We start from the raw sequence: 56,716 nt of genomic DNA on the forward strand, positions 1-56,716 counted from the left end.
GGCCACGAGGCGGGGCCGTGCGCCGAGGCGGGTGGCGAGGCGGGTGGCGAGGCGGGTGGCGAGGCGGGTGGCGAGGCGGGTGGCGAGGCGGGTGGCGAGGCGGGTGGCGAGGCGGGTGGCGAGGTGGGTGGCGAGGCGGGTGGCGTGGCGGGTGGCGCGGCGGGTGGCGCGCCTCCCGTGCACGGGACGATCGGCAGCCGGACGGTCAGTCCGAGCGAGACGGCCGGGCAGCCGAGGCCGAGCACCCGCGAGGCGATCCGCTCGGACGTGTCCGGGCCGATCGCGGGCAGCAGTTCGGTCAGCCGCGCGGTGAACGGCGCGGCGTACGGGGCGTCGTCCGGCCCGGACGACGGCGTCGCCAGCGCGGGCTCGACGCGGAGCAGCCGCGTCCCGGACGCGCGGCAGGCGTCGTCGGGCGGCTGGACGGGCAGCTCGCCGATGGTGACGCCGGGGCCGTCCTGGCGGAGCCGGCGCAGGTCGGCGGCCAGCGCGAGCACCCCGACGTCGTGGTCGCCGGGGCCGGCCTCGATCGGGTAGATCCACCAGCCGATCTCGGCGAGTTCGCCGTTGTCGACGCGCGGCACGGTGCAGGCGCCGCACCAGACGTGGCCGAAGATCCCGGGCTCGAAGACGCCGCGGTGCTCCGGCGGGAGCCGCAGCAGCGAGCCCGGCGTCCGGCCCACGGCCTGGAGCCGTTCGACGCCGAACAGGCCAGCCGCGGTGCCGTCCCAGTTGCTGATGCGTCCGCGACCGTTGAGGGTGATGGCGGTCATCCGCGCCACACCCAGCAGGTCGGCGATGACCATGCGGTCCCCCCTCCCGGAGCGAAGGATGCACGACGCTCCCGGCAACTCCTGGTAAAGGAGACGTTACCCCCTGTAAGAAGATCGCGCTGGGAGTCCGTGAAACTTGCACCGACGCGCGCTCACCACCGCTACTGCCAAGGAGCTACGACCATTCAGCGGATGCACAGATGGGAGTCGTTCGCCTAGATGCGGGTGCGGGCCAGGAGTGGCCAGGGCGGCGGGACGTCCCGTCCGGCGCTCCCTGTGGCCCTCCGGCAGGTGTCCAGGGGCCCGACGAGTGGTCCGGTGATGGGTCGTGGTGCTCTCATCGGATACCTGGAGGCGGGGTGGCCAGCCGGACGGCCGGCCGAGGACGCTCCGCTGCCGTTCATCGCCGCGGCCCTGCTCGGAGGCTGCCAGCGGCACGCCTTCTGACGCGGACGGCCGCACCGACGCGGTGGTCTCGGGTGCCCGGCCGACCGCCGCGGCGGAGGTGTTCGCGGGGCGGCTCGTCCGTGCCGTCCTGGCGGGCCGCGTCCCTCCGGCGGGCGCCTGAAGTGCCTGCCCGGCCGCCCTGTCCATCCCCTAATTGGCCGAAAGCGGCATAGCGCACTAATGCCCCATTGACACCCTTCGTCCCCCGGCAGAAGATCACGCAACCCCCAATCGTGATCCTGCCTGGAGGCGCAATGCCGCGCACACAGTTCCGGCCACCGCTTCGAAAGCCCATGCGAAGACTCACCCCCGTCCTCGCCGCCGCCGCGCTCCTGATCGGAACGCTGGTGGCGACACCCGCGAGCGCCGCACCGAAACCCGCGTCCGCCGGCGCCGCCGTGGACCTCTACGCGGCCGAGCTGAGCCCCGGCCAGGTGAAGCTGCTGAACGGCTTCGGCCTCGACCGGGAGGACGTCCGGTTCTCCACGAGCAAGGAGAAGGGCAGCGTCCACGTCGAAGCCGTCATGAGCGCCGCGCAGGCCGCCGCGCTCAACCGGCAGGGCCTCGGCCTCACCGTGAAGAAGATCGGCGGCAAGGACGCCCGCCAGCGCGCGATGGCCGCCGCGCCGAAGGTGTTCCGCCCGTACAGCGGCCCCGGCAACATCCGCGAGGAGCTGCTGAACGTCGCCGCCGCCAACGCGTCCATCGCGAAGGCCGTGGACATCGGGAAGTCCGTCACGGGGCAGCCGATCACCGCCGTCCGCGTCACCAAGGACGTGAACAGCGTGCGGCCCCACCAGCGGCCCGTGGTCGTGTACCAGGCGGCCCAGCACGCCCGCGAGTGGATCACGCCGGAGATGGTCCGGCGGCTGCTGCACCACTACGTGGACGGCTACGGCCAGAACGCCGAGGTCACCAAGATCATCGACTCGACCGAGCTGTGGTTCGTCCCGGTCGTCAACGTCGACGGCTACGACCTGACGTTCCAGGACGGGTTCCGGCTCTGGCGCAAGAACGTCCGCGACAACGACGGCGACGGCCAGATCACGGGCCAGGACGGCATCGATCTCAACCGCAACTTCCCCTACAAGTGGGGCTACGACAACGAGGGCTCGTCCAACCTGCGCACCAGCCAGACCTACCGCGGCACGGCGCCGGGCTCCGAGCCGGAGACCCAGGCGCAGATGGGCCTCTACAAGAAGGTCCGTCCCGCCTACCTGGTCAACTACCACTCGGCGGCGGAGCTGCTGCTGCACGGCGTCGGCTGGCAGGCCCTGACCCGCAGCCCGGACGACGCGATCCACGACGCGCTGCTCGGCGACATCGACCACCCGGCCGTCCCCGGCTACACCCCCGAGCTGGGCGCCCAGCTCTACACCACCAACGGCGACACCGACGGCCAGGCCGACAACGTCTACGGCGCCCTGTCGATCACGCCGGAGATGGCGACCTGCGAGTCGGCCGCGCGGTCGGACCCGAATGACGAGTGGGAGCCGGGCGACTGCGCCAGCGGCTTCGAGTTCCCGGACGACGAGACGCTCATCCAGAAGGAGTTCCAGAAGAACATCCCGTTCGCGTTCTCGGTCGCCAAGTCCGCGCAGAACCCGGACGAGCCCGTGTCCGCCGTCGGACGCACCGCGCCCGACTTCGAGACCGACGGGTTCACCACGTCCTACGGCTCCTCGCAGGAGGTCGCCTCGGTGATCCGCCGGTCGCTGCGCGGCAAGGAGCTCCGGTACCGGATCAACGGCGGCCGCGAGCGCAGCGGCGACCTGCGCGAATGGCGCGGCGGCGAACGGTTCGGGGACGAGAACGACCACTACTACGCCGAGTACCGGGGCAAGATCAGGCAGCGGCCCGGCGACAAGGTCGAGGTGTGGTTCACCGGTCAGAAGGGCCGGAAACGGGTCGAGAGCAAGCACTTCACCTACACCGTCCGCGACCAGAACAAGGCTGACGTCCTGGTCATCGCGGACGAGGACTACACCGGAGTCAACCCGACCTACCCGCCCGGGACGAACAAGCCCCGCTACGCGCAGCAGTACGCCGACCTCGTCAAGTCCGCCAAGCACAAGCCGCTCGTCTGGGACATCGACAAGGACGGCGTCCCGCACGACCTCGGCGTGCTGAAGCACTTCGACGCCGTCGTCTGGTACCTGGGCGACAACCGGCTCACCCAGGACGCCGCCGACGACCCGATCAAGACCTACCTCGGCGACCAGCCCGACTCGCAGGTCGCGGACCGGGAGAAGGACCTGCTCCTCTCCGTCCGCTCCTACCTGAACGAGGGCGGGAAACTCCTGCACACCGGTGAGACGACCGGGTACTACGGCCCCGTCAGCCGCCTCAACGGCGGCGGCATCTACTACGGGCTGAAGGGCCACCCGGAGAAGCCCTGCGTCGTCACCAGCAATTTCCGCGACGACTGCGAACTGCTGTCGGACGACTTCTTCCAGTACTACCTGGGCGCGTACGACCGGCAGCGCGTCGGCGCGCCGACCGCGTTCACGGGGGCTGGATCGCCGTTCGACGGCGTCAACTCGAAGCTGGCGGGCCCCGCGTCCAACCCGCTGAACGAGGCGGGCGGCTTCCAGGTGACCTCGACGGTCCTGCCCAAGGCGGACTTCCCGCAGTTCACCAGCTGGAAGGCCGGCGACTACACCGGCGCGGCGGCGCCGACCGAGCCCGTCGAGGGCCAGTGGTACGTCGCCGGACCGCACCAGGACGGCCTCTACCGGCGCCTGACCAGGACGATCGACCTGTCCACGGTCACCGCCGCGCAGGTGCCCGCCCTGGAGGCTCAGCTCTCCTACAGCACCGAGACGGGCTTCGACAACATCATCGTCGAGGCGCACACCGCCGGCACCGAGGACTGGACGACGCTGCCCGACAAGAACGGCCGGTCGACCACGACCGTCCCGGAGCAGTGCGAGCAGGGTTACCTCCTCGACATGCACCCGTTCCTCGGCCACTACCTGACCAGGGGCAACCCCTGCGGCAACACCGGATCGTCCGGCAAGTGGAACGCCATCACCGGCAACTCCAACGGCTGGGTTCCGGTCGCGTACGACCTGTCCGCGTACGCGGGCAAGAAGGTCGAGGTGTCCATCTCCTACGTCAGCGACCCCGGCTCCGGAGGGACCGGGCTGTTCATCGACGACACCAAGCTCACGACGTCCGGCGGCCAGCCCGACGCCGAGGGCTTCGAGACCGGCCTCGGCGCCTGGACCGTCCAGGGCGCCCCGACCGGAAGCCCCGGAAACGGCGCCGAGTTCACCCGCTCCCAGGCCCAGATCGACTCCGTCTCGTCGGTCGTGACCGGGGACACCGTCCTGCTCGGATTCGGCATCGAGCAGGCCGCTGACCAGCGGACACTGATGATCAGGGCGCTCCGGCACCTGATCGGCTGATCCGCGCCGGCCCCGGGAGCCCGCCCCCTCCGGGCTCCCGGGGCTCTATACCGCAAGATCAGAGAACTCGCAGCTCCATGTGACGAACGACACGCGGCCACGTGCAACCATCCGAGCGCTCCCAGGCGTCTTACAGGGCAGGAAGACCACCGGCGGGTGGAACCCCCTGATCGAGCAAGGCCCGCGACGTCCCGCAGAACGGGGTCGCCCTGGCACCGCCGATCGCGACGAAAACGCCTCGGCCCACCCATGAGGGACGAGCGAACCCGCCGGGAACGGTGGCACGTATTACCTGACGGTGGGCGGTTCGTCCGCCCGGTCCGCGCGTGCCCCCGAACACGCGCCAGCAACCGGCCCTCCCGCGGGGCCACTATCTACGGGGAGCGACGATGACCGCTGTCACCACACCTGTCCGCCGCAGTGCGAAGGACGCCCGCACCGCGAGCGGCGCCCGCATCGCGGGCGGCTCCCGAACCGCCGATGACACGGTGAACATCGAGAGCACGCAGCGCTACGAGCGCGACGTCCTGCCGCTCGCCGACCCGCTGTACGCCAGCGCCGTCCGGATGACCCGCAACTCCGCCGACGCCGAGGACCTCGTCCAGGAGACCCTGGCCAAGGCTTACGTGAACTTCCACCAGTTCCAGGAAGGCACGAACCTCAAGGCGTGGCTGCACCGCATCCTCACCAACAACTTCATCAACACCTACCGCAAGAGGCAGCGCGAGCCCCAGCGCGCCGGCTCCGAGGAGCTGGAGGAGTGGCAGCTCGCCCAGACCGAGGCGCGCTCGTCCGGTTTCCGGTCCGCCGAGTCCGAGGCGCTCGACCGCATCCCCGACTCCGAGGTCGTCGCCGCCCTGCGCGCGCTCCCCAAGGACTTCCGGGACGCCGTCTACCTCGCCGACGTCGAGGGCTACCCGTACAAGGAGATCGCGGAAATGATGGGCACCCCCATCGGCACGGTCATGTCCCGCCTCCACCGCGGCCGCAAGCAGCTCCGCGAGTCCCTCGCCGACCACCGCGCCGCGCACGTGCTCGCCGCATAGCCCCTGGGCCCCCCGCCACGGCTACGTGGCACTATCCGATCCCGCAGCTACCCCATGGCTGCGGGATCGCCGCGTTCGGTGCATGAGGGATCGCTCAACGGGTAACGAGAGCGAAACTTGTCCGTCCGCGTCAACCTCAGTCATCGCCGCAACCACCCGAGAACCGGAGCGATGCAGGGATCGCACGCGTTTCTCGACGATGGAGGCCCGCCAGGGCCGAAGGAGGAGAGAAATGCCATGAGTACCGTCAGCGACGTCATGACGGTGGAGCCGCTGACGTTGCCGTTGGACGCGACGCTGTACGAAGCGGCTCGGATCATGCGGGACGAGGGGATCGGGGACGTCCTGGTCACCTACGCCGGACGGCTCTGCGGTGTGATCACCGACCGGGACATCGTGGTCCGGGCCGTCGCCGAGAGCCGGGACACCTCCCTCACCCCCCTCGGCGACGTGTGCACGGCGGAGCTGACGACCGTCCGCCCCTATGACGACACCGGGACGGCGGCGCGGCTGATGTCGGAGCAGGCGGTCCGGCGCCTGCCCGTCGTGGACGACGAGCACCGCCCAGTAGGCATCATCTGCATCGGCGACCTGGCCATGGCCGACGGGCAGGTCGGGCCGCTGTCGGAGATCAGCAAGGCTCCCCCGAACAATTGAGCGGGCAGCGGATAGTGTCGGAGAGGTGACGCCCACCGAAACGGTCCTGACGGACCAGCTCGCGCTGGAGATCGCCCGGCTGGGGATGGTCGGGGAGTCGTCCGACATCGGCACCCTGTACCGGGTGACGGAGCTGGCCTCGCGCGCGGTGCCCGGATGCGCGGGCGCGGCGAGCGTGCGCTGGGCCCTGCCGGAGATGCCGGGGCACGATCCGGGTTCGGCGCTCGGGCTGCCGCCGGACGCCGCCCGGGACGTCCCGCGCGTCCCGCCGCAGGACCCGGGGCCCGACGCCGCCCCGCCCGAGGTCCCGGCGCCGGAGGAGATCAGGCCGGAGCCGCTGGCCGCCGCGGCCAGCCATCCGGACCTCGCCGAGGTGACCGACCGGCAGCTGTCCCGCGGGCACGGGCCGATCTTCGACGTGGTCATGGACCGCCGGGCGCTGACGTCGGACGACATCCTCGGCGAGACCCGCTGGCCGGAGGCGGTGTCCGACATGCTGCGGCGCGGGGTGCGCTGCTTCACCACGACGCCGCATCTGAACCCGCCCGTCCTCGTCACGCTGACCTTGTACGGGGTGTCGCCGAAGGCGATCTCCCATGAACGGCAGGCGCTCGCGTCGCTGCTGATCGCCCAGGGCAGCGCCGCGGTGACGAACACCCGGCAGTACGACGACGTGCACCGCACGGCCGTCCAGCTCCAGGAGGCGGTGGAGGCGCGGGCCGTCGTCGACCAGGCGAAGGGCATCCTCATGCACGCACTGGGCTGCGACGCGGACGAGGCGTTCGCCGAGCTGCGGCGCATCTCGCAGACGCGTCACGTGAAGCTCACCGCGCTCGCCCAGCGTATCGTCGGTCATCAGGGCCTTCCCTAGGCCATGGACATCGGACGCGGAGCCATGGATCTGGGCGCGGGTCATGAATCTAGGCGCATGAGGGTGAGGCGCATAAGCTGCGGACAGCCAGACCGCGCGGAGCGGCCCCGGTGATCGTGGTCCGGCCCCGCGGGCGGGAGCCGGCCTGGTTCCACCGTGTGACGCGGACGAGAGGCAGACCAGATGCACGATCAGCCCGACCAGCTGGAACCCGAGTCCCTGCTGCGCGAGATCGCCGATCTCGAAGGGCGCATCGGCGAGCTGCGCCAGGCCGCCGGCCTGCCGGAGCCTGACCTGCGGGCGACCCTGGACGCGGCGCTGGTCGAGCTGGAGCTGGCGCTGACGGCGCTGCGGACGATGGGCGCCGAGCACGCCGGCGAGCAGGGCGGGTCGGCCGCGGCCGAGACCGAGCGGCGGGTGCTGCGCACGGTGTTCCAGGACGCCCCCGTGCCGCTGTTCCTGCTGGACCGCAACACGAGCGTCCGGCGGGTGAACCGGCAGGCGGCGACGCTGCTCGGCACCTCGTCCGGGTACGTGTCGGGCAAGCAGTTCACGGCGTTCTGCGACATGGCGACCCGCGCGGCGGTGCGGTCGCAGCTCGCGGCGGTCGTCCGGACGGGACGGCGCCGCCGCGTCCAGGTCAGGTTCCTCGGCCGGGATCATCCGGTCGACGCCGTGGTGACCCTCGCCCGCGTGTGGATCCGCGGCGAACCCGACCCGATGGTCGTGGTGGCCGCCGGTTCGACGGACACCCCGATTGACGACTCCCCCGCCGACGGCACGGCCCGGGCGGAACGCGCCAAAGCGAAGCGGGGCTCCGCCCAGGCGAGGGCGGGCCAAGGCGCGCCGCCCGACGACGAGGCCGTCGCGACGATCGTCCACCGGATGGACGTCCTCGCCACCGCGAGCGAGCTGCTGCTGGACGAGCCCGTCTTCAACGAGACCGTCGCCGTCCGGCGGTGCGCCCGGCTGCTGGCCGCCGAGCTGGCCGACTGGGCGTTCATCGACCTGACCGGGCCGGCCAACGGCGGCCCTGGACCGGCCCCGCAGGGTGGCGCGCACGTGGCGGGGACGGCGTCGCGCGCGGCGCCGCTGCTGCGCCGGCAGGTCGTGATGGGCCCGGAGGACGAGCATTCCATCGAGGCCGCCCGGACGCTGGAGGAGGTCGACCCGGCCGAGGGCACGCTGCCCCACACGGTGTTCGTCACCCGGCAGAGCGCGCTGCGGCCGCATGTGGAGAACCTCGACGTGCTCGGCGTCTGCCCGGACGGCAATCCCGTCTGCGGCAAGATCGGCGCGACATCGGTGCTGAGCGTCCCGATCGAGGACGGCGACCGCGCCATCGGAACGATCACGCTGACGGCGAGCGGCGAGTACGGCCCGTTCGACCTGATGGACCTCGGGGTCGTCCAGCGGCTCGGCCGGTACCTGGCGCTGGTGATCAGGGCGGCGCGGCTGTACCGGCGCCGCGCCGAGGTCGCCGAGACGCTGCAGGCGGGGCTGCTGCCGAAGTCGCTGCCGTCCATCCCGGGCGTGACCGTGGCGGCGAAGTACCTGACGGCGACGCACGGCTCGGAGGTCGGCGGCGACTTCTACGACGTGTTCCGCACCGAGAACGGCTGGGGCCTGGTCCTCGGCGACGTGTGCGGCAAGGGCGAGGACGCGGCGGCCGTGACCGCGACGGCCCGGCACTGCGTGCGGCTGGCGTCGCGGTGGAAGGCGCGTCCGGGCGACGTCCTCGGGATCGTGAACGAGGCGCTGCTGGACGAGGACCGGTTCGTGACCGCCGTGATGGCCGGGCTGACGATGGAGACCGAGAAGATCATCGTGTCGCTGGGCACGGCGGGCCATCCCCCGGCGGTCGTGGTCCGCGCCGATGGAGTGATCAGGTCGGCGGCTCGCGGCGGCGTCCCGCTCGGCCTGTTCGAGGACTTCGAGCCGGGCCTGGACGCGGTCGACCTCACCGTCGGCGACACGCTCTTCCTGCACTCGGACGGCGTCCTGGAGGCGTGCGACATGATGCGGCAGGAGTTCGGCCAGGAACGCCTGATGGAGGCGCTCGCCGCGCACGCGGGCGACACGCCGCAGGGGATGCTCGCGGGGGTGGAGCGGGCGCTGCTGGAGTACTGCGACGGCGACCTGCGCGACGACGTGTCGATGCTCGCGCTGCGCGTGGAGCCCCCGTCCCTCGCCTGACGGCCGTTCCCGTCCCGGCCGGCGTCGCTTGGCCGACCGGCGTCGCTTGGCCGACCGGCGTCGCTTGGCCGACTGATGACCGTTTTGCGGGGTAAGTCGGGTTCATGAGCGTCGACCCTTCGGACAAGCCCCGCAACGAGACCCGGCACGAACGCCTCGACCGGCAGCTGATGGAGCTCCTCCAGGGGTTCCGCGTCGCGGTCACCGGCGTGCAGGTGCTGTTCGCGTTCCTGCTGACGGTGCCGTTCGCGGCCGGATTCGAGAAGGTGGACGGCCACGGCCTGCCGCTGTTCTACATCTCGCTGTTCGGGGCGGCGCTCGCGTCCATCTGCTTCATCGCGCCCGTGTTCCAGCACCGGATCCTGTTCCAGCTCGGGCAGAAGGCGCTGCTGATCAGGCGCGCGAACCGGTTCGGGATCCTCGGCGCGTTCGCGCTCGGCGTCTCGATCACCGCCGCCACGACGCTGATCGTCGAGACGCTGGAGGAGAAGGCGGCGCTGACGATCGTCACGGCCGTGGTCGTGCTGATGCTGTGCGGGTGGGCGTGGTTCGTCCAGCCCTACCTGACGCGGCTGACCGCGAACGGCCGCCCGGACGGCGACGCCGACGGGGACGACGCCGCCGCCTGATGCCCGGCCCATGATCCCGTCAGGGCCCTGACCGTGCCCCGCGCGGCCAGGGCCCTGGCGTGCCGTCCTCCAAGCGCGGCCGTGCTCAGTGCCCGCGAGCCGTGCTCAGTAGGCGCGGCCGAAGATCACGCGCTTGCCGTACTCGGACGGGCGTCCGCACTTCACGCACTCGCCCGTCTCCGCGGGCGCGTCGGCCGGGATGACCCGGGGCGTCGCGGCGGTCTCGGCCTTGATGTCGTCCTCGCAGGCCGTGTCGCCGCAGTGGAACGCCCGCGCCCAGCCGGTCGCGACCTGCGCGGTGAACGCGTCCCAGCCGTCCACGGCGGCGGTGTGGTCGTCGCGGAACTTCTCGGCCCTGGCCAGCAGGAACGACTGGAAGTCGGCGAGGATGCCGGGCAGCAGCTCGGGCAGCTTCTCCAGCGGGATCTGCTCCTTGCCCTGCCCCTCGACGGTCGGCAGCCGCCGGACGAGGGTGCCCACCCCGGCCTCGATGTCGCGCTTGCCCAGCTCGATCCGGACCGGGACGCCGCGCATCTCCCACTCGTTGTACTTGAACCCCGGCGACAGCTGCGGGCGGTTGTCGTCCACGTGCACGCGGATGCCCATCGACTTGATCGCCGCGCCGAGCCTGCGGGCCTCCGCCGCGGCCTCCTCGCCCTGCTCCTTGCGCCCGATCGGGACGATCACGACCTGGTACGGCGCGAGCCGCGGCGGCAGGACGAGCCCCTTGTCGTCCCCGTGCGCCATGACGACGCCGCCGAGCATGCGGGTGCTCATGCCCCAGGACGTCGTGTGCGCGAGGGTCAGCTTGCCCGCCTCGTCCTGGTACTGGATCTCGAACGCCTTGGCGAAGTTGGTGCCGAGGTAGTGCGACGTCCCGGACTGCAGGGCCCGGCCGTCCCGCATCATGACCTCGATCGTGTACGTGCGGACCGCGCCCGCGAACCGCTCGCCGGGCGTCTTCTCCCCCGCCACGACCGGCATCGCCGCGAGCTCCTGCGAGACGCCCGCGTAGGCGTCCAGCGCCCACATGGTCTCGCGCATCGCGTCGTCCTCGTCGATGTGCGCGGTGTGGCCCTCCTGCCAGAGGAACTCGGTCGTCCGCAGGAACAGCCGGGGCCGCATCTCCCACCGGACGACGTTCGCCCACTGGTTCAGCAGCAGCGGCAGGTCGCGGTGCGAGTCGATCCACTTGGCCATGTACTCGCCGATGACGGTCTCGGACGTCGGCCGCATGACCAGCGGCTCGTCCAGCTCCTTGCCGCCCGCGTGCGTCACGACGGCCAGCTCGGGCGAGAAGCCCTCGACGTGCTCGGCCTCGCGCTTGAGGTAGGACTCCGGGATGAGCATCGGGAAGGAGGCGTTGTCGTGCCCCGCGTCCTTGATGCGCCGGTCCAGGTCGGCCTGGAGCAGCTCCCACACCCGGTACCCGTACGGCCGGATGACCATCGTGCCGCGAACCGGTCCGCGGTCGACGAGCTTGGCCTGCACGACCAGCTCGTTGTACCAGGCGGAGAAATCCTCGCTCTGCGGCGTCACACCTTCTCGACTCACGGCCATCAGGGTACTGACTGCCGCGACGGGGCACGAACGCTTTCATCGGCACGTGCGAACGCTTCCACCCGCTCACGGGCGCTTCGCTACCCTCGCGTGATGCGCTGGTCCCAGATGTTCGCGCCCACGCTCCGCGACGATCCCGCCGAGGCGGACGCGCCGAGCCACCGGCTGCTGCTGCGGGCGGGCTACGTCCGGCAGCTCACCGCCGGCCACTACTCGCTGCTGCCGCTGGCCGTCCGCGTCCGCACCAAGATCATCCAGATCGTGCGGGAGGAGATGGCCGCGATCGGCGCGCAGGAGATGCTGCTGCCCGCCCTGCACCCGGCCGAGCCGTGGAAGCGCTCAGGCCGCTGGGAGCTGATGGGCCAGGAGATGTTCCGCCTCCAGGACCGGCGCGGCGCCGACCACGCCCTCGGCATGACGCACGAGGAGATCTTCGCGACGGTCGCCCGCGAGCTGAACTCCTACCGGCAGCTCCCGCAGCAGTGGTACCAGTTCCAGACGAAGTTCCGGGACGAGCCGCGCCCCAAGGGCGGCCTCATGCGGACCCGCGAGTTCACCATGAAGGACGCCTACAGCTTCGACATCGACCGTCCAGGGCTGGACGCCTCGTTCGAGGCCTACCACGGCGCGTACACACGGATCTTCGAGCGGCTCGGGATCCCGGCGCTGCCGTGCGAGGCGTCCAGCGGGACGATGGGCGGGTCGGGCTCGACCGAGTTCATGTGCCCGTCCGACGTCGGCGAGGACGTCGTCGTCCACTGCCCGGCCTGCGGTTACGCGGCCAACATCGAACGGGCGACGTCCGTCCTGCCGGGCGTGTCCGACGGCCCCGGCCTCCCCTCCCCCGAACGCTTCGACACGCCAGGCGTCCGCACGATCGAAGACCTGTCTGCTTTTCTGGGGGGCGATCCCCAGACCCCCGAAGGCGGCTCAGACGATCCTCGCGCCGCTGGCGCGTCGCTGCGGTCGTCTGACCGCTACGACGCGCCGGGCGACCGGCAGATCAAGACGCTCGTCTACATCCTGGACGGCACCCTCACCCTCGTCCTGCTGCGCGGCGACCACCCGCTCAACGAGCAGAAGCTGATGGACGCGACGGGCGCCGCCGAGATCCGCGCCGCCGACCCGGCCGAGATCCAGGACGCGCTCGGCGCGCTGCCCGGCAGCCTCGGCGCGGTCGGCGCGTCCCTGCCCGTGCTCGCGGACGAGGCGCTGCGCGGCCGCCGCGACATGTTCACCGGCGCCAACACCGACGACGTCCACCTGCGCGGCGTCGACGTCGGCCGCGACATCGACGTCGGACTGTGGGCGGACCTGCGCGAGGTCGAGGCGGGCCAGCCCTGCGTCCGCTGCGGCGAGCCCCTGGAGACCCGGCGCGCCATCGAGGTCGGGCACATCTTCAAGCTCGGCGACCGCTACGCCCGCGCCCTCGGCGTCGAGGTGCTGGCCCAGGACGGCCGCCGCGTCCCGGTGATCATGGGCAGCTACGGCATCGGGATCGAGCGCGCGATGGCCGCGATCGTCGAGACGCACCACGACGACCGCGGCATCGTGTGGCCGCTGCCGGTCGCCCCGTTCCAGGTCGCCGTCGTGGCCGCGCAGTCGGACGACGCCGACGTCGCCAAGGCCGCCGAGGACGTCTACGCGGCGCTGTCGTCCGCGGGCGTCGAGGTCGTGATCGACGACCGTCCCGAGCGCGCGGGCGTGAAGTTCCGCGACGCCGAGCTGACCGGGATCCCGTTCCGCGTCACGATCGGCCGCCGCGGCCTGGCCGAAGGAATCGCCGAGGTCACGACCCGCGCCACCGGCGAGACGGAGAAGCTGCCGCTGGACGCCGTGATCTCCCACGTGCGGTCCCTCGCCGGTCGTTGACACTCGCCGGTCGTTGACACTCGCCGGTCGTTGACAATGGTGGGACCGCACCGGGGTCGATCCAGCGGGAAGAGGCCATGGCAGAGATCATCGGATCCGACGGGACCTGGACGTTCGACGGCGAGGTGCTGCGCATCGTGCCCGGCCACGGGCGCGGCGTTCACCGGCTGCGGCGCCTGCTCGGCGAGCTGACCGTCCCGCTGGCGGCCGTCGCGGGGATCGCGGTGGAGTCGGGGTCCAAGGGCGGCGTCGTGCGGGTGCGGCTGCGGCAGGGCGCCGACCCGCTGCTGCAGGCCGCCGCGGGCGCGCTGAAGGACGCGTCCGACCCGTACCGCCTGAACGTGGAAGGCCGCCGGACGTCGGTGGCCGAATACCTCGTGGACGAGGTGCGGAACTCGCTACTGATCGAGGAAATCGACAGCGGCCCGGTGGACCGTTATCTGCTTCCCGGGCCGGATGTGCCGATCCGCGCGTCCGGCGGCGACGGATCGGCGTCGTTCGACGGCGAATCCGTCCGGCTGGAGTGGAACTGGATGGCCGAGACCGCCAAGAAAGAGGCCGGGCCCCAGCAATTGCCACTGCGCGAAATCGTCGGCGTGGAACTGCATCCCGCGGTCGGCCTGGACAACGGCCATCTGCGTTTCCGGGTGAACGGCGGCGGGACCGAGGGCGGGACCGAGGGCGCCGAGCAGCCGGAGCCCATCCTCGACCCGCGCTGCGTGATGCTGTGGGGTTTCAAGAAGGAGGCGGCCGCCGCGATCGCGCTGGCCGCGGCCGTCGTGGCGCGGCTCCCGCACCCGAACGCGGTCGACGATCCGCCGCCGGTCGCGGCGGACGGCCCGCCATCGCCTCCCGAACCTCAAGCGGCCCCCGCTGACGACCACGACACGCTCCTGCGGCGGCTCCGGGAACTGGGCGATCTACACAAGGAAGGCATCCTCACCGAAGAGGAATTCGCCACCGCGAAGCAGGCCGTTCTCCGGCGCATGTGAGCCGGAAAACCATTTGACGGGCCACCCGGGGATTTCCCAGACTCGGCACGTATCGAAGGGGGATCGCCGTGGGCCACGTCGAGGTGGGGCACGTCCGCCATACCCTCCCGGACGGGCGCGTTCTGCTCGACGACGTGTCGTTTCGGGTCGGGGACGGTGTCGTCGCCGCGCTGATCGGGCCGAACGGCGCCGGGAAGACGACGCTGCTGCGGCTCATCGCCGGTGACGGCGCGCCGCAGGAGGGGACCGTCGCGCACAGCGGCGGGCTGGGCGTGATGCGGCAGTTCATCGGGGGTTTGCGGGACGATTCGTCCGTCCACGATCTGCTCCTGTCGATCGCGCCGCCGAGGGTCCGCGAGGCCGCGGCGGCGGTCGAGGCGGCCGAGCTGGCGATGATGGAGCGCGACGACGAGCCGACCCAGCTCCGCTACGCCACGGCCCTCGCCGGCTGGGGCGACGCGGGCGGCTACGAGATCGAGGTGCTCTGGGACGCGTGTTGCATAGCGGCCCTGGGCGTCCCGTACGACTCGTGCCGCTGGCGCGAGGTCCGCACCCTTTCCGGCGGCGAGCAGAAACGCCTGGCGTTGGAGGCCCTGCTGCGCGGCCCCGACGAAGTCCTTCTCCTGGACGAGCCCGACAACTATCTGGACGTCCCCGCCAAGAGGTGGCTCGAAGAGAGATTGCGGGAAACGTCCAAAACAGTCCTGCTGGTGTCGCACGACCGCGAGTTGCTCGACCGTTCCGCCGACCGGATCGTCACCGTCGAAGCCGCGCAGGTCTGGGTCCACGGCGGCCGTTTCTCGACCTATGCCGCCGCACGCCGCGACCGCAACGAGCGCCTGGAGGAAGTGCGCCGCCGCTGGGACGAGGAGCACGCGAAACTCAAACAACTGGTCAGCACCCTTCGCAACAGGGCGACGACCTTTGACTCGATGGCGGCCGGGGCCCGCTACCGCGCCGCCCTGACCCGGCTTCGCAAGTTCGAGGAAGCGGGCCCGCCCGAGATCCCGCCCCGCGACCAGAACATCAAGATGCGCCTGCGCGGCGGACGCACCGGTAAACGCTCGGTGATCTGCGAGAGCGTGGAACTGACGGGCCTCATGAGGCCGTTCGACACCGAGATCTGGTACGGCGAGCGCGTCGCCGTGCTGGGCTCGAACGGCTCGGGCAAATCGCATTTCCTGCGCCTGCTCTCCGCCGTCGCGGAGACCCTTCCGCGCGGCGCGACCCCGGTCGCGCCCGTCGCCCACACCGGCCGGGCCCGGCTGGGCGCGCGCGTCGTCCCGGGCCTGTTCGCGCAGACGCACGCCCGTCCCGACCTGGCCGGACGCACCCCGTGCGAGATCGTCATGACCGAGCACGCCCGCCTCCGCAACGACGCGATGAACGCCCTGGCCCGCTACGAGCTCAACCTCTGCGCGGAGCAGCCCTTCGAGACCCTTTCCGGCGGCCAGCAGGCCCGCCTGCAGATCCTCCTGCTGGAACTGGGCGGCGCCACGCTCCTCCTCCTGGACGAGCCCACCGACAACCTCGACCTGGCCAGCGCCGAGGCGCTCCAGGAGGGCCTGGAGACCTACGAGGGCACCGTCGTCTCCGTGACCCACGACCGCTGGTTCGCCCGTTCGTTCGATCGCTATTTGGTCTTCGGCGCGGACGGCTCCGTCTATGAATCCTCCGAACCAATCTGGGATGAAGCCCGCGTCACCCGCCCGTCGTAGGATCCTCGAAGGCGGCTACGACGAGGCGAGGAGTCGACGATGCCCCGACCCCCCGGCGGCACCCCACCCGGGGACAAGCCTCCCCGCCTGCCCGACGACGCCCAGGCCCGGTTCCGGACGGACGTCCCCTCCCCCGCGCGGACGTGGAACTACTGGCTCGGCGGCAAGGACAACTACGAGGTCGACCGGGTCGTCGGGGACGCCACCGCGGCGGTGAACCCGGAGCTCATCCGGCAGGCCAGGGAGGGCCGCAAGTTCCTGATCCGCGCCGTCCGCCACCTGGCGGCCGAGGAGAAAATCCGCAATTTCCTGGACATCGGGGCCGGGCTGCCGACCGAGTCCAACACCCACCAGATCGCCCAGCAGACCGCGCCCGACTCCCGCATCGTCTATGTCGACAACGACCCGATGGTGCTCGTCCACGCGCGTGCCCTGATGCGCGGCACGACGCCCGAGGGCGTCACCGGCTACCTCGACGCCGACTTCCACAATCCGGGGCAGATCCTCGACGAGGCCGCCAACGTCCTGAACTTCAAGGAGCCGATCGCGGTGATGTTCATGGGCGTGCTCGGTTTCTGCCAGGACTACCCGACCGCGAAGCAGGTCGTGGCCGACACCATGGCGGGCGTGCCCTCGGGCAGCTTCCTGGTCCTGTGGGACTGCACCGACACCTCTGAGGAGGCCAGGCGCAGCACCGAGAGGTACGCCGAGTCGGGCACCGTGCCCTACAACCTGCGCAGCGTCGAGCAACTCGACGCCTACTTCGACGGCCTGGAGATGGTCGAGCCGGGCCTGGTCACGATCTCGCGGTGGCGGCCCGACCAGGCCGAAGGGGAACCCGAGCCCGAACACGTCCACGGGTACGGCGCCGTCGCGCGCAAGCCGTAGCCGTGTCCCGGAAGGCTCAGCGCGGCGGGCCGACGACGACCTGGCCGTAGGCGTCGGCCGCCGCAGACAGGGCCTCCTTGGAGATCTCGAAGCCGTCCGGCCTGGGCGTGGACAGGTCGCGCCCGGCCTGGCGGAACATCCCCTCGATCCCGCCGGGCGTGGCGATCATGAGCAGGTCGGCCCGGTCGGACGTGATGCGGTAGCCGTGCGGAATGTTGCGCGGCAGGTAGACGATGCCGCCCTCGGACAGTTCCATCTCATCGTCACCGGCCCACAGCAGGGCGGTGCCCTTGATGAGCATGAAGATCTCGTCTTCGCGGGTGTGCATGTGGAACGGCGGCGCCTCGCCCTTGCCGACGTCGAAACGGCCCACGGTGAGCTGGCCGTCCGTCGCTGCGGAGTCCAGCAGGACGGAGAAGGTGCCGCCGTCCAGCCATTCGAGCTTCTGCTGCTGTTCGGGCTGCGCCAGATACGGGATGGACATCGCTCTACCTCCAGATAAGCGGACTCCAGATAAGCGGAACATTTCGTCCGCTTCAACGTGCGGCGGTGCGCTCTGATTCCCGGCGGCCGGGGCTACCGTTGATCGGGAAGGGAGGGCGCGTCCCATGAGCGACGAGGGGCAGGCGCGTCGGCGGCCGCGCCGCGACGCCGAGGCCAACCGGGAGCGGCTGCTCGCCGCCGCCGTCACCGTGATGCTGCGCGAGGGACGCGACGCCCCGCTCGCCGCCATCGCCGCCGAGGCCGGGGTCGGCATCGGGACGCTGTACCGGAGGTACGCCGACCGGCAGGCCCTCCTGCACGCTCTCGAACACCGCGCCTACGACCTGCTCGTCGGCATCCTGGAGGAGATCGACGAGCTGCCCGGCACCGGCCTTGAGGCGATCGGCGAATACCTGACGCGCTGCTTCGCGGTCGGGGACCAGCTCGTCCTGCCGCTGCACGGCGCGCCGCCGCTGACGACCCCGGAGGCGGTCCACGCCCGCCGGACGATCGATCACCGCCTCGACGCCCTCCTCGACCGGGGCCGAAAGGACGGCAGCGTCCGCGCGGACGCCAACGCGACCGACGTCATCGTCTTCGCCGCCCTCATCACCCAGCCCCTTTCCTACGGTCCGGACTGGCCGCGTTTGGCGCGGCGCCAGATCACGCATTTCCTGAACTCGCTGGCAGGACGCGGCCCGCTCGACATCCCCGGCCCGGAGATCAAGCAGGGCGACATCGAAGCCGCCTTCGCCGAGAACTCCGCTAAGTCAAAACGGCGGAACTGAAGCGGCTCTAGGATGGGCCGTTTATTCGGTGATCTGCGAGGAGACGGCGATGGGTTTGAGTTTCGATACTGCTTACGGTGATCTGGCGGTGCTCCAGTGCGTGGCGGCGCTTCGGACGGGAGATTGGCGACCGGCCGCCGGGCTGCTCAAGGAGACCTCCGGTGACTGGGATCGCAAAGCGCATCGCGTCGACCGGCTCGCCGAGGACGCCGACTGCCATCCGGCGTTAGCGGAATGGGTCGCCGCCGACCGGGACAACGCGGACGCCCATATGGTCGATGCCGGCGCCAAGGTCGTCCAGGCGTGGGAGATCCGTGGCAGCTCCTATGCGAGACACGTCGACAAGAGTGCCTGGGCGGGCTTTTTCGCGGGCCTGCACGACGCGCAAACCGCGTTACTGAGCGCGATCGAACGAGCACCGGACGATCCCACCCCGTGGGGAATCTCCGTCCTGCTCGCCCGTGCTCTGCAAATGCCCCGGCGCGAATTCGACGCGCGCTGGAATGAGCTCGTCCGGCGCGATGTGGGGCACGTTGCCGGGCATCACCACGCGCTGCAGTATTTGTGCGCGAAATGGAGCGGTTCGCACGAGGAGATGTTCGGCTTCGCCGATCGTTCGTCGGCGGAAGCGCCGCCCGGCTCGCCGCTGCACATCCTTCCGGTGTACGCGGCGATCGAGTACGCGATGGCGGTGCGGGACGGCCGGGTCGAGGGCGCGCTCGAGTCCGAGTTCTGGGAGAGCGCCCGAGCCGTCCAGGCGGTGGAAGGTGCCGTGGAGCGCTGGGAGACGCCGGCCGCCGCGAGCGGGACGCCTCCGCACGCCCGAGCGGTGCCCGACCGGGCGCATCTCGCGTTCGCCGCCGCGAAGATCGGGGCCGGAGCCGTCGCGGCGCGCCAGTACCGGGCCATGGGGCCCTACGCCTCGGACATGCCGTGGGGGGCGTTCGTGCTCTGGCCCAAGCTCGCCGCGCGCGCGAACCGCCGGCGGATGTTGGCCCGCCATCGATGACGGCCGGGCGGTGTGCCGTGTGACCAGGGACGGACGACCCTGTCCACATTGGTCCGGCGGTGGGTAGGGTGCCCGGGTGCGGGTGGTTGTCACAGGTGCGGCGGGGTTCATCGGGAGCCATGTGGTCGATGCGTTCTCGGCCGCCGGGCATGAGGTGCTCGCCGTCGACGCGCCCGGGCGGTCGCCGACCCCGGACGTGGCGCGGCGGACGTGGGCCCGGGTGGCCGCCCGGCCAGGGGTCGTCGCGGCGGAGGTCGACCTCGCGGTGCACGATCTGGGCGCCGTGACCGCCGCCGACGTGGTCGTCCACCTGGCGGGACGGCCCGGCGTCCGTGACTCGTGGGGCGCCGGACGGGCCGTCGCGGAACGCGACAACGTGCTGGCGACGCGGCGGCTGCTCGCGTCCTGCGTGGGCCGCCCGGCGCGGCGCAGGCCCCGGGTGATCGTCGCGTCGAGCTCGTCGGTGTACGGGTCGGCGGGGCGGCGGCCGAACCGGGAGGACGACCCGCTCAGCCCGGCGAGCCCGTACGCGGTCAGCAAGGTCGAGGTGGAGCGGCTGGCGGGCCTGGCGGCGCGGGACGGGCTGCGCACCGTCCTGCTCAGGTACTTCTCGGTGTACGGGCCCCGGCAGCGGCCCGACATGGCGTTCCACCGGTTCGCGGAGGCGGCGCTGGACGGACGCCCGCTGCCCGTGTTCGGCGACGGCCGCCGCACGCGGAGCTTCACGCACGTCCGGGACGTGGTGGCGGCCACGCTGGTCGCGGCGGCCGAGGAGCTTCCGCCCGGGATCGCCGTCAACGTCGGCCATGGCGAGCCGGTGGCGGTCACGGACGCGATCGAGCTGCTCACCGGCGTCCTGGGCGTCCGGGCGGAGATCCGGCGGGAGGCGCCGGTGGCGGGCGACGCCGAGCGCACGTGGGCCGACACGGGCCGGGCCCGGCGGCTCCTCGGCTGGACGGCCGCGACCGGGCTCGCGGAGGGCCTCGCCGACCAGATCGCCTGGCACCGTGCGCGGCGGGCTCAGGAGGTGCGGGTCGGATGATGAGGCATCGGGCGGCCTATGTCGCGTTCGATCGGTTCCCGTCCAGCAAGGGGTCGGCGGTGCACATCGCGCAGATGGCCGACGAGCTGTTCACGCGGTTCGGCGGCGGGCTGCTCGGCGTGATCGGCGGCGGTGACCTGCCGCGCTACCAGCGGGAGGGGACGCGGGAGATCGCCCGGTTCGACGCGCAGGTCCCGAACCTGATCGACCGGGCGGAGGCGTTCTCGCAATGGGTCGCGGGACATCTGGAGCCGCACCGCGACACCCTGGAGGTGTGCCACGTCCGGGACCCGTGGAGCGCGCTGCCGGCGATCGCGGACGGCCGCCGCCACAAGGTCGTGTACGAGGTCAACGGCCTTCCGTCGATCGAGATGGCGCACACGTGGCCGTGGGCCGCGCCCAGGACGCTCGACAAGATCCGGGAGCTGGAGCGGTACTGCCTGGAGCGCAGCGACGCCGTCGTCGTGCCGTCGCGGGTGATCGGCGCGGCCGTCGCGCGGTTCGGCGTGCCGGAGGGCAGGATCCATCTCGTCCCGAACGGGGCCGAGATCCCCGAGCAGCCGCAGCGGCCCGCGGACGCGCCCGAGCGCTACATCGTGTACGTCGGCGCGCTGCAGCCCTGGCAGGGCCTGGACGTCCTGACGCGTGCGTTCGCGCGGCTCGCCGACCTGCCGGAGCTGCGGCTGGTGATCTGCGCGTCCGTCCCGGAACGGCGGGCGAAGCCGGTGCGGCGGCTGGCCGAGCGGCTCGGCGTGGCCGGGCGGACCGACTGGCGGTTCATGCTGCCGCACCGGGAGATCGCGGCCTGGCTCGCGCACGCCGAGGTCTCGGTGGCGCCGCTGACCGGCTGCGCCCGCAACCTCGACCAGGGCTGCGCGCCGCTGAAGGTGATCGAGTCCATGGCGGCGGGCGTGCCGGTGGTCGCCTCCGACCTGCCGGCGGTGCGGGAGCTGATGGCGGACGGGGAGCACGGACGGCTCGTCCCGGCCGACCGTCCCGCCGAGCTGGCCAGGGCCGTCCGGATCCTGCTGGAGTACCCGGACGAGGCAGCCGCGATGGGCCGCAGGGCCCGGCAGCGCATCGAGCAGGACCTGACCTGGACACGTTCACGCGCGCTGCTGGCCGATGTCTACCGTACGATCACGCCGTCTGATCGATAGGTGGTTCGTCATGTTCTGGCGTAAGCAGAAGGCCGCCATCGAGCGGTTCCACCCGCTGCACCGGGCGCTGACCCTGGAGAAGGGCTTCGCGGTCTCGCTGCGGCGGGACGACTGGGAGCCGGTGATCCAGAGCCTCGCGCGGCACCGCGCCGAGATCCGGCGGCGGAAGTGGCGGCTGTCGGACCGGGTCCCGGGGGTCCTCGTGCCGATGCTGCGGGTGCTGGCGTCCGACATGCGGCCGGACGGGGTGCTGTCCGTCGCGGCGGACATGCGCGGCCCGCAGCTCCCGGAGAAGACCGGGCCGCAGTACGACGTGCCCGTCCAGCGTCCGGTCCTGTCGATGAAGCAGTGGTACGCGATGGACCCGTGGCTGCGCCTGCGGGCGGAACTGCGGGACGGCAGCGTCCTGGAGCTGTCGGTCACCGACCGGGTGCGGTACCGCCGCCGCCGGAAGCGGAACCCGCGTGGCAAGATCAAAATCAAGACGAAGACGAAGACGACGCATCTGGTGCGGGTCACCCGGCGGCTGGCGAAGGGCGCGACCGTCCAGCGGCCGGGCACACCGCCGCCGCCCTGGATCAGGGTGCAGGTCAAGCAGGGGAGCCGGATGCTGTTCCGCGCGAACGGCAAGCTTCCCGGCCCGCTCGGCGAGGCGGAGCTGACCGACCGGATCCTGCACGTGTCGACGGAGCCGTTCCGCTGGACACCGCCAGGCCGGGCGGCTGGAAGGACGACGTCATGAACCGCTGCACCGTGACCACCGGCTTCTTCGTTCTCGGACGCTGCGGGCAGCAGGCCGTCGCGTCGTGCCCGCAGTGCGCGCGGCCCGTCTGCGCCGCGCACGCCGTGCAGGGCGGGCTCTGCAGCGAATGCGCGACGGCCCAGGGCTACGGGACGCAGGACCCGCATCACCCTGCCTGGACGGGCGGTTTCCGGCGCCGCTACTACCAGGGCAGTTCCCACGTTTACGGCGACACCTACTGGTATTCGTCGTTCGACGATTACGACCGCGGCGCGTTCAACCCGGGCGACGACTACTCGCACGGAGGCGACTGGGGCGACGACGACACCGGTTTCGTGGACAGCTGATGCACCGCGTCCTGTGGATCACCGAGCACTATCCGCCGAGCCGGGGCGGCATGTCGCAGTCGTCCGACCGGATCGTGCGGGGCCTGCGCGCGGCCGGGGTCGAGGTCGACGTCGCGCACCTGACGCGCCGCGCCCGCCCTGCCCGCCCGTGGGGCGTCACCCGCGAGCACGGCGGACGGCTCATCTCGGCACCGCTCGGCGACGACTCCGAGCACGCGCTGCGCCGCCTGTGGACGACGATCACCGCCGAGGACCTCACCGGCTACACCCACGTCGTCGCGTTCGGCGGCGTGTACGCGACGCTCGCCGCGCCCGTCCTGTCCGCGCTGCTGGACGCGCCTCTGGTCACGCTACTGCGCGGCAACGACATCGACGTCGGCGTGTTCTCGATGCGGCGGCGCGGCGTGCTGGCGGACGCGCTGCGCGCCTCGTCCCGCGTGTGCGTCGTCGCCCGCTCGCACGCGCCGCTGGTGTCCGCGCTGGCCCCGGACGCGGCGGTTACGTTCGTCGCCAACAGCGTCGACACCTCGCAGTGGCGGGTGCTGCCGTCCGAGCGGGAGCAGGGCCGGGCGTGGCGGGACGAGAACGTCCGGGCGGGACGCCGCACGATCGGCCTCATCGGGCAGCTCAAGGTCAAGAAGGGCATCGGGTTCTTCCTGGACGCGCTGGCCGCGTCCAAGCACGCGGACGCGTTCCATCTGCTGCTGGTCGGCGAGGTCGAGGAGCCGGTGACGGAATGGCTGGCTGAACGCGAGGACACCGTCCCGCACTCGTTCCTGCCATTCCTTGAGCGCTACGACCTTCCGGCCGTCTACGCGAGTTGCGACCTGGTCGCGCTGCCGTCGTTCTACGACGGGATGCCGAATGTGGCTTTGGAGGCGGCGGCCCTTGGCGTGCCGCTCATCGCGTCGGACGGCGGCGGGCTCGCGGACGTCGCTGACGACGAGATCGGCTTCACGTTCCCGGCGGGCGATGCGCACGCCTGCCGCGCCGCGATCGACCGCGCGGCGCGCGCAGGCGACGAGCAACTCGCAAAGCTCGGCGCAGCAGCCGCGGAACGCATCCGCCACGACTTCACCCCTGCCGCCGAGACCGCCGGGTATCTCGCCGTCCTCGACGCCGTCCGTTGATCGTCTGCTACGCGGCCGGTGACGGGCTGGGCCATCTGACGAGGCTCCGGTCCGTCCTGCACACCCTGCGCCTGGACGGCCCCGTCACGGTGGTGACGGCCTCGCCGTTCGCGAACGACCCGCGCATCACCGGCGGCTGGCGCATCGTCCCGTCCCTCGATGCCGCCGACGCGGACGCCCACGAGGTGATCATCGACGCCTTCCCCGCCGGGCTGAAAGGCGACCTGACGCACATCCCCTCCGCGCCCAGGGTCACCCACCTGGCACGCCTCCTGCGCTGGGACGCCTACGAACCGCTCCTCCCCGCCGACCCGCCACACTTCGACCGCACATTCGTCCTAGAACCGCTAGCCCCGCCTCACCACGCCTACCTGCACGCAGTCTCCGACGAGGTCACCCCACTGGCGCTCACCGATCCCCCTTCGGAGCCGCTAGACGTGGACGGCTGGCTCATCGTCCACAGCGGTCCCGCCCCAGAGACACTCGAACTCGTCGCCTACGCGCGTGACATGGCGTCCGTCGAAGGGGTCAATCCGCCGATGACGCTGGTGTCGCCCCAGAAGCCGGACGGTCTGCCCCCAGGCGTCGCGCACCTGGACGCCTACCCCGCGTGCGCGCCAGGACCGAACGTCGAACGCATCGTGACCGCCGCCGGTTTCAACGCCGTCCGGCAGTTCGCGCCCTGGCGGGACCTTCACCGCGTACTACCGTTCCCCCGCACCCTCGACGACCAATTCACCCGCGCCACCCGGGCTAGAAGTAATCAGGCGTGAGGTCACCGGACGGCCACGTCGTCACCGCGTTCGCTGCCTGGTGCAATAGGGGGTCGATAGCGCTGTAGCTCGGCGCGTCGCGTTCCTGACGCTGGTCGAACAGAACGGCCCACGACAGGCCGTCGTGCCGCCGGACCAACAGCGTGTACGTCCCGGACAGGCTCCCGTCGTGCCACGTGTTACGGCCGCCGCCGCTCACGGGCCGCACCAGCCATCCGCATCCGTAGTAATAGCCGTTGTCGTTGATGCCGGTCTCCGGCTGCGCGAACGCCTTGGTGATGGACGACGCGTTCAGCACGGACGTGCCGCCGTCGTAGATACCGGCGAAACGGGTCAGGTCCATGGCGGTGGCGAGCCAGCCGCCGTGCGCGTCCATGTTCTCCAGGTTGAAGGCGCCGTACGGGTAGGGCACCGTCTTGCCGCTGTTGTCGAAGACGGTCGGCCCTGTGTAGGTCGAGTAGTAGGGGACCTCGCCGGTCGCCTTGGTCAGCGTCCGTCCGAGCCGCATCCGGGTGATCTCGCGCGGCGCCAGCACGTTCTGCTGGACGTACTCCTGGTACTTCTTCCCGGCGGCCTTCTCGATGATCCGTCCGAGCAGCAGGTACCCGTAGTTGGAGTACGCGTACTTCGTTCCCGGCGCGTGGTCGAGCTTGCGCGCCGACGTGTACTTCATGACGTTCGCCTGCGTGACCGGCAGCGGGACGCCCAGCGCCTGGGCGATCGCCGCGTCCTGGAACATCACGTCGGGCGACACAGCGCGGTCCCAGCCGCCGAGGTGCTGGAGGAGCCGCAGCACCGTGACGTCCTTCAACCGCGGGTCGGCGGACGTGGGCAGGCTCAGCAGCGTCGCGGCGCGGTCGGTGAGCTTCAGCTTCCCGTCCTGGACGAGCCGGAGCACGGCCGTCGCCGTCACCGGCTTGGACAGGCTGGCGACGCGGAACAGCGAGGTGGGCTGCGTGGTGAGGTGGCCGGCCTCGGCGTAGGTGTAGCCCCGCGACAGGACGAGCTTGCCCTTGCGGACGACGGCGAGCTGCCCGCACGGGATCTTCCGCTCCTGCATGAAGGTCTTGAGCGTCGCGTCGAAGCTCCCGAGACCGGCGAGCGCCTTGCCGCTCACCCGCCACGAAGGCGCCGCGGCGGCGGCCCGGGACGTGCCGGACGAGTAGCCCGTCAGCAGCGTCGCCCCCGCGACCGTCAGCCCGGCCGCCTTCCCCATTTCCCGCCTGGTCAGTCCCGCCCGCTCGGTGCCTACCACCGCGACCCCCAAGATCTACTGTCCGAATTGTTCCGATCTCGGACCCTAGTACATGTCGATCTTGAAGAAGGGGCGCCAGGCGGGAAGGGGCGCTAAGCAGGTAGGGCGATGTCGAAGGCGATCTCGACGTCGTCGGCGAGCCTCAGCGCGCCGAAGAACGCCGAGTACGGCTTGATCCCCCACCGGCTCTGCGGCACGGTGACGCCGCCGCGCACCCGGCCGCCGTCCAGGACGGCCCGCACCCTGACCGGCTTCACCCGGCCCATGATCGTCAGGTCGCCCTCGATGGCGTCCGCGCCGATGGCCGACGACGTGAAGGTGATCTCCGGGTAGCGGCGGGCGTCGAGCACCTCGCGCAGCGTCTTCCTGATCTCCGCGCGGTCCTGGTCGGTGAGCGGCTTGACGCCTCCGGTGCCCTCCCGGACCTCCAGGCCGTCCACCTCGACGATCACCCTGACGGACGAATCGCCCAGCGGCTCGCGGGCCTCGACCGCCGCCGTCCAGCGCGTGGCCGCGATGGTCAGGTCGTGGCCGGCGCGGCGTCCGAGCCCGCTGCGGCCCGTCCTGACCAGCAGCGTTCCGTCGTCCGGGCCCAGCTCGTACGTTCCCTCTCGTACCGCCATGCCCTCACCATCGCACGCTCAGACGCATCGCACCTGCGGCTGCGGACGGTATTCGGTGTGGAACTTCTCCCGGCGGACCTTGCGGCCGTGCTGCAGCAGCGTCCGCCACACGTCGATCTCGAAGCCCCTGCGTCCGGCGGTGGGCACGCATTCCGGCCCCCGTCCCACGCCTCTCGTGTACGGGACGAACCCGTACCGCTCGGACGTCTTCGACCGCACCTGGTACCTGCGTTCGCCGTACAGGCTGACGGTCAGCGACGACGCCGTGGACGAGACCCGGAGCCGGACAGGACGTCCGGTGTCGTTCCGCCAGGTGAAGTCCAGGCCCGGATACGCCACGGCGGCCTCCCGCCCCGCCGGGTACTCCGGCATGTACATGCTGTGCGCGTGCGCCTTCCGGATGTCCAGGCCCGCCCGGAACACCGCGTTGAACAAGGTCGCGGACACCTGGCAGATGCCGCCGCCCACGTCGTTCACCAGGCGCGGCCCGACGATGGCGGGCGCGGGCACGTAGCCGCGGCTCTCGGTGCGCGGGCCGACGACGGCGTTGAAGGAGAACGTCGTGCCGGGAGCGACGATGTGGCCGTCCAGGATGTGGGCGGCGAGCTCGATGTTGCGCACCCGCGGCTCGCCCGGCTTGAACCGGGTGGTGTAGGTGCTCATCGGCCGGACGGACGGCGGCCGGTACGGCACGATGTTCTTCGGTAAGGAGCGGACCGGCGGGGCCGCGCCGAGCACGGCCAGCCTCGCGGACGCGCCGGGGTCCCGGGGAACGCCCAGGTAGGCGCCGAGCAGGAGCCCGGTCGTCGCCAGCGCGCCCGCGGCGAACGGCCACCACTGCCGGACGTATTCGCGCAGCTCCGACTGGCGGCGTCCCTGACACCGCCGCCTGCGGCCGGCTCGCCTCCCACCGGCCCTTCTGGCACCGGGTCTCCGCCGGCCGGGTCCGTTCCGGCCGGGCCGGGTCCGCCCCACAGATCACACCCCCCGAAGATCCCCCGAACGGGATCCTGCAACGGACCCTGCCCCGCCCCCGCCGCCGACGCCCGCGGCTTTACCCGAAGAAGACCCGAACAAGAACGAAGCCGACCCCGTCGCCGCCCCCGGGCGTCGCCGAGCCCGGGTGTCAGCGGGCGCGGGCGCCCTCGCGGAGGCGTTCGGGGTCGATCTCGCGGCCCGGGAACCTCCGCAGGTACTCGGCCTCAAGCTGGTTCATCCGCCGCGTGTGCTCCCCGTACGCCTGGTCGGCGGCGTGCCTGAGCGCGTCGAGCCTCGTCGTGTAGAGGTGGCCGAGCTCACGGAACAGGTCGTCATCGGTGAGGTCGCCGGGGTCGACTCCCAGCATGGCGCCGTCACTCGTCATGTCCGCTCCCTCCTCCGCGGGCCTCCTTGCGGCCACCCTGCGTCCTCCGTGGATCTCCGTGGGCGCCCGTCCCCTACCCGGCGTCGTCCGGCGTGAACACCGCCAGTGCCCCGGCGTGCTTGCCGAACCGGACCGCGGCGGGCAGGGACGACACCTCGCCGTCGCGCGCCAGCCGCAGATCCCCGGACCGCGACACCACCTCCAGGCCGGTCGCCCGCCAGGCCCGGTACCCGGGGATGACGTGCAGGTGCCCGGCCAGGACGGCGGCGACCGCGCGGGCGCGCGGGACGCGGCGTCCGGTCGCGATCATCCGGACGTCGAGCCGCCCGTCGTCGAGCCGGTCGCGCCACGTGGGCGCGGCGCCGCGCGAGCCGTAGACGCAGTTGCCGACGAACGCCAGCCAGACGCGGCGCTCCCGGCCGTCCACGGTCAGCGCGACCGGCTCGGAGTGCCGCAGCGTCCGGACGGCGGCGACCGCGAGCGCGGGCCACTTCCCGATCCGCCTCTCCAGCCGCTCCCGCCGGACGACCAGCTCGGTGTAGGCGCCGAGGCTCGCCGTGTTCAGGAAGAGCCGCTCTTCCTCGCCCGCCGGATCACCGGACACCGGGGTGACGTAGGACACGTCCACGCGGCCGATCCGCCCGCCCCGGTACGCCGCGATCGCCTCCGCCGCCGACTCCACGCCGATCGCCCGCGCGAAGTGATCGAACGTCCCGGTCGGGACGACGAGCAGCGGCACGCCGTGCTCCAGCGCGGCCCGCGCGCCCGCGTTGACGGTGCCGTCCCCGCCGATGACGGCGAGCACCGCGGCCCGTCCGGCGGCCTCGTCGAGCACCTTGTCGGCGTCCTCGTCCGGGCCCAGCCGGACGATCTCCGCCGCGGGCAGCTCCCGTTCGAGCAGCTCGATCGCCAGCTCCGGGCGGCCGGGCAGGATCGCGGCGGTCGCCCCGCCGGAGCCGCCCGACCCCGGGTTGACGACCGCGACCAGGCCGTTCCCGTCGCCCGCGACCAGGTCCGCCGCGTCCTCGGCCGGGGCGACGCGGGCCACCGGAGGACGGGCCGGCCAGACGAGGCGCGTCCCGAGCGCGGCGATCGCCCCGATCCCGACCCCGGCCAGGACGTCGCCCGGGTAATGGGCGCCGGTGTAGACGCGGGAGAACGCGACCGCCGCCGCCGTGACCGCCACCGGCGCCGCCACCCCGCGCGGAGCCTCCAGCGCGACCCCGGCCGCGAACGCGGCGGCCGACGCCGAATGCCCGGACGGGAAAGCGTGCGACGTCGGCAGCTTCCACCTGATCCGGATCGGCGGCACCAGATCCACCACGGGACGCTTCCGGCGGAACGCCTGCTTGCCGAGGACGTTCACCGCCGGGCTCGCCACCGCGATCGCGATCGACCCGCGCAGCGCCGCGCGGCGCAGCCGGGGCCGTCCGGTGGCGCCCAGCACGCCCGCCGTCGTGAACCACAGCACCCCGTGGTCGGCGAACCGCGACAGCCTCGGCAGGACGTACTCCAGCCCGCGCAGCCGCGCCGCCGCCACCCGGTCGAACGCCCACCGGTCCGCCCGCCCGAGCCTGCGCAGCAGGCCGTATCGTGGTTCCGGAACCGCCTGCCGACGTGGCGGTATCACGGTCCGTGACGGCACGTACCTACGCCGTGCATGGTTGACGCGCATGCCCCGGGTATCCCCCTGGACGGCGACATGATTCCGTAAAGATCTCAAATCGGGGGTCACATGCGGGCGAACGTCACGCTCGAGTCAGCGACTGCAATAGGCTTCCCGGCATGAGTCACCCGGAACGGCTCGGTTCCCCGGGTGGCGAGTCGGTCGGAACGATCGCGGAGCCTCCTCACGTGAACGAGACGCTGGCCGACTACGCCGCCCGCCACGGGCTGAGGCAGAGCGCCGCGCGCCCCCCGCTGCGCAAATACCTCCAGAGCGTGTGGGCGCGCCGGAACTTCATCTGGGCGTTCGCGTCCGCCAAGAACATCTCGATGTACACCGACTCGCGGCTGGGTCAGGTGTGGCAGCTGCTGACGCCGCTGCTGAACGCGGCGGTCTACTACCTGATCTTCGGGCTGCTGCTGGACACGAGCCGCGGCGTGCCGGACTTCATCCCGTTCCTGGTGACCGGCGTCTTCCTGTTCGGCTTCACGCAGCGGTCGGTCACCTCGGGCGCCAAGTCCGTCGGGGACAACCTGTCGCTGATCCGGGCACTGCACTTCCCGCGCGCCACGCTGCCGCTGGCGATCGCGGTCGTCGAGCTCCAGCAGCTGCTGATGGCCCTGGTCGTGCTGTTCGCGATCATCGTGGCGTTCGGCGAGCCGTGGACCTTCAACATGCTGCTGTTCGTGCCGGTGGTGTCGCTGCAGCTCATGTTCAACGTCGGCATCGGCATGGTGATGGCCAGGCTCGGCGCGTTCAACCGCGACATCACCCAGCTCCTGCCGTTCGTCATGCGCACGTGGCTCTACATGTCCGGCGTGATCTTCAGCCTGCCGTCGCTCATGGAGCCGGGCTCCAAGCTGGCCAAGTACCCCGTCCTCGGCGAGCTGCTCCAGCTCAACCCGGCGTACGTGTACGTCGAGCTCAGCCGGTACGTGCTCCTGGGCGAATACCGCGACCATGTGACGCACGACCTGAAAATGAACGAGGCGGGGCAGTTGTGGCTCTCCGCCGGCATCTGGTCTGTCGTGATGCTGGTGGGCGGGTTCATGTACTTCTACAGAGCCGAGGAGCGGTACGGCCGTGGTTGACACTGACACGAAGGTCCGCGGCGCCCTCGAGATCGACCCGAAGCGTGAGCCGATCGTCGTCGTCGACGACCTGCACATCGTGTACCGGGTGTACGGCGCGGGCGGCAAGGGCAACGCGGCGACGGCGTTCTCCCGCGTCCTGCGGCGCCAGCACCGTCCGTCGATGACGGAGGTCCACGCGATCAAGGGCCTGTCGTTCGTCGTCTACCGGGGCGAGGCCGTCGGGATCATCGGCAGCAACGGCTCCGGCAAGTCGACGCTGCTCAAGGCCATCGCCGGGCTCCTCCCGCCGCACCGCGGCGGCGTCTACACCGACGGCCAGCCGTCCCTGCTCGGCGTGAACGCGGCCCTGATGAAGGACCTCACCGGCGAGCGCAACATCGTCCTCGGCTGCCTCGCGATGGGCATGTCCCCGGCGGAGGTCAGGGACCGGTACGGGAAGATCGTCGACTTCGCCGGGCTGAAGGAGGGCTTCATCCAGTACCCCATGCGGACGTACTCGTCCGGCATGGGCGCCCGGCTCCGGTTCGCGATCGCCGCGGCCAAGACCCACGACGTGCTGCTGATCGACGAGGCTCTCGCCACCGGCGACGCCAAGTTCAGGGTCAAGAGCAAGCGCCGGGTCGAGGAGCTGCGCAACGAGGCGGGCGCGGTGTTCCTGGTCGCGCACCAGCTCGACACGGTCAAGGACATGTGCGACCGGGTCATCTGGATCGAAGAGGGCCGGATGCGCATGGACGGCGACCCCGAAGAGGTCGTCGCCGCCTACACCGAGGCCACCGGCAAGTAGAGCGGCCCGTGTGACTGGAGAGGTCACAGTGACGCGGAGTTACCGGATCGTCTCTGGATGAGACGGCCTCGCCGATCTACCTTCAAGGGAGACCCACGGCGACGGAGGCTCCCATGGCCGACCGGTTCAGCAGACGAGGCTTCCTATCCTCCACGGCTCTCGCGGCTGGTGCGTACGGTGTCCTGGCGGGGTGCGCCAGCGAGACCAGCGGCCCGCAGGCGAAGAACTCCGGGAACGCTCCGAAGGAGGTGTTCACCTCCCCGGCGAAGAAGCTGAGCGGCTCCCTCAGCATCCTGATGTGGAGCCACTTCGTGCCCCGGCACGACAAGTGGTTCGACAAGTTCGTCGCCGACTGGGGCAAGAAGGTCGGCGTGGACGTCCGGGTCGACCACATCAACACGGTGGACGTCCCGCGCCGCGCGGCGTCCGAGATCCAGGCGGGACGCGGCCACGACCTCATCCAGCACATCGCGCCGTTCTCGCAGTACGAGCCGTCCGTCCTGGACCTGTCCGACCTCGTCCAGGAGGCGAACCGGCGGTGGGGGCAGCAGCTGGAGCTGTGCCGCAAGTCGAGCTACAACCCCAACACCAAGCGGTTCTACTGCTACTGCCCCGGCTGGTCGCCCGACCCCGGCGACTTCCGCAAGTCGATGTGGGAGAAGGCCGGGATGCCGAACGGCCCGGTGACGTGGGACGACCTGCTCCGCGGCGCCACCGAGATCAAGAAGCAGACCGGCGTGCCGTGCGGGATCGGGCTGTCCCCGGAGACCGACTCGAACATGGCGGCGCGGGCGCTGCTGTGGTCGTTCGGCGGCTCCGTCCAGGACGAGAACGAGCGGGTCGTCCTCAATTCCGACGCGACCGTCGCGGCCGTGGAGTACATGGCGCGGCTGTTCAAGGACGCGGAGACCAGCGAGGTGTTCTCGTGGACGCCGGCGTCCAACAACCAGGCCCTCATCGCGGGCAAGTCGTCGTACATCCTGAACTCGATCTCGGCGTGGCGCACCGCGATGGGCACCAACCGGGAGATCGGCGACGACATCTTCTTCGTGCCGGCGCTGCGCGGGCCGAAGGCGGCGCTGGCGGCGCAGCACGTCATCCAGCAGTGGATCGTCCCGAAGTACGCGGGGAATCCGGACGCGGCGAAGGAGTTCCTGCTGCACTACACGGCGAACTTCCCGGCCGTGACGTTCCATTCCGAGCTGTACGACCTGCCGGGGTGGCCGTCGCTCGTCCCGCAGCTGCACGGCTGGCTGGACAACGACCCGTGGGGCGCGAAGCCCGCGAACAAGCTGAGCCTGCTGAAGACGGCGACGTCGTGGAGCGCGAACATCGGCTATCCGGGCCCGTCCAACCCGGCGATCGGCGAGATCTTCAACACCAACGTGCTGCCGACGATGTTCGGCCGCGCCGCCCGCGGCCAGACGTCCCCGCGGCAGGCGGTCGCGGACGCCGAGGGACGCGCCAACGCGATCTTCAAGAACTGGCGCTCCCGCGGTCTCGTCGGCGGCTGAGGCGCGCCTATGAACACCGTAGAGGTGAAGGGGCTGGTCAAGACCTTCGACGGGCACGTCAGGGCCCGGCGGCGGGGGCGGTCCGACCAAGTCCGGGCGCTGGACGGCGTCGATCTGGCGGCCGAGCCCGGGGAGTACCTGGTGCTGCTCGGGCCGTCCGGGTGCGGGAAGACGACGCTGCTGCGCACGATCGCGGGCCTGGAGCAGCCGACCGAGGGCGAGGTGCTGATCGGCGGGAACGTCGTGAACGGGCTCCCGCCGCGGGTCCGGCAGATCGCGATGGTGTTCCAGTCGTACGCGCTGTACCCGCACAAGACGGTGATGGACAACATCGTCTTCCCGCTCCGCGCGGAGGGCATGCCCAAGGACGAGCGCGACCGCAAGGCGAAGTGGGCCGCGGAGCTGCTGGAGATCCAGCCGCTGCTGCGCCGCAAGCCGCGCCAGCTTTCGGGCGGTGAGCGGCAGCGGGTGGCGCTGGCGCGTGCGCTCGTCCGCGACCCGGCCGTGTTCCTGCTGGACGAGCCGCTCTCCAACCTCGACGCGAAGATGCGCGCGACAGCCCGCGACGAGCTGAAACGCTTCCAGGAGCGCGTCGGCACCACCACGATCTACGTCACGCACGACCAGGCGGAGGCGATGGGGCTCGGTGACCGGATCGCGGTGCTGGAGCACGGCCGCGTCCGGCAGGTCGGGACGCCGCAGGAGGTGTACGACGACCCGGCCGACACGTTCGTTGCGACGTTCATCGGATCGCCGCCGATGAACCTGGTCAGGCGGGACGGGCGGCTGGTGGGGTTCCGTCCGGAGCATCTGCTGCCGGTGGAGAACGTCCGGGCGGACGCGCGGGTGACGATGCCGTTCCAGGTGGAGCGGATGGAGTACCTGTCGGGCGACCGGCACGTGTACGGGACGGTGACCGGCATCGGCGAGGAGACCCGCGTCATCGCGCGGCTGCCCGCGACCGTGGGCACGCCGCTGGAGGCCGGGGAGACGCGCGAGTTCGCCGTCCCGTCCGAGCGGCTGCGGTTCTTCGACGCGGACGAGGGGAGACGCGCGGCGCCCGTGCCGATCGGGGAATCGCCGTGACGACCGACCTCAAGCCGGCCGCCGCGGTGAAGGAGTCCAAGCGGGCGCCGCGGGCCGGGCTCGCCGACCGGGACGGGTTCCTCGCGTGGGTGATGCTGCTGCCGTCGGTGGTCTACATCATCGCGCTGGTCGGCGTCCCGTTCCTGCTGGCCATCGCGTTCGCGTTCTCCGACGTCACCACCGGCGACCCGTCGTTCGACTTCGTCGGGTTCGGCAACTTCTCCGAGGTGTTCGACGACGGCGTGTTCTGGCGGTCGCTGCGCAACACGCTGTTCTTCACGCTGGTCAGCATGGTGCTGATCGTGGTGTTCGGGAAGATCCTCGCGAACATCCTGGTCGCGGACTTCCACGGCAAGTGGTTCGTCCGGTTCCTGGTGCTGCTGCCGTGGACGACGCCGGTGGCGCTGTCGACGGTGTCGTGGCTGTGGTTCCTGGACTCGATCTTCTCGCCGGTCGACTGGGTGCTCCGCAACCTCGGGCTGATCGACGCTAACGTCGTGTGGCTGGGCCGTCCCGGCACGGCGATGGCGTCGGTGATCATGGTGCAGGTGTGGCGGCTGACGCCGCTGGCCGCCGTGATCGTGATGGCCGGGCTGGTCGCGATCCCCCGCGACATCGACGAGGCGGCGCGGATCGACGGCGCCGGGTTCTGGCGGCGGATGTTCGAGGTGACGATCCCGCTGACGCTCCCGGTGATCGCGGTCGCCGGGCTGTTCGGCGCGATCATGACGTTCACGGACATGACCGTCCCGTACGTGCTGACGCGCGGCGGCCCGACGCACTCGACGGACGTGCTGGCGTCGTGGGCGTACTTCCGCGGCATCGAGGGCGGGGACGTCGGGCAGGGCGCGGCGATCGCGCTGTTCCTGTTCCCGCTGCTGTTCGCGGGCGCGATAGCGATCCTGCGCGCCGTCCGACGGCTGGAGGCCCGATGAGCACCGCGGCACACGTCGAAGGGCTCCGGAAGCGGTATGCGCGGCGGCATGTGGCGGCGCGGTGCGGGGTGTACGGGGCGGCGGTCCTGGCGGCGCTGGTGTGCGCGATGCCGTTCCTGTGGAGCGTGATCAGCGCGTTCAAGCAGAACCAGGACCTGTACAACCCCGAGAGCAACCCGTTCTTCTACAACAAGCCCGCGACGCCCGACCATGTGACGTTCCTGTTCACCGACACGCCGTTCCTGACGTTCGTGGCGAACACGCTGATCGTCGGCGCGGCGGTGGTGGCGATCACGCTGGCGCTGTCGATCCCGGCGGCGTACTCGCTCGCGCGGCTGGACCGTCCGTGGGGCACCCCGATGGGCATCGCGATCTTCATGGTGTACCTGGTGCCGCCGTCGCTGCTGTTCCTGTCGCTGACCCGCGTCGTGGTGTGGCTGCGCCTGGAGGACACGCTCTGGTCGATGATCGTCGTGTATCCGACGATCACGGTGCCGGTGTCGGTGTGGCTGCTGATCGGGTTCCTGAAGGCCGTCCCGAAGGACGTCGAGGAGCAGGCCATGGTGGACGGCCACAGCCGCCTGGGCGCGTTCCTGCGGGCCGTCCTGCCGCTGGTGTTCCCGGGGATCGTCGCGGTCGTCGTGTTCAGCTTCACGCTCACGGCCAGCGAGTTCGTCTACGCGCTGGCGTTCGTGTCGGCGAGCCCGGAGATGGTGGTCAGCACCGGCGTCCCGACGCAGCTGATCCGCGGGGACGTGTTCTTCTGGCAGTCGCTGCAGGCGTCCACGGTGATCACGGCGGTGCCGATCGCGTTCCTGTTCAACCTGTTCCTGGACCGTTTCGTCACCGGGTTCACGATGGGGGCCGTCAAGACCTGACGTGCGGCCCCTGGACGCGCGTCCCCTGACGGAGGCGGCCCCTGATAGAGATGGAGGAGCACAGCCGATCCCCGTTTCTAGGAGGGCCGCCATGGCCGGCAAGCCGCCGCTTCCCCACGAGTTCCTGCCCGAAGTCCCGTCGTTCACCGTGACCAGCGACGACGTCGCCGACGGCGAGCGCCTCGCGGACAAGCACGTGTTCAGCGGGCTCGGCGGCGGCAACGAGTCCCCGCACCTGAGCTGGTCCGGGTTCCCCGCCGAGACCAAGAGCTTCGCGGTGACCTGCTACGACCCGGACGCGCCGACCGGCAGCGGCTTCTGGCACTGGTCGCTGTTCGACATCCCGGCGGACGTGACCGAGCTGCCCACCGGCGCGGGCGCCGAGGACGCCAAGATCGGCGTCCAGGCGCGCAACGACTACGGGGTGCGGGCGTTCGGCGGCGCGGCCCCGCCGCCCGGCGACCCGCACCGCTACGTGTTCACCGTCCACGCGCTGGACGTCGAGTCGCTCGGCATCGGCCCCGACACGCCCCCGGCCGCGGTGGGCTTCAACCTCACCGCCCACACCCTGGCCCGCGCCTCGATCATCCCCGAGTACGGGACCTGACAGGCGCCCCGAACTCCTCCCCGGTCGGGACGATCATCGGGGTGCCGGTGACCGGGTCGGGCGCGACGACGCACGGCAGGTCGAACACCTCCTTGATCAGGGCGGCGTCGACGATGTCGGCGGGCGCGCCCTCGGCGACGATCCGCCCGTCCCGCATGGCGACGAGGTGGTCGGCGAACCGGCACGCCTGGTTGATGTCGTGCAGCACCGCGATGATCGTCCGGCCCTCGTCGCGGAGCCGGGCCAGCAGCGCGAGCAGCTGGTACTGGTGCGTGATGTCGAGGAACGTGGTGGGCTCGTCCAGCAGCAGGTAGGACGTCTCCTGGGCGAGGACCATCGCGACCCACGCCCGCTGCCGCTGCCCGCCGGACAGGCTCTCCACCGGCCGTTCGGCGAGGTCGGTGACGCCGGCCGCCTCCATCGCCGCGGTCACGGCCCGCTCGTCCTCGCGCGACCAGGTCGACAGCAGCGTCTGGTGCGGGTACCGGCCCCGCGCGACGAGTTGCCGCACCACGATGTTCTCCGGCGCGACGAGGCCCTGCGGCAGGAACCCGATCTCGCGGGCGATGGCCTTCGGCCGGTAGTCGCGGACGTCCCGCCCGTCGAACTCGACATGCCCGGACGACGGCGCCAGCAGCCGGGCGAACGAGCGCAGCAGCGTCGACTTGCCGCACGCGTTGGCGCCGACGACGGCGGTGAACGCGCCGTCCGGGACGTCGACGGTCAGGTTCGCCGACACGACCCGGTCGCCGTAGGCGAGGGTGACGTCGGCGGCGGTCAGGCGACCGGCGGGGGTCGGGCGTCCGTTCACGGCTGTCTCATCTCCGTCTCATCTCCATGATCAGGAGCCAGCAGAGGTAGGCGCCGCCGATGACCGTCGTGACGACCCCCACGGGCAGTTGGACGGGGGCCACGACCGTCTGGGCGGCGAGGTCGGCGGCGAGGAGCAGCAGCGCCCCGGTCAGCGCGGCGGGCAGCGCGGGCGTCCCGGCGGCGCCCGCGACCCGGCGGCCGATCTGCGGCGCGGCGAGCGCGACGAACACGATCGGCCCGGTCGCGGACGTGACGGTCGCGGTGAGGCCCACGCCCGCCAGGATGATCAGCAGCCGGTACCGGTTCAGCGCCACCCCCGACGCGGCGGCGACGTCGTCCCCGAGCGCGGCCTGCCCCGTGGTCCGGGACAGGACTGCCGCCAGCAGCGCCAGCGCCGCGATGATCAGGAACGGTAGGCGGACCTCGTCCCAGTCCAGGCCGTTCAGGGAGCCGGCGCTCCACGCGGTCGCGGCCGTCGCCACCTCCAGTTGGGCGAGGAGCACGATCCACGAGTTGAGCGCGGTCAGCATGGCGTTCACCGCGATCCCGATGACGACGAGCCGCAGGCCGCTGAGCCCGGACCGCAGCGACAGCGCGTAGACGGCGGCGGCCGAGGCGAGCCCGCCCGCCAGCGAACCGGCGGCGAGCCCCGCCGCCGTCCCGCCGAACACGGTGATCGCGATCAGCACGCCGGTGTAGGCGCCGGCGTCCAGGCCGATCACGTCCGGGCTGCCGAGCGCGTTGCGGGTCACGTTCTGGAAGATCGCCCCGGCGGTGCCGAGGGCCGCGCCGAAGACCAGCGCCCCGGCCACCCGGGGCAGCCGCCACTCCTGGACGACCAGCGCCGCGTCCCCGTACCCCGCGAGCCCGGCGAAGACCTCGCCGGGCGGGTCCCAGGAGTCCCCGCGGCACAGCGCGACGAAGGCCAGCGCCAGCGTGACGCCCGCCAGCGCGATCGACGTCAGCGCGGTCCGCCGCTCGATCAGCGCGGACACCCGTCCCGCGCGTATCACCAGCACGCTCATGTCTCGACCGCCCCGTACCGGCGGACCACCCAGATCAGCGCCGGTCCGCCGAGGAACGCGGTGACGACCGCGACCGGCACCTCGCCCGTCGGCAGCAGCACCCGCGACCCGATGTCGGACACGAGCAGCAGGATGGGGCCGAGCAGCATCGTGTACGCCATCAGCCACGGGACCGACCCGCGGGCGGCCCGCCGCGCCAGGTGCGGGACGATCAGCCCGACGAACACGATCGGCCCCGCGATCGCGGTGGCGGCGCCGGCGAGGACGGTGACGAGCGCGAGCACCGCCACCCTGATCCGCGCGACGCGCGCGCCGAGCGCGTGCGCGACGTCCTCGCCGAGCGCGAGACCCGCGAGGGGCCGGGTGACCAGCATCGCGCCCGCGAGGGCGAGGACGATCGCCAGCAGCGCCACACCGAACGGCGTCTGCTCACGTCCGGCGAGCGATCCGACCGACCAGAACCGGTACCGGTCCAGCACGTCGGGGTACACGATGCGCAGCCCGAGGGATATCCCGGTCAGCACGAAGGTGAAGGCGACTCCGGCGAGGACGAGCCGCAGCGGCACGGCCCGTCCGATGCCGTACACGATGAGCGACGCGACCACCGCCCCCGCCAGCGCGAGCCCCAGCCGCCCCGCCTGCGACCCGCTGATCCCGAGCACGGTCCCGCCGGTGATCGCGAGCCCGGCGCCCGCGGTCACCCCGAGGATGCCGGGCTCGGCGAGCGGGTTGCGGGTCAGCGTCTGGACGAGGGTCCCCGCGGTGCCGAGCGCGGCGCCCACGCAGACGGCGAGGACCGTCCGCGGCAGCCGGACGTCGCGGACGATCACCTGCTCGTCCGTCCCCGCGTAGTCGGTCAGGGCCCGCCAGATCTCGTGCGGCGGAGCGTTCCCCGCCCCGACGGCCAGGCTCAGGCCCGCGAGCACGGCCAGGAGCAGGACGGCCCCCAGCAGGACCGCCACCCGCCGCGCGGGCTCAGTCGTCTTCCTCAAGCCCGGCCACTCCGAGTTTCCAGTAGCCCGTGAAGAGCGCGTCCATCCCGGGCAGGTCGCGCACCCAGGCGCGCAGCGGCCTGATCGCGCCCGTCTCCCCGGCGGCGAACAGGAACGTCCGCCCGCCGGGAAGGCCGAGCGACCGCACCGTGTCGGCCAGCGACGACTCCCGTCCGTCGCGGACGAGCCAGGTGACCTCCACCCCGTCTCGGGCGGCGAGGGGGTAGGCGTGGTCGGCGGCGTCGGCGGTCTCGATCACCAGCCGGGCGGACACGTCCGGCGGGGACTCCTCCAGCCACCGAGCGGCGGCGGGCAGCGCGGTGGCATCAACGGCGAACACATAGTGGCCGTAGTTGTGCGGAAACGCCTTGGCGCCAGGCGGCCCCGCGACCGCTACATCCATCCCCACCTTGACGTCAGCCGCCCACTCCGCGGCCAGCCCACCCGGGTGCAGGACGAAGTCCATGTCGAGTTCGCCCGCGTCCGCGTCGTAACGCCGAATGGTGTACCGGCGGCTGGGCGGCGAGGGCTTGGGCCAGTCCAGATCCAGGTCGTGGGTGGGCACGGGAAGCCGCAGCGCGCCGTCCGCGTCCGGAAAGACGAGCTTGATGTGGTCGTCGGCCTGGTAGCTGTGGAACCCCGCCAGCTCCGGCCCGCCGAACGTCAGCCGCAGCATGTTGGGCGTGATCTGCTCCCGGCGAAGCACCTGAAGCGTCCGGATGCCGATCGGATACCCGATGCGGCGAACTTCGGTGCCGTTCCGGTGATGCTCCAGCACACGCCCGCGCGGGTCGTGGCGTTCCATATGCGCGCTCACTTCTCCAGCAGCGGCGCGAGCGCCTTGTCGATCTCGTCCAGGGCCCGCGTCGCCGACTCGTACGTCGCCGCCTCGGTGTAGCGGAGCCCGAAGGTCTGCCCGTCCTTGACCGCGGGCAGGTTCTTCCACAACTTCGAACCGAGGACGTACCGCACCGATTCGCCCTGCTGGCCGTCGGGCTCCAGCGTGTAGGTGATCGCCGCGGCCTCGCCGAGACTCTGCGGCAGCTCCTCGATGGACGAGGTCTCGCTGACGTCCTTCGAGCCGCCGCCCTTCTTCTTGACCTGGCCGTAGTAGGTCACGCCGATGTCCTGGGCGATGTTGGTCCCCCACGACCCGGCGAACTCGCGCATGAACGTCCCGGCCGAGACGTCGCCGTACTCGCCGACGTGCCCGAACTTCACCCCGGCGACGGCGTCCTTGTACTTGGCCTTGAGCGCCGCGGCCTTCTTCTCGTACGCGGACTTCGACTCCGCGAGCCGCCCCGCCTGGCCCGCGGCGTCGGCCTGCCGCTGCGACAGCTCACGCCACGCGGACGGCACGGTCGGCCCGATGGCCACGACCGGCGCGATGGATTCGAGGCGCTTCAGGTCCAGGTCGCCGAGGACGGGCTTCGGCACGCCGATCACGATGAGGTCCGGCTTGACCTTGGCGATGGCCTCGTAGTTGGTCGAGGCGGCCGTCTCATCGGCGATCTTGGTCAGCCCGTCGTACCTCGTGCGGTCCTCCGGGGTCATCATCGCCAGGCCGCGCTTCCAGGACGAGATCCCGACCAGCTTCGCGTCCGCCTCGATGAGGACCGGCACCGCGTACCCGGTCGCGACGACCCGCTTCGGCGCGACGGGGATCGTGACCTTGCCGTTGTCGGCCTCGAAGGCCCGTGTCGCGGCGTCGCCGCCGGACGCGGAGTCCGAGCCGGACCCGCAGGCGGTCGCGAGGACGAGCGCGGCGGCCACCGCGCCGGCGAGCCTCAAGGGCTTACGAGAGTGCATGGTCGCGTTCCTAGTTCCAGGGGGAGGTTCGGGGGTCGGCACCCCCACTGACATGGCCCGATGCCTGGTTAGGTTAGCCTTACTTACGCCGCGCCCATATCGCTGGGAGGACATCCTGTGCCGGTCACACGTCAGCTCGGTAACGACCCCGAGTCCTGCGAGGAGTACGCCTACGGCCTCGGCGCGCCGGACGGGATCCTCCTGCTCAAGTACCGCTCGTCGGGCGGCCTCACGTTCGGCGACAGCCGCGACGACTTCCTGCACCAGCTCTACTGGTCCCCGGACGGCGTCCTCGCGACGCTGCACGGCTCGTCCATCCGGTTCACCGGCCCCGGCGAGGCGTTCTGGGTGCGGCGCGCGGTGAGCCACGAGGTGCGCGCGGGCGACCGCCAGACCGTCTACCGCATCTGCCTCCGCGAGGTCCCACCCGCCCTGGACGCCCTCCGCGCAGGCCCGGCGACGATCGACGACGAGGCCGCGCGGCTCATCGAGACCATCGCCCGCCGCACCTGCGACGAGCCGACCGCCCTAGCCGCCCGCCGCCGCATCCTGACCGGCCTAGCCGCGCCGCACACCGTCCCGCCGTCCCCGGACGTCCACGGCACCGGCTTCGCGCTGACCGTCGCCCGCGCCCTCTCCCACGACCCCGCCGACCCGACCCGCCTCGACGAATGGGCGGAGCACCTGCGCGTCAGCGTCAAGACCCTGCAGCGCGACTTCGTCCGCGAGTTCGGCATGCCCTACACCCAATGGCGCACCCGCCTACGCCTGAGCGCCGCCCGCGTCCTCCTGAACTCCCACCCGGTGACCAAGGTCGCCCACCAGGTCGGCTACGCGAGCCCGTCCGCCTTCATCACGGCGTTCACCAAGGAGTACGGCCACACCCCCGGCGCGACGATCACCCGCTCACACCCGCCAGCTCGCTCGCGACGGCGTCCAGGGTCGCGCTGACGTCGCAAGCGGGCCGGATGGGACGCCCGTCGGCCGCCCAGCAGAACCACCACTGACCGTCGCGGAAGTCGCACCCGATCTCGACCGTCCGCCGCGGCCCGCCGTACCGCACCACGCTCACCCAGGTCACCCCGCGCCGCTCGATCAACCCGCCCGCCAGCTCCGGGTGCGTTCGCACGCCCTCGTCCAGCTCGGACAGGTGCATCCGCCGGTCGTTGCGCGGCGGCGGGACGTCCAAGGTCGCCGCGTGCCGTCCCTTGTCGAAATTCACTGCATTCACCTCACTAATGTCAGGTCGTCTTTGCCGGTGAAGGGGCGCGGCGGGGCACCCGGGGGACGGATGTGCACCGCCGCGCCGCCTCCACCTCCCCCCTCCGGGACCGCGCCGCTATCGGCGGCGATCCCGCACCCGGCGACCAGCGCGGAGCCTGGAGTTTCTTCCGCGCGTCACCGGACCCACGCCCGCTTGCACTCGGCGCGCTCGGCCTCCTTCACCAGCGCGGCACGCAGCGCCTCCGGCGTGGGGCACATGACGGTCGGATCAACCCCGGCCGCCGGGTCATGCAAGGTCGCCACCCACTCCCCCAGCAACCCATCCGCCCGAACCGCCCGAAATATCCGATGCCCGATAAATTCCGCGCGAAGTCGCGCAAGTGCCAGATCTTCGGGATGTGTGCGCATGTCCATGACATTGCCTCTTCGTCTTGTCATTTCCTGAGACAAGACTTGCGCCATCGAGCTAGTTTGTCGCGTGTCGATAAAACATCCGACACACCGGAGCGTGATCCGTGGCCCCCATCGCGTCACTGAACGCAGATGCGTCGTTCAAGCACTGGATAGCGTCTGACCTGCGCTTCTGGCGCGAGCGAGAGGGGCTGTCCCTTGCGCAAATGGGCCAGGTCATGGGAGCGAGTCGCCACACTGTGTCGAACATCGAGCACGCGCGTGACGGCTGGAACATGAATGAGGACCACGCCGACCGACTTGATCGCCACCTGAACCTCAACGGCCATTTCGCTCGGCTTGTCCGCTATGCGCGCACTGCCCACGACCCGGACTGGTTCGCCGAATACGCCAAATACGAGGCCAAGGCGCTACAGATCCGCCTATACCGGCTCTCCTTCATACCTGGTCTCTTTCAGACACCGGAGTACGCCCGCGCCCTGATCAGGGGTGCACGTGCGATCGAGGACATCGAAACGGCCGTCCAAGATCGAATGAATCGGCGGGAGGTGCTCGCGCAGAAGAACCCGCCGCTCGTGTGGGTGATCCTCGACGAGAGCGCGCTGTTCCGTCCGATCGGAGGGCCGGACGTGATGCGGGAGCAACTCGCACTGCTACGTGAAGCCGCCATCATGCGAACCGTGACGATCCAGATCGTTCCGCAGTCCAGCGGCTACTACATGGGACTGGACGGCTCGTTCAACAGCCTGACCATGCAGGCGGGCGATCTGGTGTTCGTCGAGGCGCCGAACGGTGGCAGACTTGTACAAAACGCCCCAGAGGTCCGGGATTTCGGGACACGTTGGGCGCGGATATGTGCAAGCGCCCTCCCGTGGGATGCTTCGCGCGACCTTATGACACAAGCGATGGAGCGGTTCGCATGATCACCTGGCGCAAGTCCAGCCACAGCGGCGGCGGCAATGTGGGTGGCCAAGACTGCGTAGAAGTTGCCGACCTCACCCCGGACCTGCCGACCACGCAGTGGCTCAAAAGCAGTCACAGCGGCGGTGGTGGCGCAGGCGGCCAAGACTGCGTCGAGGTCGCTGACCTCACCCCGGTGATCGCCGTCCGGGATTCCAAGGACCCGGACGGTACCAAGCTGGCCCTCGACGCCACCGCCTGGCGCGCTCTCGCCCACCAGATCAAGAACGGCCACCACGACCTGGCCTGACCCATCCCCCGCACCAACAAGCCCTCGACCTGCCACAGGTCGAGGGCTTGCGACGTTGCGCGGGCCCGTCTATTCGGTTCGTCGCGGCCCGGGGGGCGCAGGGCACAGCGCTATGGCCAAAAGGGTGCGCGGTCATGCCAAGGGTGGTGTTTCGGAAGCTCGCCGGATCCCGTCAGCGGCGCGCCTTCGCCCATGCGGAACAGGGTGAGTTGGACGTTGCACCCGCCCGCCCATCGGTTTAGGAGCGGGAATGGCTAGGCGGCTTGGGCGAGTTCGGTGGGTTGGGTGGGTTGGGTGGGTGGGGCGTTGGCGTCCGGTGGCGGGAGAACGCGGTAGATGTGTCGTCCGGTGGTGTCGCGGACGATGCGTATCTGTTCGGCGTTGGTGTGTTTGAAGCGGTTGTGCCATCCGCAGCACAGGGCGAGTTGGTCGATGTCGGTGGGGGACCCGAGGGCCCAGCCGGTGACGTGGTCGACCTCGCACAGGGTGCCGGGTACCTCGCATCCCCGTACCGCGCATGTCGGGTAGAGGGTTTCGAGGACTTGGCGTTGGCCGGGGGTGGCGAACCGTGCCCGGTGCCCGAGGTAGAGCGGCACATGGCCGCGTCCCAGTAGGAGCGGTGAGACTCCCGCGTTGAGGGCGATGCGGCGGGCCTGCTCGGCGGGGATGGGGGTGCCGTCGGTGAGGCGGGCGGGGGTGGTGCCGCCGGTGAGGGTGTCCAGGTCGCAGATGACGGTGACTTTGGTGGCGCGGTGCCCGCCCGCCAGGACGCTGGTGAGGGCGGCGGCGGTGCGCTCTGGCAGGTCGCGGCGGTCGTCGGGTCCGGCGGGTTTGGCCAGTGGGGCCAGGGTGCCGTCCCAGATGGCGGTGTCTTCGGCGTTGAGCCAGCCTTTGATGTAGCGGCCGCCGTCCAGGGAGCGGGTGGAGGTGATCCACGAGCTCTGGTAGCCGCGTTGGGTGTCCTGGTCGGGGGTTTCGGTGTCGTCGCGTTCGGCGATGACGTCTCGGATGCGGCGGCCGAACGAGGCGACCTTCCCGGCGGAGAAGCCCTGGTCGACCATGTCGAGCAGCACCTTCTCAGCGGCTGCGCAATCCTCGTCGTCCAAGCGGGCGACGGCATCGGCCACGGTGGAGGCATGACCGTGACTCAGTTCGCCGGTGGCCAGGAGTTCGGCGACGCGGGGCAGCCGGTGCCGTTGCCGGGCCAGGGTGATGCGTTCCTTGGCGCGGGACTCGCGCATGCCCAGGCGGGACCGCAGCCACGCTTGGGTGGACGGCAGGCCCCAGCGGCGCATTTCACCGGAGGCGTCCACTCGGCCGATCAGTTCGGCCAGTGCGCTTTCCTGCTGATCGGAGGCCGCTGCGAGAGTTTCGGCGAGTTCCATGCATGCTGCGGGTGATTCGGGTGCGTCGCGTCCGGCGAGTTCGTGTGTGATCGCGGCGATGGCGTTCACCAATTCCATGGTGGACGCCGCTCCGAGATCAACTTCAATCGAACTCATATTCGAATGATATCAGGGGCGGTCTTCTATTCGTGGCCGACTGGGGTTGGACTTTTATCACCGGTTGGTTAGCCTGCCCCTCTTTTGTTGGATCTTCGAATTCAGGGAACTGGACAAGTGGGGTGGCAGCGTCGGGCGGGGGGCAGGCGGAGCCTGCCCGACGTAAGCTGCTCCCAGGGGCCGCAGAGGCTCCGAAGTCAAGGGTGGACGAAGTCCATCGCGTAGCGACGCGAAGCGCCCTTGACTTTGGAGGGGGCGGCCCCGTACGCAGCGCCACCCCACCCGAACCCTAGAACATAAAAGCCTCAAAACTCGAAAATCGAACACTCGACCATAAATCTCGGACCTTAGAACCTCCTGCGCCAAGGCAACCCGACACCCGGCACCCCCAGCACCCCGGCACCCCGACACCGGGCACCCCCAGCACCCCGGCACCCCCGACACCCCGACACCCGGCTACGAGCCCGTCCGCTCCACGGCATTCGCAAGGAGTAAGGGCACGCGCCCGCGCGCCGCGCCGTCAGGACGTGCCGACGAGCATGTCCCCGACCGCGGTGCGGCGGTAGAGGACCGATCGGCCGCTGCGTTCCCGCGTGACCAGGCCGGACGCGTACAGCACCGCGAGGTGGTCGCCGATCCCGCCGATGCTCATCCGGAGCCGGGCGCTCAGCCAGGTCGTCGTGGCCGGTTCGGCGAGCAGCCGCAGAAGGTCGGCGCGGGTGCGGCCGAGCAGCTTCGCGAGGGCGTCCGGCCCCGCCTCCGGCGAGCGCGGCGCGCGGCCCTCCCAGAGCGCCGCCACTCCCCTGGCCCGGTACATCAGCGTGTACGGCCAGTTCTGCTCGACCGCGAGGCCGAGTTCCGAGAAGACCACGGGCACGAACATCAGTCCGGCACCGCCCAGCCGGCGGGTGGCGTCGCCGCCGCCGAGGATGTCCACCTCGATCACGCCGTCGCGCCAGCGCACCTGGCGGGTCAGGCCGTCCAGCGCCTCCGCCCAGCCGTAGGCGGCGAGGCGTCCGGCGCGGTGCACGATGTCGCGCTCCACGATCGACCGCAGCACCGGCCAGTCCGGCTCCAGCAGGGCGTGCCAGGCGGTCTCCAGGGCGGTGGCGAGGCGCTCGACCATGTCCGGCGCGTCCAGAACGTCCCGGACGACGGCGTCCGGGGCCGGGAGGCCGACGAGGTTGCGGGCGATCTCTTCGCGCGCCTGGTCGAGCGGGGTCGCCCGCATCGTGGCGAGCTGCTCGGCGATCGTGAGGTTCGGCCGGGCGGGCGGCGGGCTGATGAAGTCGGCCATGTAGCCCGCGCGGCGGCGCAGGAATGTCAGCGTCCGGATGGCCGGGTCACCGGAAATGGGCAGGTAGCGGGGCCGTGCCCGCTCCACCCACGGGCCCAGCGGACCGGCGGGAACGCGGCCCGCCGCAAGGCCGAGCGCGTTCAGGGTCTCCAGCAGCGGCGCGATGCCGAAGCGGCTGGCCGCCAGGTCGGCCTGGTCCACCTCGATCCGGTACATGTTTCGCTCCTCCCCGAAACATTGTCCGGTGCCGGGAGCGCGGACGCACAGTTGCGGTCATGAGCGCTCCCCCCGTGGCGTCCGCGCGGTATCGCGACATCTTCGGCGTGCCCGAGTTCCGGGTGCTGTTCGCGCTGCAGACGCTGCAGGCCGGGGGCGAGTCGATCCGGATCATCGCGCTGGCGGTGCTGACCTTCAAGGAGACGGGCTCGTCGTTCGCGTCGGCCGTCGTGTTCGGCGCCGGCATGCTGCCGTACGTGGTCGGCGGCGCGTTTCTGCTGTCGCTCGCCGACCGCGTCCCGGGCCGCCGGCTTCTGACGGCGTTCCATCTGTTGCGGTTCGCGGTCATCGCCGTGTTCGCGCTGGACGCCGTGCCCCTGCCGGTGACGATCTTGCTGCTCGTGGTGGTCGGGCTGTTCGCGCCGGTCGGGTCGGCGGCCGTGCAGGGCAGGCTGCCTGCTCTGCTGCCCGGCGACCAGTACGTGCTGGGACGGTCACTGTTCACGATGACGGCGGCGGGCTCGCAGGTCGCGGGCCAGGGCGTCGGGGGGCTGCTGCTGTCGGTGCTGACGCCGTCCGGGACGCTCTGGCTGGCCGCGGGGACCGCCGGGCTGGCGGCCCTGATCGCCCATCTGGGCCTGCCGGACACGGTCATGAAGCGGCGCGGGGCGTCCGGGACGTTGCGGGAGACGTGGCGGATGAACCGCGTCCTGCTGGGCGGACGGACGACGCGCGGCCTGCTGCTCGCCGTCTGGCTCCCGATCGCCATGTCGGTGGGGGCGGAGGGCGTGCTCGTCCCCTATGCGACCGGCCTCGGGCACGCGGGGTCGGCGGGGCTGATCCTCGCCGCAGCGGCGATCGGGATGGGGTTGGGCAACTTTGTGGTGGGCCGGCTGGTGCCGTCCGGGCTGCGGCCTCGGCTGACGTTGCCGCTCGCGTTGCTGACCGGCGCCCCGCTGCTGCTCTTCGCGTTCGGTCCCGGAGTCGTCGCGGCGTGCCTGCTGATGATGGCGACCACCTGCGGGCTGAGCTACGAGCTGACCGTCCAGCGGCGGTTGGCGGACGCCGTCCCGGAGGAGATTCAGGGGCAGACGATGGGGCTCGCGAACACCGGGCTCATGACCGGCCAGGCCCTCGGGATCGCGGCGGCGGGGGCGCTCGCCGAGTTCGTCGCGCCGGGACGGGTCATCGCGATCTGCGGTGCTTCGGCCATCGCCGTCAGCCTGGCTCTGTACCGGCATCTGCGCTGAACGGCGTGCCCGAACCGTCGTCCGGGCACGCCGCCGGCGTCACTTCTCCCAGGGGAAACGGTCGGCGAAGGCCGGTTTGAGGTCGTCCAGCCAGACCGCGTTGGGGTCGTACTGCGCGAAGAACGGCTTGCCGACGAGGTCGGAGTCGCGGCACTGGATGAAGTGGAGCGCGAAAGCCTTCTCGCCGTTGATGTCGACGACGCCGTCCACGCAGACCTTGCCCGGCGTGGCCGACATGGACGGCCCCCGGACGGTCCGCGACAGCCCGGAGACGCTCTTGTAGGCGTCCCGGAACATCTCGTACGCGCGGACGAGCGGGACGGCGAAGTAGTCCTGCGGCCCCGTGTCGCGCTCCACGAACATGTAGTACGGGACGAGCCCCATCCGGGTCTGGACGCGCCACATCGTCTCCCACGTCGCGGCGTCGTCGTTGATCGTCCGGATGACGGGAGACTGGGTGCGGATGACCGCGCCGGTGTCGCGGATGCGGCGGCACGCCTCGGCGACCATGAGCGGTTCGAGCTCGCGCGGGTGCGTGAAGTGCGCCATGAACGCCAGGTTCTTGCCCGACTCGACGACCTGCTCGAACAGGCGGAGCATCTCGTCGGCGTCGGGGTCGGTGACGAACTTCTGCGGCCAGTACGCGAGGGACTTCGTGCCGATCCGGATGGACTCGAGGTGCTCCAGATCCAGCAGCGGCTCGATGTAGCGGCGCAGCACCGGCTCGCCCATGATCATCGCGTCGCCGCCGGTGAACAGGACGCTCGTGACCTCGGTGTGCTCAACGAGGTAGTCCCGCAGGGCGGTGACGTCGTCCCCGGCCATCTTGAGGTCCGGCTCGCCGACGAACTGGGCCCACCGGAAGCAGTAGGTGCAGTAGGCGTGGCAGGTCTGCCCCTGCTTGGGGAAGTACAGGACGGTCTCGTCGTACTTGTGCTGCATCCCGGGGATCTTGCCGTCGCCGAAGCTGGGGATGTTCAGCTCCATCTGCCCGGCGGGGTGCGGGTTCAGCCTCATCCGCACCGCGTGGGCGGCGGCCTCGATCTCGGCCTTGGGCGCCTCGCGGCGCAGGAGATCGGACAGGTGCGCGACGTCCTCGGCCGGGAGCATGTCCTCCTGCGGGAAGACCAGCCGGTAGATCGGGTCGTCGGGCGCGGCCGACCAGTCGATGAGCTCCTCGATGACGTAGGCGTTCGTCCGGAACGGCAGCACGGTGGCCACCGCCCGGGTCGCGAGCCGCTGCGCGGGCGAGAGCCCCGCGCGAGCGGTGAGCTCGTCGAGGTGCTTCGCCGTGAAGGCGCGGAACTTGCGACCTGTGGATCGCACTGCGGGAGCCGCGTCGTTCACCAGTGTCACGTGTTGGTTCTCCTTGCTGTCAGCGGGGAGGCGCACCCCCGAGATGCGTCGTCACGGACCGTGATCGGAACTGCTCAGGACACCCCCTATTCAACCCTTCAACACGGGTTCATGCCGAATTGATGCCCCCTGACCGGTAGGAACAAAAGCTGGTCAAGGACGATCCCGACAAATCGCCCCGACATCATCGTGGACGTCCCGCCCCTAGTACAACGACAACGGCACGTTAACTTCTGCGTCACGAGACTCTGCGACGTCAGACGTCCGGGACGCCGCGCCCCGTACGCGTCCCGGGAGCGTCCGGAACGCGCCCCCGATCTCCGGCTCCCGTCACGCCACGTCGCGATCTTCGGAAATACTGGGCGGACCGGCGAGGACCGAACGGCGGGAGGGGCTCGTGGACGACGACGACGGACCGGGCGCCGTCCCCGCCCCTGTGGTCGTCCTGGCCGCCGTGGCGGCGATCACCTACGCGACCTTCCCGCTGGAGGGCGTGCTCGGCCGCGACCTCGACGTCTTCAACGGCTACGTGAGCGAGCTGTCGGCCGCCGACCAGCCCTACCGCGCCTTCTTCGGCGGCGGGGACCTCGTCACCGGCGTCCTGGCGGTCATCGTGGCGGCCGGGGCGGTCCGCGCGCTCCGGCGCAGGCGCCTCGCCACCGCCGGATGGACGTTCCTCGGCCTGTTCGGCGTCTGCGCCGTCGGCGACGCGTCCTTCCCGCTGGACTGCGCCCCCAGCCGGGCGACCTGGTGCGCCCTGCGGGAACGCTCGGCGCACGTGTCCTTCTCTCACGAGTTCCACGCGGTGACCAGCAGCGGCGTGGTCATCTGCGGGGTGGTCGCACTGCTGCTGCTGTCCCTGGCCGCGCGCCGATACGGGTGGTGGCCCGCCCTCGCCCGCTGGGGCCTGCCGCTCGCGCTGGCGGAGGCGATGCTCGCGGCGGCCATGATGGCGGCGATGTTCACGGGGCAGTGGCTCGGGGCCGTCCAGCGCACGCAGGTCGCCGCCCTGTGCCTGGGCCTCCTCCTCATCGCCTGGGCGCTGCACGCCGACCGGCGCCTGCACGCCGACCCGGGCCTGCATGCCGACCCGGGCCTGCGCGCCGACCGGCGCGGCGCGGCGCACGCCGCGGGGCCCGTGGCGATGGCGAGAGACGAGGCACGCGCGTGACCGAGATCGTGACCGCGGGCGGCGAGCAGGTGCACGTCGTCGAGTCCGGGCCGGCGGACGGGGTCCCGCTGCTGCTGACGTCCGGGCTGGGCGGCGCCTGGTTCGACTGGACCCCGACCGTCGAGCGCCTCCGGGACGAGTACCGGATCACCGTGTTCGACCGTCCGGGCCTCGGTCTCAGCCCGGCCGCGTCGTCCCGGCCCACGCTGCGCCGCGACACCGCGGTCATGGAGGCGCTGGCGGAGCGGGCCGGACGGCCGGTGATCGTCCTCGCGCACTCGATGGCCGCGTTCCCCGCCGAGGCGCTGGCCAGGACGTCGCCCGAGCGCGTCCTCGGGATGGTGCTGGCCGATCCGAGCTGCGAGCCCGTCCGGCGTCCGGCGCGGGCGCTCCCGCTCGGGGCGGTGCTGAACCCGCTGGCCGCGGCGACCGGCGCGGTCCTCGGCGCGACCCGGCTCGCGACGGTCGCCGGGCCGTTCGGACGCCGGCAGATCCTCCGCCGCACCAGCCGCCGCGGCGAGGCCGTCCCGGACGAGGTCGTGCGGTCCGTCTACCGGCGCGGAACGGTGATCGGCACGGTCATCGGGGAGGAGATCGCCTACCGGGAGATGGCCGCCGACCTGGCGCGGCTCCGCGACCGCCGGCCGTTCCCGCCCCTACCGCTGGTCGTCGTGACCGCGCTCGGAGACCTGGACACGCCCGAGAAGCAGCGCGAATGGGCCGAGGGCCATGCGCGGCTCGCCGCGATGACCCCGCACGGCCGCCACGTCGAACTCCAGGACGCCCTGCACATGGTCCCGCTCGACCGGCCCGACGTGCTCGCGGACGCGGTGTCCGAGATCAACCGTACGTCGTCGGAGACAGCGTGAAGGGAGGCGGCGTGAAGGGAGGCAGCGTGAAGAAGGTTCTGGGCGCGTGCATCGTCCTGCTCCTGGTCACCGGCTGCAACCTGACGCAACGCATTTCCGATGGGGCGTACCGCAATGCCGTGAGCGACGGCGTCGAGGACGAGCTGCAACTGCAGGGCATAGAACTGCAAGAGCGACCCCTGTGCACGACGCCGCAGACCAGCGCCGACTCAGTTGTGCGCGTGAAGTGCACGGCCCTGACCCAGACCAGCGAACCGGTCATCGTGCACGGTGTCGCCTACGACGCGGACACCGTCCGTCCACGCGAGTCCTATGTCGTCACCGTCGCCGGACGCGAAGTGCTGCGCAAGACCTGCCTCTCCCTGGGCTGCGAAAAGCGCTGACAGGGCAACGAATCCGCATACGGAGTGGAAAAATCAACCACCCAACGCATATGCCTACGCACTGTCGGTGACGTTGCTGGTGTGGATATACGTCGCAAGGCCGTGGAGATGAGTCGCCGGGTCATGGGCACGAACCGCAAGAAGGCCCTGATCCTGGGTTCCGCCGCGCTGCTCGTGCTCGTCCTGGTGGGCGGCGGTGTCGCGTTCGTGGTGACCGGCGGCGATGACCTGAAGTACCAGACGCAGTCCGCGCTGCGCAAGGCGATGCCCGCGACGGCGGCGGCCGAGCTGCAGGAGCGCGGCGTGACGCTGGCGTCCCCGCTGAAGTGCGAGGACCTGCCCGGCTGGACGAAGACGAAGATGCGCGTGTCGTGCACCGGGACGACGTCCGACAAGAAGCCGGTCGAGGTCCTCGGCAGCGGCGAGCAGGAGACGGACAAGAGCTACTACACGATCCTCGTGGACGGGCAGCCGCTCGTGGAGAACGTGTCGTGCCTGGGCGCCGACTGCGACACGCAGGACAGCTGACCGGAAGGACCTGACCGGACGGGCCGGGCGAGGGTGACGATCGCCACCTCCGGCCCGGCGCCGTCAAGACGGGTGAGGGAACGTCCTACGATGCGATGAGCTGCGTCGTCACGGCGCACCGCATTTCCCTTCACCCCTCCTGGAGCGGCCATGACCGGCACTGGGACGACGGCGCCCCATCCCGGGGCGACCGTGCGTCCGCTGCCGATCGCCGTCGACACGATGGGCGGCGACCACGCCCCCGGGGAGATCATCGCGGGCGCGGTGGACGCGTCCCGCGAGCACGGCGTCCGGCTGGTGCTCGTCGGGCAGGCCCCGCGGATCCGCCGCGAGCTCGACCGGCACGGCTTCATGGGCAAGATCCCGATCGTGCACGCCGACGAGGCCCTGGACATGGGCGAGGGCGCGCTGGCGAGCTGGCGCAAGCCCCGCTCGTCCATCGCGATCGCGTGCCATCTGATCCGGCAGGGGCGGGCGTCGGCGCTGGTGTCGGCGGGCGGCACCGCCGGGGTGGTGGCGACGTCGCGGCTGCGGCTGAAGGGCCAGCAGGGCGTGATGCGCCCGGCGATCGCGGTGACGCTGCCGACGCGTCCGCGCCCGACGATCCTGCTGGACGCGGGCGCCACCACGGACGTCAAGCCGGAGGGCCTCGTCCAGTACGCGGCGCTCGGCACGGCCTACGCGCAGATCCTGCTCGGCCTGGACCGGCCCACGGTCGGGCTCCTCAACATCGGCGCCGAGCCGGGCAAGGGCGGCAAGCTGACGAAACGCGCCCATGAGCTGCTCGCCGGGGGCAGCCACGGCATCGAGTTCGCGGGGAACGTCGAGGGCCACGACCTGCTGAGCGGGCGGGTGGACGTCGTCGTCGCCGACGGGTTCACCGGCAACGTCGCGCTCAAGACCATGGAGGGCACGATCCGGACCGCGTTCACCGAGGTCCGCGACGTGATGTCGGACGGCGCGGCGGCGCGGCTGGGCGCGCTGCTGCAGCGCCGCCGCCTCCAGGATCTCCGGGACCGGCTCGACCCGGACACCTACGGCGGCGGCGTCCTGCTCGGCCTGAACGGCACGGTCGTGATCGCGCACGGCGCCTCGCAGGCCCGCGCGATCACGTCGGCGTGCGAGCTGGCGCACCGGCTCGCCGCCGGGCGGATCGTCGAGCGGATCCGGGAGCAGGTCGCGCTGACCCGCACGTCGAGGTTCGGCCGCCGGACGACGCACGCCGACCGCGACGGCGCCGAGACGCCCGCGAAGGAACCGGACGCGCCCGAGCCCAGAGAACCCCCGGCCGGCGCCTAGGCACGACGCCCGCGCGCGGGGAAACCGGGTCCGGGTTCGGGCGCGACGCCGATAACCTTGGAACATGCCCGATCCGCAACACGTACTCGCCGCCCGGGTCCAGGCCGCGCTGGCCGCCGCCTTCGGACCGTCGTACGCGGACGCCGACCCGGTCATCCGGCCGTCGTCGTTCGCCGACCTTCAGGCCAACGTGGCGCTGCCGCTGGCCAAGAAGCTGGGCCGCAAGCCGCGAGACGTGGCCGAGGAGATCGTCGCGAACCTCGACACCGCGGGCGTGGTGTCGGACGTGCAGGTCAGCGGCCCGGGCTTCATCAACCTGACGCTCAGCGACGGCTGGATCGCCGACGCGGCGCAGCAGATCCTGCACGACGACCGGCTCGGCGTCCCGACCGCCGACAAGCCGCAGAAGGTCGTGGTCGAGTACTCCTCGCCGAACGTGGCGAAGGAGATGCACGTCGGCCATCTGCGGACCACGATCGTCGGGGACGCGATCGCCCGCATCCTGGCGTTCCTCGGGCACGACGTCGTCCGCGACAACCATGTCGGCGACTGGGGCACCCCGTTCGGGATGCTGATCGAGCACCTGCTCGACCTCGGCGAGGACGCCGCCGCGCGGGGCGACTCGTCCGTCAGCGACCTGACCGCGTTCTACCAGGCCGCGCGGCAGAAGTTCGACGACAGTGCCAGCGACGGCGGGGCGTTCGCCGACCGGTCCCGGAGCCGGGTCGTGGCGCTCCAGGCGGGCGACCCGGAGACGCTGCGGCTCTGGAACGTCCTCGTGGACGTGTCCAAGCGGTACTTCAACGCCGTCTACGGGCAGCTCGGCGTCACGCTCACCGACGACGACATCAGGGGCGAGAGCTTCTACAACGACCTGCTCGCCCAGACCGCCGGGGAGCTGGAGGAGAAGGGCATCGCGGTGATCAGCGACGGGGCGCTGTGCGCGTTCCCGCCCGGGTTCACCGGACGCGAGGGCGAGCCCCTGCCCGTGATCATCCGCAAGAGCGACGGCGGCTACAACTACTCGACCACCGACCTCGCGACGATCCGGTACCGGGTCGACACCGAGCACGTCGACCGGATGGTCTACGTGGTCGGCACGACGCAGGCGCTGCACTTCCAGATGGTGTTCGCGGTCGCCCGGGAGGCCGGCTGGCTGGGCGACGACGTGCGGGCCGAGCACGCGGTGATCGGCAACGTCCTCGGCACCGACGGCAAGATCCTCAAGACCCGGGCGGGCCGCACCGTCAAGCTGTCCGAGCTGCTGGACGAGGCCGTCGAGCGGGCCGGGGCCGCGTTCGACGACGTCCAGCACGACGCCTCGTTCGACGCCGCCGACCGGATCGCGATCGTCCGGGACGTCGGCATGGGCGCGGTGAAGTACGCCGACCTGTCGGTGGCGCGCGACAGCGAGTACACCTTCGACTTCGACCGGATGATCTCGTTCCACGGCAAGACCGGCCCGTACCTGCAGTACGCGACGGCGCGGATCCGGTCGATCTTCCGGAAGGGCGGCGTCGCCCCGGAGGACGCGACGGGCCCGATCGTCCTCGGCCATCCGGCCGAGCGGGCGCTGGCGCTGGAGCTGCTCCGGTTCGGCACCGTCGTGCAGCAGGCCGGTGAGACGGCCGAGCCGCACCGGCTGGCGAACTACGTCTTCGCGGTCGCGGACGCCTACACGACGTTCCACGAGAACTGCCCGGTGCTGAAGGCCCCGGACGAGGCGACGAAGGCGTCAAGGCTGGCGCTGTGCGCGGCGACGCTGCGCACGCTCGTCACCGGCCTCGACCTCCTCGGCGTCCCGACTCCGGAACGCATGTGAGGGTCAGGCCCTGAGCGGCGCCCCGCGTTCGCGGGCGATCTCCTCCCGGACGGCTGGGACGACCTCCAGCGCGAACTCGGCCATCTGCTCCGGGCGGCCGCCGAACAGGAACGAGTCGACGCGGTGGCCGATCGCCAGCTCGGTCAGCTCGTAGATCCACTGGCGCGGCGGCCCGTGCAGGAAGCCCCGCGGCTCCGCCGAGGCGTCCAGGGACCCTTCGAGGACGTAGACGCGGCGGATCTCGCCGGGGTCGCGGCCCGCGCGGGCGGCGGCGTCGTCGAGGCGCTGCTGCCCGTCCGCGAGCCGTTTCGGCGGGACGAGGGACGACGGCGCGATCCAGCCGTCGGCGACGCGTCCGGCCAGGTCGAGGCCGCGCGGCCCGGTGACGCCCAGCCAGACGCCGATCGGGTGGACGGGCGCCGGACCGGCCTGCAGCGCCGTGAACCCGTAGTGCTCGCCCTGGAACCTGAGCCCGCTCTGGTCGCTCCAGTGCAGCCGGATGATCTGCACGGCCTCCTCAAGCGCACGCCGCGCCGCCGCCGCGCTCCCAGCGCAAGCGCCGCCGGGACGCGTCCCGCCGTACGCCTCGACGCCGTCCCAGGACGTGCCCGCGCCGAGGCCGAGTTCGACCCGGCCGCCGCTGAGCCGGTCCATCGTCGCGACCGCCTTCGCCAGGACGGCGGGCGGCCGCAGCGGCAGGCACGCCACCGCCGGCAGCACCCGGATCCGGGACGTGGCGGCCAGCGCCGCCGCCACCAGCGTGAGCGCGTCGGCGGTGTCGCGCCGGTACGGCCGGTCGCGGACGCCGAGCAGGTCGAGGCCGTACCGGTCCGCCTCCTGGGCGGTGCGCAGCAGCGGGACCGACGCGTCCGGGGCGAGGGACACGCCGAACCGCAGCGGCCCGCGCCCGCTCGCGGGCGTCACTGCAGGTAGCCTTCGACCTCGCCCGGCGGCCTGACCTCCCCCTCGCCCGGGAACTCGCCCGGGTCCTCGCCCGCCTCCAGCCGGGCCCGGCGGCGGCGCAGCAGGTCCCAGCACTGGTCGAGCGCGACCTCCAGCCGCTCCAGCCGCCGGTGCTCCTCCTCGCGGCTCAGCTCGCGGCGCTGGTAGCGCTCGCGGAGCCGCTGCTCCTCGCCGACGAACTCGTTGATGCGCGCCAGGATGTCGTTCTCATCCATCGGCATCGCGGATCGGTCTC

At 71.4% G+C, this 56,716-nt stretch carries 57 protein-coding genes (1 of these 57 cut by a window edge); 36 read left to right on the top strand and 21 right to left on the bottom strand.

Annotated elements, in window-relative coordinates:
• The coding region (locus ACH35V_RS37400) for a hypothetical protein (protein ID WP_395979607.1) at positions 1-806 on the bottom strand (806 nt) is incomplete at its 3' end.
• Between the two features lie 288 nt (positions 807-1,094).
• Between ACH35V_RS37400 and ACH35V_RS37405 the strand changes: the two genes are divergently transcribed.
• From ACH35V_RS37405 to ACH35V_RS37435, 7 genes are all read left to right on the top strand, one after another.
• Entirely contained in the window at positions 1,095-1,220 is a 126-nt protein-coding gene (locus ACH35V_RS37405) for a hypothetical protein (RefSeq protein WP_395979608.1), read from the top strand.
• 293 nt (positions 1,221-1,513) lie between these two features.
• A complete protein-coding gene (locus ACH35V_RS37410; RefSeq protein WP_395979609.1) occupies positions 1,514-4,630 on the top strand; it encodes a M14 family zinc carboxypeptidase in 3,117 nt (1,038 codons plus the stop codon).
• A gap of 389 nt (positions 4,631-5,019) precedes the next feature.
• A complete protein-coding gene (locus tag ACH35V_RS37415) occupies positions 5,020-5,676 on the top strand; it encodes a sigma-70 family RNA polymerase sigma factor (protein ID WP_395979610.1) in 657 nt (218 codons plus the stop codon).
• Between the two features lie 237 nt (positions 5,677-5,913).
• Entirely contained in the window at positions 5,914-6,333 is a 420-nt protein-coding gene (locus ACH35V_RS37420) for a CBS domain-containing protein (protein ID WP_395979611.1), read from the top strand.
• A gap of 25 nt (positions 6,334-6,358) precedes the next feature.
• Entirely contained in the window at positions 6,359-7,204 is an 846-nt protein-coding gene (locus ACH35V_RS37425; protein ID WP_395979612.1) for an ANTAR domain-containing protein, read from the top strand.
• Between the two features lie 183 nt (positions 7,205-7,387).
• Entirely contained in the window at positions 7,388-9,400 is a 2,013-nt protein-coding gene (locus tag ACH35V_RS37430; protein ID WP_395979613.1) for a SpoIIE family protein phosphatase, read from the top strand.
• 104 nt (positions 9,401-9,504) lie between these two features.
• Positions 9,505-10,029 (top strand): DUF6328 family protein, encoded by a 525-nt coding sequence (locus ACH35V_RS37435; protein WP_395979614.1) that lies wholly within the window; start codon positions 9,505-9,507, stop codon positions 10,027-10,029.
• Positions 10,030-10,134: 105 nt separating this feature from the next.
• Here the strand turns inward: ACH35V_RS37435 and proS are convergent, their stop codons facing one another.
• The gene (gene proS / locus ACH35V_RS37440) at positions 10,135-11,583 is read right to left on the bottom strand and encodes a proline--tRNA ligase (RefSeq protein ID WP_395979615.1); all 1,449 of its coding nucleotides are present in this window, start codon (positions 11,581-11,583) and stop codon (positions 10,135-10,137) included.
• Positions 11,584-11,682: 99 nt separating this feature from the next.
• Here proS and ACH35V_RS37445 point away from each other — a divergent pair, with 99 nt between their 5' ends.
• From ACH35V_RS37445 to ACH35V_RS37460, 4 genes are all read left to right on the top strand, one after another.
• Entirely contained in the window at positions 11,683-13,461 is a 1,779-nt protein-coding gene (locus ACH35V_RS37445; RefSeq protein ID WP_395979616.1) for a proline--tRNA ligase, read from the top strand.
• Between the two features lie 77 nt (positions 13,462-13,538).
• Positions 13,539-14,453 carry a DUF4429 domain-containing protein gene (locus ACH35V_RS37450; RefSeq protein WP_395979617.1) on the top strand — a complete coding sequence of 305 codons (915 nt, stop codon included), beginning with the start codon at positions 13,539-13,541 and terminating at the stop codon, positions 14,451-14,453.
• Between the two features lie 68 nt (positions 14,454-14,521).
• The gene (locus ACH35V_RS37455) at positions 14,522-16,171 is read left to right on the top strand and encodes an ABC-F family ATP-binding cassette domain-containing protein (protein WP_395979618.1); all 1,650 of its coding nucleotides are present in this window, start codon (positions 14,522-14,524) and stop codon (positions 16,169-16,171) included.
• A gap of 39 nt (positions 16,172-16,210) precedes the next feature.
• Positions 16,211-17,059 (top strand): SAM-dependent methyltransferase, encoded by an 849-nt coding sequence (locus ACH35V_RS37460; RefSeq protein WP_395979619.1) that lies wholly within the window; start codon positions 16,211-16,213, stop codon positions 17,057-17,059.
• A 16-nt stretch (positions 17,060-17,075) separates the two neighbouring features.
• Here the strand turns inward: ACH35V_RS37460 and ACH35V_RS37465 are convergent, their stop codons facing one another.
• Positions 17,076-17,543, bottom strand: a complete 468-nt coding sequence (locus ACH35V_RS37465) for a cupin domain-containing protein (RefSeq protein WP_131965184.1) — start codon at positions 17,541-17,543, stop codon at positions 17,076-17,078.
• A 124-nt stretch (positions 17,544-17,667) separates the two neighbouring features.
• Here ACH35V_RS37465 and ACH35V_RS37470 point away from each other — a divergent pair, with 124 nt between their 5' ends.
• From ACH35V_RS37470 to ACH35V_RS37505, 8 genes are all read left to right on the top strand, one after another.
• Positions 17,668-18,330: a TetR/AcrR family transcriptional regulator gene (locus tag ACH35V_RS37470; protein ID WP_395979620.1), complete on the top strand. Its 663-nt coding sequence runs from the start codon at positions 17,668-17,670 to the stop codon at positions 18,328-18,330.
• 49 nt (positions 18,331-18,379) lie between these two features.
• Complete coding sequence (locus ACH35V_RS37475) at positions 18,380-19,339, top strand: hypothetical protein (RefSeq protein ID WP_395979621.1); 960 nt, start codon at positions 18,380-18,382, stop codon at positions 19,337-19,339.
• A gap of 76 nt (positions 19,340-19,415) precedes the next feature.
• Entirely contained in the window at positions 19,416-20,381 is a 966-nt protein-coding gene (locus ACH35V_RS37480) for an NAD-dependent epimerase/dehydratase family protein (RefSeq protein WP_395979622.1), read from the top strand.
• On the top strand, positions 20,378-21,541 hold the full coding sequence (locus ACH35V_RS37485; protein WP_395979623.1) for a glycosyltransferase family 4 protein: 1,164 nt from the start codon (positions 20,378-20,380) through the stop codon (positions 21,539-21,541). The genes ACH35V_RS37480 and ACH35V_RS37485 overlap by 4 nt, the downstream gene beginning before the upstream one ends.
• A 10-nt stretch (positions 21,542-21,551) precedes the next feature.
• Entirely contained in the window at positions 21,552-22,283 is a 732-nt protein-coding gene (locus ACH35V_RS37490; RefSeq protein WP_395979624.1) for a hypothetical protein, read from the top strand.
• Positions 22,280-22,630 (top strand): hypothetical protein, encoded by a 351-nt coding sequence (locus ACH35V_RS37495; RefSeq protein WP_395979625.1) that lies wholly within the window; start codon positions 22,280-22,282, stop codon positions 22,628-22,630. The genes ACH35V_RS37490 and ACH35V_RS37495 overlap by 4 nt, the downstream gene beginning before the upstream one ends.
• A complete protein-coding gene (locus ACH35V_RS37500) occupies positions 22,630-23,760 on the top strand; it encodes a glycosyltransferase family 4 protein (protein ID WP_395979626.1) in 1,131 nt (376 codons plus the stop codon). Before ACH35V_RS37495 ends, ACH35V_RS37500 begins: the two co-directional genes overlap by 1 nt.
• The gene (locus ACH35V_RS37505; RefSeq protein ID WP_395979627.1) at positions 23,757-24,533 is read left to right on the top strand and encodes a hypothetical protein; all 777 of its coding nucleotides are present in this window, start codon (positions 23,757-23,759) and stop codon (positions 24,531-24,533) included. Before ACH35V_RS37500 ends, ACH35V_RS37505 begins: the two co-directional genes overlap by 4 nt.
• On the opposite strand, the gene ACH35V_RS37510 is transcribed toward ACH35V_RS37505, so the two are convergent.
• The 5 genes from ACH35V_RS37510 to ACH35V_RS37530 form a co-directional block, all read right to left on the bottom strand.
• A complete protein-coding gene (locus ACH35V_RS37510; protein WP_395979628.1) occupies positions 24,514-25,749 on the bottom strand; it encodes a serine hydrolase domain-containing protein in 1,236 nt (411 codons plus the stop codon). The two genes, ACH35V_RS37505 and ACH35V_RS37510, sit on opposite strands and share 20 nt — an antisense overlap.
• A gap of 131 nt (positions 25,750-25,880) precedes the next feature.
• On the bottom strand, positions 25,881-26,411 hold the full coding sequence (locus ACH35V_RS37515) for a YceI family protein (protein WP_395979629.1): 531 nt from the start codon (positions 26,409-26,411) through the stop codon (positions 25,881-25,883).
• Between the two features lie 18 nt (positions 26,412-26,429).
• Positions 26,430-27,386, bottom strand: a complete 957-nt coding sequence (locus ACH35V_RS37520) for a VanW family protein (RefSeq protein WP_395979630.1) — start codon at positions 27,384-27,386, stop codon at positions 26,430-26,432.
• Between the two features lie 151 nt (positions 27,387-27,537).
• Entirely contained in the window at positions 27,538-27,774 is a 237-nt protein-coding gene (locus ACH35V_RS37525) for a DUF6158 family protein (RefSeq protein WP_395979631.1), read from the bottom strand.
• Between the two features lie 73 nt (positions 27,775-27,847).
• The gene (locus ACH35V_RS37530) at positions 27,848-29,404 is read right to left on the bottom strand and encodes a bifunctional phosphatase PAP2/diacylglycerol kinase family protein (RefSeq protein ID WP_395979632.1); all 1,557 of its coding nucleotides are present in this window, start codon (positions 29,402-29,404) and stop codon (positions 27,848-27,850) included.
• Between the two features lie 224 nt (positions 29,405-29,628).
• Between ACH35V_RS37530 and ACH35V_RS37535 the strand changes: the two genes are divergently transcribed.
• The 7 genes from ACH35V_RS37535 to ACH35V_RS37565 all read left to right on the top strand — a co-directional run bounded on the left by ACH35V_RS37535 (position 29,629) and on the right by ACH35V_RS37565 (position 36,341).
• The gene (locus ACH35V_RS37535) at positions 29,629-30,531 is read left to right on the top strand and encodes an ABC transporter permease (protein WP_395979633.1); all 903 of its coding nucleotides are present in this window, start codon (positions 29,629-29,631) and stop codon (positions 30,529-30,531) included.
• Entirely contained in the window at positions 30,524-31,321 is a 798-nt protein-coding gene (locus ACH35V_RS37540) for an ABC transporter ATP-binding protein (protein WP_395979634.1), read from the top strand. Before ACH35V_RS37535 ends, ACH35V_RS37540 begins: the two co-directional genes overlap by 8 nt.
• Positions 31,322-31,434: 113 nt before the next feature.
• The gene (locus ACH35V_RS37545) at positions 31,435-32,835 is read left to right on the top strand and encodes an ABC transporter substrate-binding protein (protein ID WP_395979635.1); all 1,401 of its coding nucleotides are present in this window, start codon (positions 31,435-31,437) and stop codon (positions 32,833-32,835) included.
• 9 nt (positions 32,836-32,844) lie between these two features.
• Entirely contained in the window at positions 32,845-33,921 is a 1,077-nt protein-coding gene (locus ACH35V_RS37550; RefSeq protein ID WP_395979636.1) for an ABC transporter ATP-binding protein, read from the top strand.
• Positions 33,918-34,856: a carbohydrate ABC transporter permease gene (locus ACH35V_RS37555; protein WP_395979637.1), complete on the top strand. Its 939-nt coding sequence runs from the start codon at positions 33,918-33,920 to the stop codon at positions 34,854-34,856. The genes ACH35V_RS37550 and ACH35V_RS37555 overlap by 4 nt, the downstream gene beginning before the upstream one ends.
• Positions 34,853-35,734, top strand: a complete 882-nt coding sequence (locus ACH35V_RS37560; protein WP_395979638.1) for a carbohydrate ABC transporter permease — start codon at positions 34,853-34,855, stop codon at positions 35,732-35,734. Before ACH35V_RS37555 ends, ACH35V_RS37560 begins: the two co-directional genes overlap by 4 nt.
• Before the next feature lie 91 nt (positions 35,735-35,825).
• The gene (locus tag ACH35V_RS37565) at positions 35,826-36,341 is read left to right on the top strand and encodes a YbhB/YbcL family Raf kinase inhibitor-like protein (RefSeq protein WP_395979639.1); all 516 of its coding nucleotides are present in this window, start codon (positions 35,826-35,828) and stop codon (positions 36,339-36,341) included.
• Here ACH35V_RS37565 and ACH35V_RS37570 read toward each other — a convergent pair.
• Genes ACH35V_RS37570 through ACH35V_RS37590 form a run of 5 tightly spaced genes read right to left on the bottom strand, consistent with a single transcriptional unit; the run spans position 36,319 to position 40,980 of the window.
• Positions 36,319-37,152: an ABC transporter ATP-binding protein gene (locus ACH35V_RS37570; protein ID WP_395979640.1), complete on the bottom strand. Its 834-nt coding sequence runs from the start codon at positions 37,150-37,152 to the stop codon at positions 36,319-36,321. The genes ACH35V_RS37565 and ACH35V_RS37570 overlap by 23 nt on opposite strands.
• Before the next feature lie 7 nt (positions 37,153-37,159).
• Positions 37,160-38,179, bottom strand: coding sequence for a FecCD family ABC transporter permease (locus ACH35V_RS37575; protein ID WP_395979641.1), 1,020 nt, complete (start codon positions 38,177-38,179; stop codon positions 37,160-37,162).
• Positions 38,176-39,171 carry a FecCD family ABC transporter permease gene (locus ACH35V_RS37580; RefSeq protein WP_395979642.1) on the bottom strand — a complete coding sequence of 332 codons (996 nt, stop codon included), beginning with the start codon at positions 39,169-39,171 and terminating at the stop codon, positions 38,176-38,178. The genes ACH35V_RS37575 and ACH35V_RS37580 overlap by 4 nt, the downstream gene beginning before the upstream one ends.
• Positions 39,155-39,976, bottom strand: a complete 822-nt coding sequence (locus ACH35V_RS37585; protein ID WP_395979643.1) for a siderophore-interacting protein — start codon at positions 39,974-39,976, stop codon at positions 39,155-39,157. Before ACH35V_RS37585 ends, ACH35V_RS37580 begins: the two co-directional genes overlap by 17 nt.
• Positions 39,977-39,984: 8 nt before the next feature.
• Complete coding sequence (locus tag ACH35V_RS37590; protein ID WP_395979644.1) at positions 39,985-40,980, bottom strand: ABC transporter substrate-binding protein; 996 nt, start codon at positions 40,978-40,980, stop codon at positions 39,985-39,987.
• A gap of 117 nt (positions 40,981-41,097) precedes the next feature.
• On the opposite strand from ACH35V_RS37590, the gene ACH35V_RS37595 reads away from it, so the two are divergent.
• The gene (locus ACH35V_RS37595) at positions 41,098-41,931 is read left to right on the top strand and encodes a helix-turn-helix transcriptional regulator (protein WP_395979645.1); all 834 of its coding nucleotides are present in this window, start codon (positions 41,098-41,100) and stop codon (positions 41,929-41,931) included.
• Here ACH35V_RS37595 and ACH35V_RS37600 read toward each other — a convergent pair.
• Both ACH35V_RS37600 and ACH35V_RS37605 read right to left on the bottom strand, forming a co-directional pair.
• Positions 41,879-42,202 carry a hypothetical protein gene (locus ACH35V_RS37600; protein ID WP_395979646.1) on the bottom strand — a complete coding sequence of 108 codons (324 nt, stop codon included), beginning with the start codon at positions 42,200-42,202 and terminating at the stop codon, positions 41,879-41,881. The genes ACH35V_RS37595 and ACH35V_RS37600 overlap by 53 nt on opposite strands.
• A 176-nt stretch (positions 42,203-42,378) precedes the next feature.
• Positions 42,379-42,666, bottom strand: a complete 288-nt coding sequence (locus ACH35V_RS37605) for a hypothetical protein (RefSeq protein ID WP_395979647.1) — start codon at positions 42,664-42,666, stop codon at positions 42,379-42,381.
• Between the two features lie 53 nt (positions 42,667-42,719).
• On the opposite strand from ACH35V_RS37605, the gene ACH35V_RS37610 reads away from it, so the two are divergent.
• Together ACH35V_RS37610 and ACH35V_RS37615 are read left to right on the top strand one after the other, a co-directional pair.
• Positions 42,720-43,538: a helix-turn-helix transcriptional regulator gene (locus tag ACH35V_RS37610; protein ID WP_395979648.1), complete on the top strand. Its 819-nt coding sequence runs from the start codon at positions 42,720-42,722 to the stop codon at positions 43,536-43,538.
• Positions 43,535-43,825 (top strand): DUF397 domain-containing protein, encoded by a 291-nt coding sequence (locus ACH35V_RS37615; protein WP_395979649.1) that lies wholly within the window; start codon positions 43,535-43,537, stop codon positions 43,823-43,825. The genes ACH35V_RS37610 and ACH35V_RS37615 overlap by 4 nt, the downstream gene beginning before the upstream one ends.
• A gap of 254 nt (positions 43,826-44,079) precedes the next feature.
• Here the strand turns inward: ACH35V_RS37615 and ACH35V_RS37620 are convergent, their stop codons facing one another.
• Positions 44,080-45,327, bottom strand: a complete 1,248-nt coding sequence (locus ACH35V_RS37620; RefSeq protein WP_395979650.1) for a DUF222 domain-containing protein — start codon at positions 45,325-45,327, stop codon at positions 44,080-44,082.
• A 520-nt stretch (positions 45,328-45,847) separates the two neighbouring features.
• Positions 45,848-46,840, bottom strand: coding sequence for an ArsR/SmtB family transcription factor (locus ACH35V_RS37625; protein WP_395979651.1), 993 nt, complete (start codon positions 46,838-46,840; stop codon positions 45,848-45,850).
• Positions 46,841-46,899: 59 nt separating this feature from the next.
• Here ACH35V_RS37625 and ACH35V_RS37630 point away from each other — a divergent pair, with 59 nt between their 5' ends.
• On the top strand, positions 46,900-48,090 hold the full coding sequence (locus tag ACH35V_RS37630; protein ID WP_395979652.1) for an MFS transporter: 1,191 nt from the start codon (positions 46,900-46,902) through the stop codon (positions 48,088-48,090).
• 39 nt (positions 48,091-48,129) lie between these two features.
• Here ACH35V_RS37630 and ACH35V_RS37635 read toward each other — a convergent pair whose 3' ends face one another.
• Positions 48,130-49,446, bottom strand: coding sequence for a KamA family radical SAM protein (locus tag ACH35V_RS37635; protein WP_395979653.1), 1,317 nt, complete (start codon positions 49,444-49,446; stop codon positions 48,130-48,132).
• A gap of 397 nt (positions 49,447-49,843) precedes the next feature.
• Between ACH35V_RS37635 and ACH35V_RS37640 the strand changes: the two genes are divergently transcribed.
• From ACH35V_RS37640 to argS, 6 genes are all read left to right on the top strand, one after another.
• The gene (locus tag ACH35V_RS37640) at positions 49,844-50,617 is read left to right on the top strand and encodes a DUF998 domain-containing protein (protein WP_395979654.1); all 774 of its coding nucleotides are present in this window, start codon (positions 49,844-49,846) and stop codon (positions 50,615-50,617) included.
• Positions 50,614-51,486 carry an alpha/beta fold hydrolase gene (locus ACH35V_RS37645; protein WP_395979655.1) on the top strand — a complete coding sequence of 291 codons (873 nt, stop codon included), beginning with the start codon at positions 50,614-50,616 and terminating at the stop codon, positions 51,484-51,486. Before ACH35V_RS37640 ends, ACH35V_RS37645 begins: the two co-directional genes overlap by 4 nt.
• 26 nt (positions 51,487-51,512) lie before the next feature.
• Positions 51,513-51,869 carry a hypothetical protein gene (locus ACH35V_RS37650; protein ID WP_395979656.1) on the top strand — a complete coding sequence of 119 codons (357 nt, stop codon included), beginning with the start codon at positions 51,513-51,515 and terminating at the stop codon, positions 51,867-51,869.
• Between the two features lie 123 nt (positions 51,870-51,992).
• Complete coding sequence (locus ACH35V_RS37655; protein ID WP_395979657.1) at positions 51,993-52,397, top strand: hypothetical protein; 405 nt, start codon at positions 51,993-51,995, stop codon at positions 52,395-52,397.
• 150 nt (positions 52,398-52,547) lie between these two features.
• A complete protein-coding gene (gene plsX / locus ACH35V_RS37660) occupies positions 52,548-53,696 on the top strand; it encodes a phosphate acyltransferase PlsX (protein WP_395979658.1) in 1,149 nt (382 codons plus the stop codon).
• A 64-nt stretch (positions 53,697-53,760) separates the two neighbouring features.
• Entirely contained in the window at positions 53,761-55,518 is a 1,758-nt protein-coding gene (gene argS, locus ACH35V_RS37665; protein ID WP_395979659.1) for an arginine--tRNA ligase, read from the top strand.
• A 3-nt stretch (positions 55,519-55,521) separates the two neighbouring features.
• Here the strand turns inward: argS and ACH35V_RS37670 are convergent, their stop codons facing one another.
• The 3 genes in view from ACH35V_RS37670 to ACH35V_RS37680 are tightly spaced (at most 18 nt apart) and all read right to left on the bottom strand, a layout consistent with a single transcriptional unit that may run on beyond the window.
• Positions 55,522-56,442 carry an LLM class flavin-dependent oxidoreductase gene (locus ACH35V_RS37670; protein ID WP_395979660.1) on the bottom strand — a complete coding sequence of 307 codons (921 nt, stop codon included), beginning with the start codon at positions 56,440-56,442 and terminating at the stop codon, positions 55,522-55,524.
• Positions 56,439-56,696, bottom strand: a complete 258-nt coding sequence (locus ACH35V_RS37675; protein WP_395979720.1) for a DUF2630 family protein — start codon at positions 56,694-56,696, stop codon at positions 56,439-56,441. The genes ACH35V_RS37670 and ACH35V_RS37675 overlap by 4 nt, the downstream gene beginning before the upstream one ends.
• 18 nt (positions 56,697-56,714) lie before the next feature.
• Positions 56,715-56,716 carry a 2-nt sliver of a hypothetical protein gene (locus ACH35V_RS37680; protein WP_395979661.1) on the bottom strand. Its footprint extends 946 nt past the window's final position, so only 2 of the gene's 948 nt are visible here; its start codon lies off the right edge, out of view; the stop codon is cut by the window's right edge — 2 of its three bases fall inside, at positions 56,715-56,716.

Origin of the sequence: Actinomadura sp. 1N219, from assembly GCF_044326405.1 — a bacterium.
Lineage (GTDB): Bacteria > Actinomycetota > Actinomycetes > Streptosporangiales > Streptosporangiaceae > Spirillospora.

Coding starts and splice junctions, on each gene's coding strand:
- ACH35V_RS37405 (WP_395979608.1), top strand. CDS start 1,095: ATGGGTCGTGGTGCTCTCATCGGATACCTGGAGGCGGGGTGGCCAGCC.
- ACH35V_RS37410 (WP_395979609.1), top strand. CDS start 1,514: ATGCGAAGACTCACCCCCGTCCTCGCCGCCGCCGCGCTCCTGATCGGA.
- ACH35V_RS37415 (WP_395979610.1), top strand. CDS start 5,020: ATGACCGCTGTCACCACACCTGTCCGCCGCAGTGCGAAGGACGCCCGC.
- ACH35V_RS37420 (WP_395979611.1), top strand. CDS start 5,914: ATGAGTACCGTCAGCGACGTCATGACGGTGGAGCCGCTGACGTTGCCG.
- ACH35V_RS37430 (WP_395979613.1), top strand. CDS start 7,388: ATGCACGATCAGCCCGACCAGCTGGAACCCGAGTCCCTGCTGCGCGAG.
- ACH35V_RS37435 (WP_395979614.1), top strand. CDS start 9,505: ATGAGCGTCGACCCTTCGGACAAGCCCCGCAACGAGACCCGGCACGAA.
- ACH35V_RS37445 (WP_395979616.1), top strand. CDS start 11,683: ATGCGCTGGTCCCAGATGTTCGCGCCCACGCTCCGCGACGATCCCGCC.
- ACH35V_RS37450 (WP_395979617.1), top strand. CDS start 13,539: ATGGCAGAGATCATCGGATCCGACGGGACCTGGACGTTCGACGGCGAG.
- ACH35V_RS37460 (WP_395979619.1), top strand. CDS start 16,211: ATGCCCCGACCCCCCGGCGGCACCCCACCCGGGGACAAGCCTCCCCGC.
- ACH35V_RS37465 (WP_131965184.1), bottom strand. CDS start 17,543: ATGTCCATCCCGTATCTGGCGCAGCCCGAACAGCAGCAGAAGCTCGAA.
- ACH35V_RS37470 (WP_395979620.1), top strand. CDS start 17,668: ATGAGCGACGAGGGGCAGGCGCGTCGGCGGCCGCGCCGCGACGCCGAG.
- ACH35V_RS37475 (WP_395979621.1), top strand. CDS start 18,380: ATGGGTTTGAGTTTCGATACTGCTTACGGTGATCTGGCGGTGCTCCAG.
- ACH35V_RS37485 (WP_395979623.1), top strand. CDS start 20,378: ATGATGAGGCATCGGGCGGCCTATGTCGCGTTCGATCGGTTCCCGTCC.
- ACH35V_RS37490 (WP_395979624.1), top strand. CDS start 21,552: ATGTTCTGGCGTAAGCAGAAGGCCGCCATCGAGCGGTTCCACCCGCTG.
- ACH35V_RS37495 (WP_395979625.1), top strand. CDS start 22,280: ATGAACCGCTGCACCGTGACCACCGGCTTCTTCGTTCTCGGACGCTGC.
- ACH35V_RS37500 (WP_395979626.1), top strand. CDS start 22,630: ATGCACCGCGTCCTGTGGATCACCGAGCACTATCCGCCGAGCCGGGGC.
- ACH35V_RS37510 (WP_395979628.1), bottom strand. CDS start 25,749: ATGGGGAAGGCGGCCGGGCTGACGGTCGCGGGGGCGACGCTGCTGACG.
- ACH35V_RS37515 (WP_395979629.1), bottom strand. CDS start 26,411: ATGGCGGTACGAGAGGGAACGTACGAGCTGGGCCCGGACGACGGAACG.
- ACH35V_RS37525 (WP_395979631.1), bottom strand. CDS start 27,774: ATGACGAGTGACGGCGCCATGCTGGGAGTCGACCCCGGCGACCTCACC.
- ACH35V_RS37545 (WP_395979635.1), top strand. CDS start 31,435: ATGGCCGACCGGTTCAGCAGACGAGGCTTCCTATCCTCCACGGCTCTC.
- ACH35V_RS37550 (WP_395979636.1), top strand. CDS start 32,845: ATGAACACCGTAGAGGTGAAGGGGCTGGTCAAGACCTTCGACGGGCAC.
- ACH35V_RS37560 (WP_395979638.1), top strand. CDS start 34,853: ATGAGCACCGCGGCACACGTCGAAGGGCTCCGGAAGCGGTATGCGCGG.
- ACH35V_RS37565 (WP_395979639.1), top strand. CDS start 35,826: ATGGCCGGCAAGCCGCCGCTTCCCCACGAGTTCCTGCCCGAAGTCCCG.
- ACH35V_RS37575 (WP_395979641.1), bottom strand. CDS start 38,179: ATGAGCGTGCTGGTGATACGCGCGGGACGGGTGTCCGCGCTGATCGAG.
- ACH35V_RS37585 (WP_395979643.1), bottom strand. CDS start 39,976: ATGGAACGCCACGACCCGCGCGGGCGTGTGCTGGAGCATCACCGGAAC.
- ACH35V_RS37590 (WP_395979644.1), bottom strand. CDS start 40,980: ATGCACTCTCGTAAGCCCTTGAGGCTCGCCGGCGCGGTGGCCGCCGCG.
- ACH35V_RS37605 (WP_395979647.1), bottom strand. CDS start 42,666: ATGGCGCAAGTCTTGTCTCAGGAAATGACAAGACGAAGAGGCAATGTC.
- ACH35V_RS37615 (WP_395979649.1), top strand. CDS start 43,535: ATGATCACCTGGCGCAAGTCCAGCCACAGCGGCGGCGGCAATGTGGGT.
- ACH35V_RS37620 (WP_395979650.1), bottom strand. CDS start 45,327: ATGAGTTCGATTGAAGTTGATCTCGGAGCGGCGTCCACCATGGAATTG.
- ACH35V_RS37625 (WP_395979651.1), bottom strand. CDS start 46,840: ATGTACCGGATCGAGGTGGACCAGGCCGACCTGGCGGCCAGCCGCTTC.
- ACH35V_RS37630 (WP_395979652.1), top strand. CDS start 46,900: ATGAGCGCTCCCCCCGTGGCGTCCGCGCGGTATCGCGACATCTTCGGC.
- ACH35V_RS37655 (WP_395979657.1), top strand. CDS start 51,993: ATGGGCACGAACCGCAAGAAGGCCCTGATCCTGGGTTCCGCCGCGCTG.
- plsX (WP_395979658.1), top strand. CDS start 52,548: ATGACCGGCACTGGGACGACGGCGCCCCATCCCGGGGCGACCGTGCGT.
- argS (WP_395979659.1), top strand. CDS start 53,761: ATGCCCGATCCGCAACACGTACTCGCCGCCCGGGTCCAGGCCGCGCTG.
- ACH35V_RS37675 (WP_395979720.1), bottom strand. CDS start 56,696: ATGGATGAGAACGACATCCTGGCGCGCATCAACGAGTTCGTCGGCGAG.